Here is a 57,671-nt window from a genome sequence, read left to right as displayed (position 1 = left end):
GCATTGCCAATTCTGGGCGAAGCAAAGATAAAAAGATCATAAACACCATGAAATAAAATCGCCATGCAAAGGCCTTTGCCAATCAACCTTTTTGCCTTCGAACTCGTGAGGGAAAATTTTGCCTTGCCGATGTAATATCCCATCATGCCCGAAGCTACGGCATGCATGGGAACGGCGGTAATCCCACGGACCATGATGATCCCCAGGCCGCATTCCATCGCATAAATGACATTTTCCAGACAGGCAAAACCCAGGCTTGCAACTACAGCATAGACGATGCCATCCATCACTTCATCAAAATCGACATGCCGATAAGCGAAACGTAGCACCACCAATAATTTTAGCACTTCTTCAACTAATGCCGCAACAATAAAAGCTTTGAGCAAGTCATGAACCCATGTCCCATACGCCACCATTCGGAACAGCCGATCAAACTGCATCTCAATCAATATCGCTGGCAAAGTAAATGCAAAGCCCAGGCCGAATATTTTTAATATTAGCCGTTTTGGTTCCGGCTTTTTTTTATCCTGCTGATAGAAATAATAGACTAAAACAATAGAAGGAGCGATCGCCAACACCAATAAAATGAATATCCGCATTGGTCTCCTTGGCCTCAAATGTTAATTGATTGGACATATTCAAGGCATCAATCAGATTGTAAAATGAAGAGCATCTCTGCTAATCGCCTAACAATCAAAATTTGCTTTCAACAACAAAATGGAAGACCACTTATCGATTAATTATTTTCTCGAAGCTGGAGCATAAAGCGGTCACTTCTTGTTCAGTGTTATAATGCACTAAGCTGACGCGAATAACTCCACTCTCTGTTTTGAGACCCAATGCCTTGATACAACGCCAGGCATAAAAACAGCCGCTCTGGATGGCGATTTTCTGATTTGCGAACTCCGCTACCCAATCGCGATTGGACCGCGAACCCGATATGGTGAACGAAAAGGTCGGTTGCCGCTTGGTCGTATCAGCCTCGGTTTTTCCGATCAATTTGATCTGCGAATGTGATTTTACAAAGTCCAGAAATATGCTTGATAGATGGCTCTCATGAGCTTCGATGAGTTCAAAAACCTTTTTGACTCTTGCAAACTGGTCCGGTTCTGGATAAAGATAATGATGCTGATAGATCGCATCGAAATAATCGGTAATGCCGGCCACGCAAGCCCCCTCTTCATGATTGACTCCCCCTGGATTCAGCGCGATGCGCAAATAATTGGGAGCACCAGGAGCGGTCATTTTGGCATATTGTTGCGGCTGAAACTCCAGCGATTGGTTGGAGAGCAACCCGTGATGGTCCTTTTTCACGAACAGCAATCCCAGATGCGGACCGAATACTTTGTAGAGACTCAAACCGTAAAAATCGACCCCTAAGGCTTTCACATCTACAGCATGGTGGGGCGCATAAGAAACGCCATCGACCAAAATCAGTCCACCATGGTCGTGAACCAGCGCCGCAATGGTCGCAATATCATTTACCGAGCCGACAACGTTGGAACTGTGATTCACGCAGACCAATTTGGTCTTATGCGATAGCAATCTTGCCAATTCATCCAACTCCAATTCCGAAGTCCGAGGATTCATTTTCCATTCAACGATGTTCACTCCGGATTGGGCTAATCGTCGCCAAGGGGTGGAATTCGCCTCGTGCTCTTGATCCGTGACAATCACTTCGTCTCCAGGCTGAAACCAGTTTCGCAGCGCGTGGGCCAGCATGGTGAAATTCATAGTCGTACAATGTCCAATCACCACTTCCGCTGGATCGGCATTGATCAATTCAGCCATTTTCACCGTGCCTTGCTCGATCGCTTCTGTCGCCTTTTTCGACATGAGATATTGTCCGTATGGCTGCACTTTTGATTCGATCATGAATTGGGACAGACGATCAATTACTGATCTCGGAACATAGGTGCCCCCAGCGTTTTCGGCATAGATCCATTGGCTGGTTTCAGGATGCTGGAAGGAGGGAAATTGTCGCCGCACAAAGTCGAGGTCTAATTCTGCCATTGAGATTCCTCTTTGCTCGAAAATGAGATCGTTTGCTGTCTGATAATCGTTGCACAGGAAGCAATGACGAAAGCTACCTTGTAACGATCCAGATCGAATTAATGAAATTGCTATCCGTTCGAAGAACTATTAGGTTGCAAAATTTGGGAGCCAAAGATCGGTCCTCCCGGTCTCGGGTTTCACTCTATGAACGAAATATCTCGATGATCCACCAGACTGCCCAAAAAGCAAACACTCCACCAAAAGCTGTTATTTTCATCCAAACTGGCATGACAACGCGAATCGCTCTTTTCAAAATAATTTCCATCAGGGTGATGAATAGAAATAGCAGCAAGGTGGCATAAAGGATCAGCCCCATGGGGTGGAATTTCACAGCTTGCTGAAATTCAAGATGCGCTATGGCGTGAAACGACCGCGTCAATCCACAGCTTGGACATGGATACCCAGTGAGCTCGCGAAAATAGCAGGAGAACAAGCGGGTTTCTCCTGGATTCCACACCAGCGATACCAAGAGAATTAACCCAAGGCAGGTACAGATCAACGCCCTATTGAGCAATTGCGATGCGGTAAGCCGCTTGTCCGCTCGGGGGGGCATTATGGTTCGTTTTCTTGACGGTATGATCTTTTTTACGCCGTTGTGCATCCGAACTGATTCCTGCTCTTAAATGAAAAGATCGGTTCTCTGGCGCTCTTAATTTTGATTTCGTCAACTCGCGGCAGTTGCATCCATTTTGCATGGGAAGATGTCAAGCTGCTCTCCGAATTGCGCCAGGAATTCGGGCCCAAAGCCCCGGAACGTGTAAGAGATCGGTAATAGGATCACCGAACCGACATAAGGGATAACGATCAACACCAAGCCAATGCAGCAGCTCAGTAAGCCTGCCGTGAACACGACAATAACAGCAGCAATACGAAGCAGGAACAGAACGATTCCAAACAATACAAAATTTCCCCAATATTTTGAAAAAAAGGAGAGAAAGATCCGCCATGCTGAATTGGTTTGGATGCGATTTTTATACATAATGGGGATAACGAAATTGTTCAGGAATGCCAAAATGTAGCCGGCCACCACAGCAACCAAGAGGATCAACACCGCCATGCCGATGATTGGGCCGAGGAATTCTAATTCAAAGCCGCGGAAGTAAATATCTTTGGCGATGATAAACGCCTGGATGACGAATAAAAGACCCGTTACAAATACGACCAGCCCGAAACCGATGCGCCAGACGAACAGCGAGTTAGCCTGCTCTTTGAATTCGTGCCATGGCTGCGTCACTTTCGAGCGATTATGGACCACATTATCCAAAAACATGAACTTGCCTCGCGAGCTGAGCCAGGTGAATACAATGACCAAGGCGATGATTGCGCCCAGAGCAAAAATGCTAAGCATCAGCCAGTCGGGGTGATCTTGCAACCAATGCCATGCAATACTGGGAAAATCAAATAACTCGTCAAGGTCGCTGTCCCCATAAATCCGTCTGCCAGTGGGAAACCTGCCACTTGCGCCTCCTTGGTTGCCCATCAATTCAGCCAAGAAAGCAGTGAATCCCACCGTTAGCCATTTGCCCAGATCAAAGGGTCGGAACAGGGCGCTGACCATCCGCTCCCAGGCCCGAGAGAATGGTGCCAAATATTGAATTGTCATACCGCCTCCGTCGTATAGCGCGATCATGATCGCCAGTATCAATTGGTCTGCTATAAGGTACGGATCAATAACGAAAATGTTTGATCGGCTCGCCTTTTTCGCCGATTTCAGTCATGGCTTCGATACCGATCTCCAGATGAACCCGTGACCATCGTTCAGTAACCTTTTGATCCGATTCTTCGGTTTTCACTCCCTCTGGTGTGATTGGCACATCGGATACCAACAGAAGTGCGCCCCGAGAGATCTCATTGTGATGTCCCACGATGAAGATGGTAGCAGTTTCCATGTCGATCGCTATGCAGGTCATTTGCTTCAGTCGCTTATGAAATTCCAGATCGTGTTCCCAGACGCGGCGATTGGTGGTATAGACCACTCCAGTGCGATATTCATAACCATGGCTAATAATTTTTTCTGAGACGAATTTATGAAGTTTAAACGATGGGAGCGCGGGCACTTCTGGAGGAAAATAGTCGAGGCTTGTCCCTTCCCCACGAATGGCAGCGATGGGTAAAATGAAATGCCCTAGCTCGGTCGACTTTTTCAGGCCGCCGCATTTGCCAAGGAACAATACCCCCTTCGGCCGCACCGCAACTAATAGGTCCATAATCGTTGCTGCATTGGCCGAACCGATCCCAAAATTGATAATGGTCAGTCCACTGCTATTGGTGGCCGCTTGCATCGGCTTATTTTCACCATAGATATCACAATGGAATTTCTCGGCAAAGTTTTTGATGTAATAGCTAAAGTTTGTCAGCAGAATGTATTCGCCAAACTGATTTAATGGCATCCCGGTATAGCGAGGAAGCCAATTTTTAGCAATTTCGATGCGATCTATCATGATGTTTGATCAAGCAATGCATAAAATTATCATAGCGATTCACCGATAAAAAAGTCAAAACCCATTACTGGTAGACAGCGCCAAGCTATATTAACGCTTGCAACTTCCAATCCGTTCTATTGAAGCAATTCGACCTCATAATCCCAGTCCCACTGATCGAAATAGAGGTTGCCACCTTCCCATTCCACCTCACCGCGTTGAAAGTCCAATGTCTCAGAGCGAAAATGGATCTTGGCTGGGTAAAGATGTTGCGCATAATCATCGTTAATGATGAGCCGATAGGCGTCCATACCTCCCAGATAGAACCATCGTTCTGACTCGTTGCTGGAGTCCAGCAGCCCCACATCGGAATCAACTGGCAGCCAGCCATAGGGCTCAAAATAGATCTCACCCCAATCATGCATGCCGTGGTAATCTAGATCGGTGGTCCAGCCCGATTGCCATCGGGTGGGAATGCCGTTCATGCGACAGAGCGTCATAAAAAAGATCTGATGCATCCCACAATCGCAATGACGATTCTGATAGACATACTCAGAAATATTTTCCAGCGTGGAGTACTCTCGAGCCGACGCCCAGGGGATGTTGTCATGAATATATTTGAAAATTCTTCGGGCGATGAAATAAGGATTGGTCTCGTTGCCCACGATTTGTCGAGATAGCTGCTTTAGATCTTCTGAGAAAACGATGTGGGGCGGCCGCTCAGAAAGATAAGGTGCTAATTCCGGAGTTAGCGGCGCTTGCCTAACTTGCTTCGGATCGATCGGTTGATAGACGGCGTAATTGGTGAATTCAAAGACCACCTGAAATTTGGTTTCATTCGCCCCAGCCGATGGTTGTTCTAAGTAGATTGTTCGCTGCAAATAGCCATCATTCGGCGCGACGATATTTTGTTCGGGAAAGCAGGATATCAATTTCACATCGGTCTGCCGGCCTGGGATCTCCCTTGGGAAGGGCAACCAGCAACGAACCACTTTCCCCTCAGGAACTGCATTCTTATTCAGCGTTAGCGTATACGTCACGCGCGCGCGTACTGGATTAACGTATTTTTTGCCTGTCCGCAGCGATGTCTGGATGATATTTCTCACATCTTCCAGCCGATTGTAGCGTCGGGGCGCTGGAGTCCCATCCTGCTTCCGCTTGATCTCTTTCAGGTTTTTATCAATGCGGAATAGATTGGGCACGGCATTGTTGAAATATCGCTTATTGCCATCGATGATCCGAAATTCCAGCGATCGTTCTTGCTCCCATCGCAGCAGATCGGATTCCTTTACATTGGGAACATAGCGCTGAATTTCTAAGATGACTTCCTTTTGTGTCTTTGTAAAATCTTTTCGAATTCGATCCAGGCGCTCGATCTCAAAAGCGATGGCTAACCTTTGGAGCGGCCCCAGGTTCAAATTGTTCGCCAACTCCAACCGCATCAATTGCTGTGCGGCGTCAAATTCCCCCTGTTCAATGAGCCGTTGAAACTTATCTGGAAGCTGAGCATAAATTCCGCTGAACCAAAAGATCAGGCAAACGCCAATGAGCCCCAACGTCAGCGATCGTCTCGACATGATTTCCCCTCCGAAATCGATTTGTGCACCTTTTTATCGGTTTGCGATTGAACCGAAACTTTATTTGGGCCACTAATAGCCAGCAGATCCTGATAGTGAAATTCTTTTTTATCGTTAATCCGCAATCTATCTGTCAATGGCAGGCAAGCCATTTTTGTTATTGGCGCTGTCAATATAGAAGAAAATTTCATCAAAAGCAATATTTTTTCTTGACAGGGCTTCATTTCGCAAAAGCGATTTCCTTGCCAAATAGATCATGCAAAAATCCATCTAACGGCTGATTCAATCAGCTTTTCTTCAAAAAATCCTCTCTCGCAGGAGAAAATGTATCGATGATTACCCCGGGCTCGATGCACTTCGCGCTGTGACCAATATGAGAGGGGATGACAAAGCTATCGCCAGCTCGCAACAGCTCTTTCTGATCGCCGATTTCGACCTCAAAAGCTCCACTTTCGATATAGGAGACCTGCTGATGGGGATGGCTATGCCAGGGAGCAATCACGTCTCGATCAAACGTCACTCTGACCAGCATGAGATCCGTATCGTAGCCCAAAATTTGGCGCCGCATTCCAGGGAGCACTTCTTCAACTGGTACCTCATGATTGCGAATATGTGTCTTCATGTTCTTCCTTTCGATCATATGATTTTATGATTATCGATGAATCCAGATTTTCGACTTGATTTTCTAAATTGAACCTGCATGATTTTCATATTGGATCATTGTTGAAGAGATTCGATTGCTTCAATGATCCTGAGATGGGCATCGCTAAGAAAGCATCTTTTTCGCTGAGGATAAAGATGTTCGTTGATTTGTGAATTCAGTTTTTGAGCCCAGATTTTCAAAACAAGCGGTGAGTGCAGGCAAATCCAAGCCCTCGAAATTGTCAATCACCAAGTCTGTTCCGTGTAATTCTGACCGTGGATGTGTTGTGGTGAGGCCAATGACGCGGCAGCCCGCGCGTCTTGCTGCTTCGATACCAGCCAGGGAATCCTCGAACACCACACACCGATGGGTTGGCATACCCAATCGCTCAGCCGTTTTCAAGTAGATCTCAGGGTCTGGCTTGCCCTGTTGGATCGAAGTTTCATCGAAAACGATGGAGAAGTACTTGTTCGTCCCGGTCTTTTCCAGCGTGAATTGCACGTTTTTAGGAGGAGCCGAGGACGCCAGCGCCATCGGTATCTGGTTCTGCTGCAACATTTCAAGAAATGCGATGAGGCCTGGGAGCGGCTGGATGATTGGTGCATATAATTCCCTGAATAATGCCTCTTTTTCATCTGCCAGTTTTTTATATTGCCCCGGGGTTAAACGATCCCCGAAAATCTCGGGCAACCAATTCTTATTGGCTCGACCATACACCTTCGTTTTCAATTCCTCATCCGTTAAAAAGTAGCCGTGCTGCTCACAAAATTGGCGCAGAGCAATCTTATGCGTTGGATTGCTATCAACGATTACTCCGTCCATATCGAAAATAGCAGCAAACGCCCAATTTTTTAAATCCGCTTGTTCCATAGTCGATTTTTACCAAGTGGGATAATTATTTTTTCCCAAAATGCAGTGTTTTTGATTTTTGACTGAATAGCCAATGGAATCCCGCCTAATGAACCGATGGATGGTCGGGTACGTGCCAGATGGTGCCAAGAATGTCTGGCCGATGTCGCTGCGGATCTGGTGGGCCATGGTGTTGTCGGTCCACTTTTGGATCGATTTGGTAATAAGCCGTAAGCACAACCCCTGGTTCCAATTCCACCGAGACCGGATAGCCCAGATCATCACTGAGTGCATCATCTCGGAGCACGATTTCCCTTTGTTTTTGCCAAGTAATGCCATCATCGCTCACACAAGCCCGCTGTCCATAAGGCGGCCGACGGTAGCCATAGGCGCAAACTACCCGTCCATCGGATAATTGTAAGAGGTGCGGAGGATATCCCCAGAGCGGCGTTTGGATTGGTTTGACCCAGGTTCGACCCAGATCGTCCGAATAAGTGACCCAGAGAAAATTGCGTGGGTCGTGCTTTTGATAAGGGATGCCTTCGCCGCGTATCATCATCACAATTCGACCCGAAGCGAGCTGAACGACATGCGGCTCAGCAAATCGCACGCTATCAGGAACGGGGGAACGCACAACAGCAACCCTCTCCCATAGCTGTGCTGGCGATGGCGCAACATAAACGCCGATCTGGCCTTCATCCAGCCGATAGGCGGCGAGCAACAGGCTACCGTCTTGGAGCTGGATCCCGCCATGGATCGAATCTTTACCCGGAAGCGGCGCGCTCCATGTCCTCCCATGATCCTGGCTGACGAGGGTCCAACCACCCTGCCACCCTTTCGCCTCAGCATATCTGGGCTGATTCACTTCATCGCACCAGCGATCGATGACCGCTTTGGGATAGGCATCGGGTGGGAGCTTCAGATAATCTTCGCAGCTCCAGTGCGTGGACCAAAAATGCGTGACAATCCGGCCATCTCTCAGAAGCGTGACCCCGGCATCGCGATCATCGATCGGGCTTTCGAAAACCAATTCTGGAGCACCCCATGTTCTGCCATTATCGGATGAGCGAACCAATACGATCTTGCCGTTCGGTGCAAGGTGCTCTTCGGTGACGCAAAAGAACACCAGAATGTCCCCATTGCTCGCTCTGATCATGGCTGGCCAGGCGCAATATTCCTGGGGTGCAACATAAATCTCGATATGTTTGATCACCAAATTTGGCGGTTCAGAATGCGACTGCCAGGCGATCCATATGGTGATCGACAAGAGGAAGACGATTTTGATCCTGTTCATCCGGATCCTTTCCAGAAATGAGCGAACGGCTTCATCCCCGCGATTTCAATCAAACTCCCTGCGCTGATGAAGTCCGCCCAAACTTAAACCCGCATGTTGATCCAGCAATTCAATGCTAATGATACTATCTCTGAGCACTGACCCCTATTATCTGATTACTGATTACTGATTACTGATTACTGATCACTGTTTACTGTTTATTGCGTCTTGAGTACGAATCCAATCTTTTATGAAGTTCTCTCCGATATTCATCTCGAAACAACCCGATTTTTTCGATGGGGATTTCCTTAAATCCGAGCTTAAATGCTGGAGAAGACGGCTTTAATCGAAAATCTGCCTGTTTGATATTTTTAAAACCTGGATCGCTATTGATAATCAAATTGCCTTGAAGGTCCCCAACCTGATCGGCTTGATCCCTTTTGAAGTAGCGATAATTCGCCTCAGTGTCCAAATTTAAGTAATATGGTTCCCAGCCAGCGGGCGGCTCCTTTATTCGCTTGTAGATGATTGAATCGGCGATCACATTATCCTTTATTGTGACCACCGAAGGATCATAAGCGAAATAATCATATCGTTCGATGAATCGACCGCAGCAAGAGATATTGCGAAGGATTTTATTGTTCTTCGGCACTGCTGGTTCGTCGTCATAAAGCGTCAACAACTCGGGATATTTTTCGCTATATGGCGGTTCTCGGAAGTTTACTGCTTCGAGGGAATCTTTCAGGACAGGATAGGTGCCGTCGAAGTAATTCGTGGCCCAAGACAGTCCTCGAGCATCCTGTACGATGGAAGGGGCGCAGCTAATAAAGATGTTGTTTTCGACCAGATTGTCCCGGCCACCACCGAGCAGCACGCCACGACCAGATTTGTAACAGATGTTGCCGTAAAGGGTATGTGCTGAGGCAAAATCGTCCAAATAAAGGGCAGTACAACCGTGAAGGCCCGGGCCTTTGAGATGATGAATGTAGTTGTAACGCCAGATATTTCCCCGCCAGGCATAGTTTCGTCCTGTGTAAATTGCACCCGCATCGCCAGTTTCATTGCAAACATTGAAAATCTCATTGAATTCGATTAAATGCTCACTGCCCCGGGTGAATATCGCGCTATGCGGGGCGTCGTGCATGAGATTGTGGGCGACCCGATTACCTACCCCATGTAATTCCACGGCCACCTGATAAGTTCGCACATAAGTGCTCCAATCATGGATGTGGTTATTGATCGCAAAGTTGTTCCCAGGTGTCAGATCCATCTGGTTACCACCGCGCAGCACTATGCCCCCAAGGGCTAAATCATAAAGATCGCAACTCGTAATGCCGTTGTGGGTGCCTCCATTGATAAGTACCGCGTAATCGCCGAGATTCCGAAACGTGCACCCAGCGATCAAATTATTGCTCCCCTTATCGATCACCACGCCACTTCCACGGGACATTTCCAGATGAAGGGATTGGATCGAAACATTATGACAATTTTCCAGCACCATTAGCGGTTGGTCCAATAGCGATACAAATGCCTCTCCCTGGTCGATCGGCATGGGTGGATAGAAAAATAGCCAGCCGCGTTCCCGATCAAGCACCCATTCTCCGGGTCGATCCAATTCCTCGAGGATATTCAGAAAATAATAGCGCTGATTTTTGGTGTAGCCGTAATTGTGATGAGGCTCTGCCAGGGTGATTTCCCGTCGATCCAGATCAATGGACTGAACTTTTTGATATGAATCATTCCAGTCCCAGGTCCAATAGCCATGAAGATAAATTTGATTCTGGGTTGACCAGCGAGATGGTCGCTCCCCATCGTATTTGATCCGACCGTAATGTCTTCCCACTGGAACGCCATCGTATCGTTTCTCCCGTTCCAGCCCTTCGTTCAACAGTTTTTCGCCGAATTGCGGGACATCAGCGATATGAAGCCATGCGTCATTTGGATAGCGGGCAAGCGTCATTCGTTTGCCGTTGAAAAAGAGCTCCAGCCCAGGTCTGCCGCGTTGGCTGATCTCGCCGTAATTTTCGATGCCAACAGCTTTGAGATCGCATTTCAGGATTTTGTCCCGAAGCTCGGGCGCGATCCTTGACAAAATCGTCTCATCACCAATCGGCTCAAATTGGCTGATCCTTTGCGCACCGATGAGCGCCACATGTTCATCGTGATAGGCGCGCCAGAGACAATTGTTGATCCCATTCAAATAAATTGGTTCTGATAACAGGTATTGACCAGCCCGAATCATGACGACACGTCTCGCCGCGGTATTGGTTTGCTGCGCCTCTTGGATGGCTGCAATGGCTCGGGAAAAAGTCGCAAATGGCCCGTCGCTATGATCATCGTTTGGCTCTTTTAAGGTGCCAGTCCAAGAATCGTTGCCAACGGGGGAGACATAAAAGATTATTTGATGGGTAGTTTGATGATGACAGAATACGAGCAAGATTAGAGTAAGAAGCATGAGACGAGGAATTCTTAACATCGATTCTCCCTAAAATGATAAGTTGCAGATTTCTGTAAAATTCAAATAAGGTGAAATACTGGTGTCATGCCTGCGTACTCAGGCATTTTTTGACTTGTTGATTTGAGAGATGAAAGCGTTTCCTGCATTCGCAGGAGTAAAATTCAGCAAATTGCAATTCGCTCGTTTTGCAGAGCTCTATAATTGTTTGGGTCGTCTTCAAGCTGAAAGGGTCTTCGGACTCGCTACCAATAACATCCTTGAAGTTTTCGAACCTTCACAAAGCTCGAGGTTCGTTCATCGTTTCCCAATAGGGATTTTATCCAAAAGTTTTCAAACAGGATCATCGTTTCAATGATGAAAACCTGCAACTGGGAATTTTGCAGACTGGTGCAAAATTAAACTTTATTTTTGATTAATTCAAGGGAAAAATTTGGAAATGCCTTGGGTTGAGCTGCGAAAATGTGAAATTACATTCTCCGATTAAAATAAAAAGCCCTTGCGAACCGTGAATCGGTCCGCAAGGGCCCTTTTTAGCTATGAATTCATCAAACCAAAAGCGAGATAAGCCAGCGATGCTATTGAACGAGCAGCATTTTTTTCGAGATGCTCTGCGAACCGCAACGAATTTGATAGACGTAAAGGCCACTGGTCAACGGGTGTCGATCATCGGAACGACCGTCGAAAGAAACAGAATGATAACCAGCCGGCCTGGGTTCATCCAGAAGCGTTCTAACTTCTTGGCCTTGAAGATTGTAAATTTTCAGTATCACATGTCCTGGCTCTGGCAACTCGAAGCGAATTTCTGTCGCAGCATTGAAGGGATTGGGCCGGTTTTGGTATAGTTGAAATGCGGAGGGAATCGTACTTTTCGCGATGTATTGAATCCGAGCCGAGGCATCGAGCTGCTGGAGTTCATTAATTGAGAGTTGCCGTATCGTCAAATCGTGAGTTTCCTCGGAATTGACCGTGGCCGAAATTTCAAAGCGGGCAGTAATTAATGTGGCGCTCCCGAAGATCGGTTCGCTGCCCGCCATAGCGAACTTCAGCGTATCGCCGTGGTGCCGATAGCAGAGCGTCCAGCGTTGGGTCTGATCGCTGAGAACCAATTCCTTAAATTTGAAGACCACTGACTTAAAGGTTAGCAGCACCCCGAACGAAGAAACATTGTCGAATTGATGGCTTTCAAATGGGACCTCGATGATCGTCCCTGGCAAACCGTAGATTGGTTCGAGATTCAGCAATGAAGATAAGGGGGGCTCGGCTTGACTTTTAGCCATTCCCATCGGTGCGGGTGTCCAATTCCCAGAGACATCGCCATAGATGATGCCCAAATAATTTTGATTCGTCTCGGATCGATTGAGCGGAGCATAGATGATTGAATCGGGTGCGGAACTCCAATTGTTATCATTGATAGCAAACGCTGACGGGACGAACTTCCAATCATCTCCAACTGGAAATCCACTGATGTCTCCCACATAAAATCTCAGGATATATGAGGCATCGAAGGGTGTGACCGAGCCGTTATCTGACACATCTGCGGCTATTTTCTGATAAGGTGTCAGGGAGATCAAACCAACCGAGGATTGGAGCACCAAAGAAGCATCATAAGGGGTTACTGAATTTCTCAAATCTCCATCGCGGCTGGGCTTGGTCTTGTAGAAAAGTTGTCCAAGATTGGTGAACTCGTAATAGCCGGTATTATCGGTTTGGGTTGAAGCCGATGTTGTCCCAGAGAGGTGAACCATGGCATTCTTGATCGGCTTTGTCGCAAAGTCGGAATAATAGCCGATTTTTCCAGAGATCGAAAATTGCGTTGAAACGCGGAACAACCCATCGGAGGTTTTTACTGGTGGAATGCCCTCATTAAGCAATGCGTCGACAAAATGTAACGAAGTCGTTTGACCGGCCGAACCAAGGATATTAAAAACGATGTTCACCAGACTTCCGGAATCAGGCAAGGCGCTTGAACCAGCCATCCCGATCGTGATCTTGCCAGTGGTTATATCATAAGTTGGGGCTCCCCAATTTTGCGCCACTGTATTGCTCGTATTCGCATGGATGGCTTGCAAGATCTGAGGATTATAGCTGATGGTTAGGCCGACAGAAAAAATCTGTTTATTGGCTAATGGCCCAATTTTTACTGGAATCGTAATGATGCCCCCTGAGGGTCCCTGATGATTCTTTGCGATCCAGAGAAGGAGTGAATCGGTCGGGGGCGCCAGATAGCCAGCAGTATCGCTGCCCACAGCATTTAAATAATTTGCCTGAACAAATACGTGGCGCCATCGGCCATCGCGATTCGGATTATGGGTGGTATAAGTGATTAGATATTGGTTGCGGAGATATTCGGAGATTTTCTTATAGATCGCCTCCAGATCGTTGGAGCTGGGAGCACGGTAGTACTCACCGCCTGTTTGAGAGGCAATTTTCTTCAGAACCGTCTCATCAATGCTTGATCCAAGACCGATGGTAAACACAGGGGTGCTATACTGATTCGCGTGCGCAATGGTTTGGTCGATATTATGGGAACTGGCATTATCTTTTCCATCTGTCAACGCCAGCACCGCTTTTCTCCCACTCTTGCCGATCGCCTCGGATATAGCGTTATAAATGGCATCATAGAGGGCAGTGGAATAGCCAGCGCCTGGGAAGCTCGCATTGATGGCGCTGTGCAAAGCATTCTTGTCAGCGGTGAACCCGATCATTTTTTGGACGTAGCTGGAAAATTTGAACACCGCACCTTCGTCATTGGCTTCCATTAGATTGACGAATGTATGCGCCGCTGTTTCCATATCTTTGATCGCCTGCGTAGTCATGCTGCCGCTGTAATCCATAGCAAACCCAACATTCACTTTTTGTGCGCCGCCATAAGGCGTCACTGTAATCGGCAATTCGCGGACTCCATCCTCTTTGACCAAAAAGTTGTTCTCATTCAACCCAACGATCGCATTCCCGCCGAGATCGGATACAGACACGTATGAACGGATCGCAGGGAAACCTGTTGCGTCAATTTGATTGATGGTGACAAGCAAGCTGTCATGGGGCACTGGGCCGAGCAGCAGATCTCCAAAGTAGTTCGCATTACCATAGGCAGGGCCAAGATATTTCCATCCGGTTTGATGATCACGGACATAATGCCCATTTTCCCAGGTTTCGTTGTCCGAGTCATTGTACCAAATTTCCCATCCGATCATATCTCCAGCGACAAGCGTTCGTGGCTGCGATGGCAATACGTTATAAATGGTGAACATCGCTTCACAAATCCAATTTCCTTGAGGCCCCTGCTGCACCGCCGTGATAAAGTCGTTCCCAGTATAGATGCCAGTGCTCGTAGCCGAAGGATAATTGTTGAGATTGCGGATGTTCTGACCTGATACGCGCCATTGCTGAGCGATATCATAACGACCATTATAACTTCCACCATTATTATCCCCATCCGTGAAAAATTCAATCGATTCATCGTTCCAGGGATAATAATTGGAGACATTGGGATTGGTGTCATCGAATGTACCCCGAATATCGTCTTTGACTTCGACCGCTACGTAGAGTCGATTGGTTGTGGGGCTCCAAACGGCACGCCAAATGACGAGATTATCATTCCATCGGGTCCACCGTTGTCCCCAATTTTCGGTGTCGCCAAATAGCAATGAGTCTTTATCAGCATAATTCCAAACTGCTTCATTGAGCACCCCGTCGATCGTGGGCGCTGCCATGGAGCTGGGAACTTGGATCGCTGTGTAAACATTGGGGTCGATGACCTGGAACGAGTTGCTCACTCGAACGACGGTGGAATCGAGCGCGTCGCGCAAGCGTATTTTGCAATTGGGAGATTTTTGTTGGGGCTGAGGCGTCCAAATCCAGCTACCAGTATTGGCAGCATTTGGCGTCAAATTACTCCAGTTCGCACCTCCATCCAGAGAAAGATCAATCCGAATCTGGCTGATCGAGGAAGAAGCGCTCCAGGTGATATTGAATGGCTGGCCCACCGTTAATTTCTCACCCCCGATTGGAGCTGTGATATTGATCGATAGTGGCGAGCCCCCAATGATGCCGACATCATCGAAATAGACTGCATCGTTGTAAGATCCCAGGGCGATCTTTCCTCCTGGTAGATAATTATCATTGGCAGTCATCACCTGAACGCCGTCAAAATAAACTTTAATTTGGCTTCCCGATCGAACCACGCGTACAAGATGATAATTATTGTCATTTATTGTCATCCCATTGTAGGTTGCAATCACTGTATTGCCACCCTGGTAATGTCGGAACAGTTTATTCTCATAATTGAGATGATCGAATCGCAGGTAATAATAATTATCCTCATCTCTGAAGCCAAACCAGATCACATAGTTTGCACCCGGATTTGACGAAAAATTTTCTGGAGATTTGATTTTGACATTCAAATCGAAATCGAAGAACTCATATCCCGAAATGATCGATCGCTCGTCGTTGGTGTAATTGCTGGTGTTCAAAAAATGGGAATAATCTCCCTGGTCCAAGACCACAGACCAGCGTGAGCGGGTTTTAGGAAGCCAGCCATTGGCATTTCCATCCTCGAAATCGTCGAAAATGGTATATCCAGAAGTGATTTGGAGCGGAAGGGTGGAGCAAAATTTATTGTTATATTCATAGGCCTCGATGACCTCGTATAATGGGTCGATTACGATCCAGACGTAGTACTGACCGGCTGTGACTGAAGGAGGAATTTGTAATGTGGTGGTTGAACTTTTTGACGATAACCCATTGATGAAATCGATCATGTCCGATCCCAAAAAGGATGCGTTGGCATAGCTGAAATTGCTATTATCGGTGGAGATGTAATAATTGAAATGAAATTGTCCGGCTCGCTTATTGCCTTCATTGGCGATGGTGCTCGTGAAAGTGATATTAGTCCCAGGAGAGGCTGAATTCGGATTAAAACTGATATTTTTGCCGACCAGTTCTGGCAACGTGTACGGGCTACCACAAGTGAGTGCTGGATCGCCGAGGTAGGTCATTCCATAGAACCATGCCTGCTCCCAATCCTCAAACCCGCCCTCAGCGCGCTTAGTGAACCAATTTTTAAAAGCATCCCCTAGGGTAGCGCCCTCTGCTAATGGGTCATAAAAATCCTCGAAGGATAACATGCTCCCAGTCTTTGTCGATCCAACCGCCCCTAACCCATAGCTGTCCATAAAAATGTACCAGCCCGCCATGTAGTTTTCTTCAATGTACCTCGCATTAGAACAAGCGAACAAATTGTAGAAATATGCCAATGGATCGATAGTGCGGACATCATTCACATAGACGTAATCCCAATTCGTTCCGTTATTATATTTAAACCCATGGCCGCCAGGCCATGAGTGGGCGCAGAGGTGAATCCAAAGGTAATTGTCGTCTAATCGATTTTTATAATCAGGCGCGCGCGTTACTTCTTTATCGTTAACCACAGTAATGCTATTATACACACAGTCCAATCCGCAGGTCGTCCAGTTGCTCCAATCATCATCCAGGTATGTCAGCGCGCGGGTTTGAATCGATGTCTTGGCGGTTCGATAAAGGTGATTTTTCGTGAAGTAATTATTGACCAGATTGACTTCATTCCCCGAAGTCAGGGTTGATGCCATCAACCGTCCGATCCAGATATCTGGAGCTACTGCGCCAGTATGGCTCTCTAAAATGCCATCTGAGCCATTCACAAAACTCTTGCTAACTGAGTCGTAGTGCTTTGTATCTGCCCATGTCCCATTGAGATCCATATAATAGAGGTCACAGGGGAATTCTTCATATTGATAAGTTTTTCCGCCATCGAATGTCTCGATAATCTGAAACCATGGTACCGGCAAAGAACCAATGAGCACTGCGCCTACCAATCCAGGTTCATTTTGAAGCATTGATCGAATATTTTGGGGTGTACCCCCAGAGATTGTTACCAGGACAACTTCATAATTCTGGCTTTCCAAATCAGCGATATATTGGTCGACCTGGCTCCTGACTGCTGGATACAAATTCCCATTCACGAGGATCATGATTTTGGGCTTTGAAACTGGGCTCGACTGGTAAATGCGATCGGTTGTGAGTGGAGCGGAAAGGGTTTTGCTGATCCATTGTTGAAAAGACATTGGTTTTGAGCCAGCGGGATCCACCCATCGTGTTACGATAGGATTGCCGTGCCGATTTTCTTGAGCAAAGCCTTGATTCTTGTAAGGAATCAAGATAAGCAGGCACGTTAAGAATGCCGCTTCCCAAAACTTGATCATGCTTATCTTCATGGGAGTCTCCTTTTGGATGAATGAGGGTGGGGTTGCGGAAGCACGATGCAGATCGGTTATTTGATTTGATGGAAACGGATTCAAAGAACACTTTATCATCACAACAAATTGCATTTTGGTCGATTTTATGATGAATTATACAAAAAATTAATTTCAAAATCAATAGAAAACTCCTGTAACACATATTTAGTTTTTGTGATAAAGATCAATTCAATTTATTCGAAAAAGCTATATTATTATCATGAAAATGATTACAAAATTGAATTTCTTGGTATTCTAACTCAGAAAAGCAAACCAACAGAAGCTCAAGGTTTGCACCTATATCCAGATCAAAAGGCGTTGAATGATTGAATCAGAAATGCTTGATTTCAAGACTTAGCAAAATCTACTTGACAATTAAAAAAAATTGTTTTATCTTGCGGCGTAAAAAATGTGACTTCAGATTTTGAGCTTGGTGGGTAGTTTTATTTGTCAGATCATTTACGCCAATATTATGCATTACAATAAACAGAAAAGACATAAACTACTTTGCATTTTCATTAAATGATTTCTATCACTAAGTTGGGGAGATATGAGCCATGAAAAGAGAACCAATTCAAATGGGACCATTGCGCATTATCAGTATTTTGATCTGCCTGCTGATTATTCCAACGTCAGGGATCTTGGGGCAGAGCAGTTTTGACAACGATGATGCCATCTTATCTTATGCAAAAGGAAAAGACAATCCCTTTCTAAAATTATCAGAAGATAAAAAGCATTGGCTTCCTATTCCTAGTCCGAAGTTTTCCAATTCCTCTCGTAAATCAGCTATCTTGAATCCTCTCGCGACAATCGAATATGATGTGATTTCTGGAACAACTAATCACGCAATTTATAACGACTCAATATTGCCTTCCGTTTTGAGCCAAAATCGCCAACCATCTTCGGATCGAAATGATCAGCAAGAGGCAATTTCTGCAGTGTTCTCACCTGATGGTCGGATTAAGATTTCGCCAACCGTTGATTTCCCGTGGCGCACCATTTGCAAATTATATATCATTTTTCCAAGTGGGGATCAGTTTGTTGGGACAGGTGTTCTCATCGGTCGGGATGACGGCATCGGTTTTCACTGCTTAACTGTAGCCCATAATGTCTATCGCCAAGAATTTGGCGGCATGGCAAAATCGGTTGAGATCATTCCGGGATTGGACAATGATTATACACCCTTTTATAGCGCATGGGCTGTGAAGATCCGAGTTCCTGAAGCTTGGACTCAGACATCATTGCCAGAATACGATTGGGCGCTGGTGACGCTAGATCGTCAATTAGCGAATTTCACTGGATGGATGACCCGCTTCACTACGAGCGATCTGAACTGGTACAAACGCGTTTTCTATTGTGCTGGTTATCCAGTGGATCTTGATTTTGGGCTTTGCCTTTATTTCGACAGTGATTCGGCAAGCAGCGTGGATGAAAATTTTCTGTGGCATAAAATGGATGCCTTCGACGGGCAAGATGGCATGCCCATCTGGGTCATGGACGGTAACACCAGAAAAATTGTGTCGCTTCATATTGGCGAAGATAACAATAGTAAAATGAATATGGCGGTCCGTTTTAACAATAATAATATTGCTCAATTGGAGCAATGGCTAAAACAGGATTTGCCCCCAACAGATCTGCCGGATTTGATCGACGATGGGGCGAAGTGGTCCGATTTTCAGGGCACTACTGTGGTCCGAGGATTTACCAGGTTTCGGATCTGGAATGATGTGCGCAATATCGGTACCAATCGCTCTGGAGGGTTCACCATTGCATACTACGCCTCAGTGGATGCAGAAATTGATCCCAATTCTGACTATCTTATTGGAACCACCCAGATCCCATCAATTCCGCCATTTTCATGGCGACATGCGATCTGGCAAGGGATATTCCCAGAACCAATTCCTGCGGGTGAATATTATATCGGTTGGATCATTGATCCGAACAATGAAATTATCGAGTTCAACGAAAAAAATAATTTCGCATTCATTGCCTCAAAAAAATTGCAGGTCCGAGACCCATACATCGAGCTTGCCAATCCAGGGCCAGGTGAGGTGTATGTCATCGGCGAAACCAATACTATCCAGTGGTTCACTGCTGGCGGGTCAGGACTCATTACTATCGATATCTCTTATGACAATGGTAGTTCTTGGCAGAACCTGGTAACCAACTTGCCAGACAGCGGCTTTTATCAATGGAATATCCCCGCTTCAGTGAAACCATCCTTTCAGTGTTTGTTGAGAATCACTGACACGTTTAAGAATCTGAGTGATGCGAGCGACAGCGTCTTCATCGTAGAGACGCGTCCTACGGCACCTGGGGTGCCCAAGGATTTGGGACGATTTACCAACAAAGCTGCTGTGCCATTTACTTGGAGCGAGGCGAATGACCCAGAGTCTGGGATCGTCGGGTATCGGATTCAGGTGGGAACCAGCCCCGGCGCAAAAGATATTGCCGATACAACAGTCGCCGATTTGTCCTTCGTTGCGAATGGCGGTCACAATCAAACCCTTTATGCGCGGGTTTGCGCGACTAACGGGGTGGGGCTTTGTGGCCCATGGTCTGGGGTGAGCGATGGGATTTTGATCGATCTCACACCGCCGATCCTTCAGGGCGGGCCATTCGATGAGGGCGAGTTCACTGGAAAAGATAGCGTCTTATTTCGATGGAATCCTGCCATCGATGAAGAGAGCGGGGTGATCATGAATTACAAACTTCAGGTCGGAACCGCAATTGGTCGCAGCGATGTTTTTGATAAATGGATCACCCGAAAATTGGAATACAAGGTAGCTGGAAAGCATGGCCAGACCCTGTACGCACGCATCCGTGTGCATAATGCAGCTATTGGTGTGAGCGACTGGTCAGACTGGAGTGATGGAATCACCATAGATCTGACGCCGCCGAGCGCTCCAGGCAAGCCAAGTTCCGAGGCCACGGCAGTGAATTACTTCGATGTTCCGTTCTCCTGGGATCCAGCCAGTGATGATCTTAGTGGTATCGCCAGCTATCGGCTCAGAGTGATCGACTTGAATGCCGATAGTGCGGTCGTCTTTGATCAATGGATTGGCGAATCTCCAACTGCCATCGTCCCAGCGAATGATGGTCAAGCGTTATTAGCCTCGGTTCAAGCCAAAAATAAAGCTGGATTGGTTGGTCCGTGGGCTACTGCCAGCAGGCCGGTGGCCGTTCAGCTCACACCAGCCCTATTGACATTTATTGAGGGCAGCCCTGCGTTCGAAGGGGAAGGTTGGGACAATGCAATTGATAATGATATAGAAGATTGGGATGGAACGGTAACTGCCTTTACCTCATCTCAGCGAGCTCCTTATGCCATTTTCGGATTTTTGGGTGGGGGATTCAGCAAAATTGAGAAGATTAAACTGCTAACGGATACCAAGGTTGGATTCAAAAACCGCTGGGTCACCCATTTCCGCATTTTGTACTCCATTACTGGAACGCAAGAGGCGGATTTTCTCCCATTGGTCACCGGGCAAAAGCTTATTGGAGGATGGGAAGAATTCTCTTTTCCAGCTCAAACGGTTAAATTTATCAAACTGATCGTCGACCAACCAACAGCAGCTTCTACTGCCTACTGTCAACTTGGGGAGCTCCAGGTCTTTGGTCGCGCCGATTTCGTGAAGAGTGATCGCGCTGAGCTGGTAGTCACTTATGGAACACCCACTGACCCAGCCGAGAGCTGGTCCAACGCCATCGATGGTGATATCAGTGATTGGGATGGGACAGTCACCGCGATGACTTTGGATCCGCCAGCTCATGTGATCTTCAGTTTTGCCGACCAGTCCATTAAGAATATCTCAAAAATCAGAATCTTGACCGATACAGGAGTCCGATTCTCATTCCGATGGCTCAAGGCGTTTCATTTGGAGGTTTCAACTTCTGGTATAAAGCCTGGCGATTTCTCAAAGGTTTTCAGCGCCACAAAGACAACAGGGGATTGGGAAAGCTTCTATTTCGATCCAGTTCCGGCGAAATACATAAAACTGGTGTTAGATCGTCCAGATCCTTCACAATCGGATTATTGCCAGATTGGTGAAGTTGAGATTTATACCCAACAGGAAGGCAATTCGTTGCCTAATAATTTTGTTCAGCTCCCCATGCAGAGCGCTCAACCAGCACCCCTAGCACAAATACCCAACAATTACCAAGTGGAACAAAACTATCCCAATCCGTTCAATCCAGAGACCAGTATTCGATTCCAGCTTCCGCAAGAATCAAGGGTGATACTTGCCATCTATAACATGATGGGGCAGGAAATTATTCGGCTGGTTGATGGAACGGTTTCCGCGGGTGTGCATGAGGTGCGATGGGATGGCCGCGACAGCCAGGGGATAAAAGTGCCGAGCGGAATGTATCTCTATCAATTCCGGGCTGGCGAGTTCAATGCAACTAAAAAGATGATCCTTCTTGAATAATATTTAGGCTCAACAAGCAATCTAAAACGAAATACCCGACAGATGATTTGTCGGGTATTTCGTTTCACTGAAGCTTCTCCATAATTCCAGCAAAGCACTCATTTGTTCATCGCTATTTCCATTCATGCTATTTTTCGTTAACCTCCAGCCTTTCTCTCTCCCGTCGTTTCATCTTTAAAATAGAAATTGGTCGTCGGCCAATCGTTTGAAGGCAAAATTCTCAGCACAATCAAGGTGAGATCATCGTATTGGCCTTGTCCCTCAGTGAACTTGATCATCTCCTCATAGATCAAATTGCGCAGCTCCTCGGCAGATTTATAGCTCCAGTTCAAAATAATATCGAGAAGCCGTTGCTCGCCAAATTCTTCAAGCTGGGGGTTTAACGCCTCGGTGATCCCATCGGTGTAAAAAATCAAAGTGTCGCCGGGATCGAGTTTCATTTCTGTTTGATGGTACTCAAAATTTGGATTGACACCGATGACAAGCCCGCCTTCTGTCAAATGGCAGAATTGACCGTTTTGTTTTTTGATGATTGGGTAATTGTGTCCAGCATTGCTGAAGGTGAAAGTGAGTTTTTTGGCATCGAGGATGCCATAGAAAAACGTAGCGAATTTTTCGGCAGATGTGGTTTTTGCAATCTGCGCATTGATGCGTTTCATTATTTCGGCTGGATCGCCGAACTGCCATACCGATGCTCGAAGCGTGGCCTGCAAATTGGACATGAGCATTGCACCAGGGATCCCTTTGCCCGAGATATCGCCGATGGCAATCCCGATGAGGTCGTCATCGAACTGGATGAAATCGTAATAATCGCCACCCACCTCTTTCGATGGGATATTCATCGCGGAGATTTCGAAGGTGCTGCCCTGAGGGACATGGGAGGGAAGCAGAGCTTTTTGGATTTCCCGCGCCACCAGGATCTCTTTTTGAATTTGCTGCTGTTCCAGTTTCGTGCGATAGAGATCAATATTTTCTAATGCGATCGCAATTTGATTCGAGAGTACATTGAGCAACCTGGCGTCCTCAGCGGAAAACGAGGTTCTCGTGAGTTTATTGCCCAGGCACAAGATGCCATTCAGCGTGCCACGATGCGCCAGCGGAATAAGCAAGTAGCAATTCAATCGATTGAGCAAATCAATTTCTACTGGATCTTTGATTTGAGGAATTAATTCATCAAAGCCAACCGGCCGATTGATCTGCTCGATCGCTCTGATAAAATCCCCATGGGATGAAAATTTATCATTTTCTGCACCAGTATCTTCAAAATCATTCAGCACAAAATCACCTGCTTTATTCCGAGCGATGAGATGCACGTTTTCCAACATTAAGTTCTCAGCTAAGGCATTGGTAATTTTTTCCCTGAGCTGGGAAAAATCTAATATAGTGAGAATCTCATGGCTAAGCTGTTGCAACAATTGGTCGGCATCTGCTTTTTCTCTGCCAAACAATTTCTGGATAATATGATCAATACCAGAGAGCGTCGGCTGAAATATTACCACAGCGATGATGATGAACATAATTTCCAGCAAAGGCAACTGCAATCCGATCAGCGAGGTGCTAAGCTGGCGGCATTGATTGTACAATAGCAAATAGATACCAATAATCAAACCAGTGCAAATGGAAAATAGAAATCGTTGCCTGATTTGCTGGCTAATGTCGAGGAATTGATATTTTATGATGGCCCAGGCAATGGATCCAGCACCGATTAATAGTGCAAGAATGGTCAAGAAATAAATCACGGCGTCCGATGTTTCAATTGGCAGCAGCTTTGGCAACAGAAACGCCACCGCATAGAGTCCCACGCTGACACGGATGCCCCATAGCACCAATGCCGCTTGTCGTTTGGCCCTGGACGAGGTCAGCTCTTGATATCCTTTATACATGATGAAAATCGCCGCGATGACATAGATCAAATTGATCAGGGCAAAGAAGTTGGTATGAAATTCATAGAATACTCCGAGCATCCCGAGGAGAAGATTGAACACAAGTAAGATTGGACGCAGCAACAGCTCTGAATTATAATTTGATACGATTTGGGAAGCAATAGCCATGAAGCTATCCGGACTTCGGAATAACCAGACCACCCAGAAATGCAAGAAATGAGGAAGGTAAATCAGATAAATCGTGCGGGGGTGCTGTCGGATCAAGCCGCGCTCTCTGGGAAAGATCATCGAGAAATAGAGGAGCTGGGGGAAAAAAAATTCCCATACCAAAAAAATCCTTCGGAACAGCTCCACGTCGAGATTGATCTTGCTTCCCATTCGATTTAGAATCAATCCAAACGCGCCCATGATGGGACCCAGCGATGCCAAAAAGATCATGACGGCGGTGGCACGGTGAACGCGTTGCGACGGGCTTTCCCGAAAAATCAGAATTCCAATCAGGCATAAAACTACCCCGATCGTCAAATAAACAACGCTTGTCAATTGGGCTAAGTCCATCAGCAATTCAGGGTGCTAAAAATATGGTTCGGATGAATCTATTTATGAAACGTCGCGATGGTGATCCGACAGTTATTTAAATTGAGTGATAAAAAATTCCTTCCGTCGGCGCTCTCGGCCAGAATTTTTTGGTGTTGAACCGAGGGATAACACTTTATTTAAAAAAAAGAATACAAATTTTGCCTGGGTGTATTTGACATAAACATGGCTGTGCAAGAATAAATGGAATTGAACCATTGCGATCGTTTGCAATGGAATTTCAAACGAAAAACTAAATGGAAGGCACCGTTGCTTCGCATGAGCAGCACGGAGATCCCTTCAGATTGGACGAGGCGGCCGCCATGATCTGCGGAGCGATATCATCCGGAGCTTTCAGATAACCCGTGACCGACGAGGGTATCGAAACCTGGCCGCAGAAATGCACGGGCGTTGGGAAAATACTGGTCAATTTTCTTGCGCAGCCGATCTAAAATCAGCAAAATATCTAAGATCGTATCAGACTTTTCTGGGAACATGTCGTTCAGTTTCGACCATGCCGCGATCGAGCGATCGATGCCGATAAGGGCGACTTTGGCAGAGCCGTTGGCATCGTTCTGAATCGGATCTTCAAGTTCCATTTCGTCATCGAAATGTGTCAGTGCTCGCATTAGCTTGACATAGATCTGATGCTGATACCAGCCGATGACTTCAGTGGCATCGACGATCTGACGAGCCTCGTTGATCAGTTGACGTTGCTCAAGACCAATGGAAAATTCAGTGCGCAAATCCTTCTCGCGCTGTTTGAACATTGCTCGATTCTTCTTGAACCAGGAGTCCACCATGGTGCCATATTTTCGTGCGGTTTGCGCCAATTCGTGCGATTCAGCCTCCCGACGTTTCTGTTCTTGGGCATTCATCACCGCTTCCATCTCTTGCTGGTTAATCTCGATGCCCTGCTGTTCCAACATCTCCTCCAGCATCTCCTTGGCAACAGCGAGATTATCATAGATTTCTTGCCAGAATTCTTCATCAGCGATGGTATAGCTCTTCCGAGCCTTTTTCTCGTTCTGCTGCATGGCAAAGTTCAGGCAGCGCGCTGTGAATGCACACCTTTCGCACCACCGATCGCAATAATTGTAGATCCCAGGGATATGATTGGGATTCTGAGCCAACCTTTTTAATTGTTCTTTATTCATGGCACAATTTTAATAAATATTCAACAAAATGTCAAGAGAAAATTCGAAAGAACAGGATAGCAGCATTATGATTTCACGGTTGCCCACTGCTGATCATTGAATAATTAGTTAGCATAAAAGAGCCTTTGCCGAGCCAAATCCATAATAAAAAATTTTTAAAATTCAAATTAAGTCTTGACATTTATGTTTAAAAATCTTATTTTTAGTGCCAACAAAATTTTGGAATTTTGGTTTGAGGCTGCGATGAAATATATCCGAATGAACAATCTAATATTCTTGTTTGAGGCAGGGCGAATTACCATCATCATACGTCCCCCTCGCCTGGCGGAGGGAATATGAACCATCATCTTGCATTCAGCAGAGAGCGCTGACCACACCCGCTGCCAGGTTTCCAAAAAACAGCGGGTTTTTTATTATATTAGGTTAGAGGGATGACTTGCTGAAAAAGATGGGCATCAATTTTTCCATCGATTTCGTCTGCGCCAGGGGACGAATGCAATAGCCATAGGGTCAATGTTCCATTGAGTAATCATCAATTTGAAAGTCGAAAGAAAAGGGAAGCAGAGCAATGTTAAAAAAAGTAGATAGCCAGGCAGATTTTGTCGCCATCGAACATAAGATTCTCGATTTCTGGAGAGAAAATCAATCATTCAAAAAATTGGTTGAGAAAAATAAAGGAAAACCGCGTTGGTCATTTCTGGATGGTCCCATCACTGCTAATAACCCCATGGGGGTGCATCATGCCTGGGGCCGGACATATAAGGATATCTTTCAACGTTTTCATGCCATGACCGGGCACGAATTGCGCTACCAAAATGGTTTTGATTGCCAAGGATTATGGGTCGAGGTTGAGGTGGAAAAGGAATTGGGGATCAAATCCAAGACCGATATTGAGGCGTACGGGATCGAAAATTTCGTCAACAAGTGCAAAGAGCGGGTGATGAAATACTCGCGCATTCAGACCGAGCAATCGATCCGATTGGGCTATTGGATGGACTGGGACAACTCTTATTACACAATGTCCGATATCAATAATTTCACCATCTGGTTGTTCCTCAAAAAATGCTACGATCGCGGCTGGATTTATAAGGGTCATGATGTTATGCCATGGTGCATCGACTGTGGGGCGGCGATGTCGCAGCATGAAATTGCAACCGAAGGTTACCGCGAAATTCGTCATGACAGCATTTATGTGGTATTTCCGCTGGTGGGCCGCGAGAACGAAAACCTATTGGTCTGGACGACGACGCCATGGACTCTGCCTGCGAACGTCGCTGCTGCTGTTCATCCTGAGTTTACTTATGTTAAGGTCAAGCAAGGCGATCAGATTTATTATCTGGTTCGGGATCGCGTGCGCGAGGTCATGGCTTCGAAGGGTGAAATTGAAATTTTGGCGGAGATGCCAGGTGCAGCGATGGAAAGATGGGAATTTCGCTCTCCATTTGAAGAGCTCCCTGCCCAGAAAGGAGTCAAACACCCAGTCCTGCTATGGGACGAGGTGAGCGCAGAAGACGGTACTGGCATTGTCCATATTGCCCCAGGATGTGGCAAAGAAGATTTTGCTTTGGGGCAAAAGCATGGGCTTCCAGCTATCGCACCATTGGATCAATTCGGGACTTTTATCGACGGTTTTGACTGGTTGACTGGGCAGAATGTGATGAAAGTGGCCGAGCCCATCATTCAAAACCTCAAAGAAAAGCACATCCTCTACAAAAAAGAGCAGATTACGCACCGCTATCCGGTATGCTGGCGCCATGGCTCAGAATTGGTTTTCCGCCTGGTAGATGAATGGTTCATTAAGATGGACGAACTGCGCTATCAAATCATGGCGATCACCCAAAAGATCCGTTGGATGCCAGAGTATGGGATGCAGTTGGAATTGGACTGGCTGAAAAATATGAGTGACTGGATGATCTCCAAAAAGCGATACTGGGGATTAGCATTGCCGATTTACGAATGCGACCAGTGCGGCCATTTTGAGGTGATCGGTTCCATTGACGAGCTGAAACAGCGCGCGGTGGAAGGTTGGGATCAGTTCGTGGGGCACTCGCCGCATCGTCCTTGGATCGATTATGTGAAGATCGCCTGCAAACATTGTGGCGCAAAGGTATCGCGCATTAAAGATGTGGGCAATCCTTGGCTGGATGCTGGGATCGTTCCCTATTCGACCATGCGCTATTTAGAAGATCGTTCTTATTGGGAAAAATGGTTTCCAGCCGATTTCATCACCGAATGTTTTCCTGGCCAGTTCCGTAATTGGTTCTACGCCATCCTCGCGATGAGCACAGTGATGGAAAACCGCGAGCCGTTCAAGACGGTGCTGGGGCATGCGCTGGTGCGCGATGAAAAAGGGGAGGAGATGCACAAAAGCGCGGGCAATGCCATCTGGTTCGATGATGCTGCCGAAAAGATGGGCGTAGATACGATGCGCTGGATGTTCGCCGAGCATAATCCGTTTACCAATATCAATTTTGGCTATGGCCCTGCGAAAGAGATTCGCAAACATCTGCTGACCTTATGGAACAGCTATGCTTTCTGGACCAACTATGCTATTCTTGATGACATCAATCCCGCGACCTTGAAGATCAATTTTTCTGACTTGACCGAAATCGATCGTTGGGTCCTGGCGAAGTTGCAGCAGCTCATCCAAAACGCCCATGACAATTACAGCGATTATAATGTGATGGCGTTTATGAAAGCGGCGGAGGAATTCATCGATGATCTATCCAATTGGTATGTCCGTCGCAATCGACGGCGCTTCTGGAAGAGCGAAAAGGACAACGATAAGAAAGTGGCCTACTTTACGTTGCATCATGTATTGGTGACGCTGATTAAACTCTTGGCCCCAGTGATCCCGTTTTTGACTGAGGAGATGTATCAGAACTTGGTCCGATCCTGCGATCCATCTGCCCCAGAATCGGTTCATCATTGCGATTTCCCGCAGGTCGATCACCAATTTGTAGATGATCAGCTCGTAAAAGAAGTGGATCAGGTGATCAGCATCGTGAAAGCGGGTCGCGCTTTGCGCAATCAGACCAATATCAAAGTGCGGCAGCCACTTTCAGATTTGGTCGTCCGACCCAATAGCGCGATGAAGATCGAAACTTTGAAGAAATACGAACAACATATCAAAGAAGAACTAAATGTCAAAAAACTCATCGTCGCGGCCGAGGATACGGAACTCGTAGAGTATAATTTGAAAATCGATTTCAAATTGTTAGGGCCCAAATATGGTAGAGATCTGCCGCTGATTCAGAAGGCATTAGCGGCCCTGCCTGCTCAAGAAGTCGCCAAAAAGGTCCGTTCTAAGCTGGGGGTTGAGCTCAGCTTTGATGATCGGAAGGTTGTATTGAATCCCGATGAAATCATCGTCGAAATCAAGGCAAAACAGAATTATGCAGTCCAAGAGGTCGATGGGATGCTGTTAGGGATCAATACGCAGCTCACTGATGAACTGCTGAGCGAAGGGCTGGCGCGCGATTTAGTTCGTCATATTCAGGAGCTTCGTAAGGAAGCTGATTTCGAACTCAACGATCGCATTCACCTATTTTATCAGGCATCCGGAAAAATCGAGGAGGCAATTGTAAAACATGCCGATTACATCAAGGCGGAAACCTTGTCGCTGACCATCCAGGACCGTCTTGAAAATGGAGTCTTCTCTAAGGAGCTGAAGCTGGCTGGCGAACCAGTTAAAATCGGTGTGAAATTAGCCAGTGGCGTCGATGCATAAAAGCTCAGCCATGTGGGCTGTTAATGAATCAACTGATTTGAAGCTTCTTTTCTTGTTGGAAAAGACTCCTTTTTAAAGAGAGCAATCCCCATTCGCTGAGTTTAATGATCTGTCTTTCAGGCATCAAGTGAAGGGTATGATGTCATTCTGAGCGGTCCGCCTAATCATCGGCGGATCCTCAGCATGACAATTCCTTCCGATTTTTTCCGATGAATTGACACTCAAAGTTTTTGCACCCCCAATTCGCATGATTTCTGATAGCCTTAATTTGTATTTATGCCGTTTTGCGATGGACGGACAGTAATCCTTATTGCCGCTCTTAAGACGTCATTTCGCTTACCAAAGTTATTGTCATCTTTATAGGGCCGATTCAATTCTTTGGAGCGCAACAAACCTATCGCATCTTTAGCCAGAGTGAAATTTTTATTGACTTTCTCCAATTAATTTTCTATTTTCCTACCACGAGTTGCTCGTATCAATATCAATTCTAACAATTCCATCCGTAATGATCGTTTGAATTGATGGCTTTACTTTTTAAAAAAAGATATTTTCGCTCGAAAACTAAAATAACGCTGAGTTGTTTTTTCACCAATCGACCCAGCAGTTTTATCCGATCAAAAATGTCTCATGCCATGGTTTTTAGCCTATGAGTGATGAATATTGCTCTCAGTGCTGCCATTCATATTATCGAATCTCAGCTTACGAACCCGAACTTGATTGGAATTGATTACCGAAGAGGATAAAAACATGACAGAACATAATCGCAAAGAAACAGCAAAGCTGGCTAGAGCGGCGAAGTGGGTCATTCGGCAGTTGCTTTTAGAAATCGAAAGCCGCAACACCCAGATCGAGCTGTATGATGCCGCAGAGGGTGGATATGAAGTCTATTATCGGTTGCTATCTGGAGATGATGCTGTGGTGACTGAATTTGCTAATAAATTAAACATTCGCCGTCAGGGCAATCGATTGGAGGTGTCACGTACATGAGTCGCATGAAACGATCAATTGCCTGGATTTTGCTGATTCTGGTTTTGGTCATCGGAATTGTGGTGGGTCGTAGCATTTGGCACTCATTAAAAGACACTCGAGCCAAGCTGAAAGAGCAAGAGCGGAAGATGGAGGAGTTAGTTAAAAAGGACGCTCGGATGCGGCGCTATGTCGATAGCCTGGATCAGGTTCTTTTGGGACTAAAAATTGAGGAACAACGATTGCTCACTGAACGGGAGCGATTAGCGCGACGCTTGGCAGAATTGCAAAAGAAATATAATGAAACGGTGGCGAAAATCGATACCCTCTGGTCTGCCACCAGCATCATTCGCGAGCTGGATGCTGCTTTTCCCCATTGGCGTGGGCAGTTCTGGGCCGCTGTCAGGAACGATGGAATTCATGGCATCATTGCGCCGCAATTCTTCGGTGCAGAGGTGCTCGAAATTAAAGCTGAACTCGATCACAAAACCCAGCAGGTGATGCTTAAGGATAGCACCATTGCTGTGTTGGACAGTACAATCATCATCAAAGACAAACGCATCGAATTGCTGACGTTGAAAGCTGACAGCATCATGACCACGTACGAAAATCTTTGGCGCGAATACAAGGTGCTGGATAAGAAATATGCCGATCTCCTCAAGCGAAAATGGTTTACTTTACACTTAGGTCTGGGAAATTTGGTCTCAGCAGGTGTGGGATTTGGAGCTGGATATCTGGTTGGAAGTTTGAAGGATTAAGCGGGATTCTCTGTGTTTCTCGTCCAGACCTGAGATCATATTTTCAGCTCATTTTGCTCACCATTTTTCTCTAAAAGCATTGCAGTGCCAGCAAGGCGCTTTTTTGCTTTCTGAACAATTCGGTCATCCTGATTATTCTCATCTCGTACCTTCCGCATTATCACTTCAGTTTTTGTATTTTTGTCATAAGATATAAAAGGCTTGAATTTATGATTTTCTTTTTTTATCGTTAACTCTGCACCAAACAGGAATGAGAGGGTCTAACGGAATTTCGATTTTCGAAACAGAAGCTAATTAAATTTTCGATTCGCCAACTTCAGGATGGACAAGTTAGGTTGCTCAGAAACTTCCTTTTGGAGTGACCGATGGATCGAACAATATTTATGTTGAATCAATGCAATGAGAGATGCTTATGCCGGGGATAGTGGTAATTATTCAAAAGCAGCCAAATGAACGGGGCGCTCAGTTGTTGACCACGATGATAAACAGTATGATGCACGAACCCTTTTATGTGCCAGCTATGGGGCAGAATTCGGAGTTGGGCTGGCTCGCTGGCAGCGTTGGTCTTGAAGGAAGCGTCTCTCAAAAAATGCCGTTAACAAACGAGCGCGGCGATGTGGTGCTATTTCTGGCTGGAGAATGTTTTGTGGATGAAGATTGCGTCACTCAATTGCGGCAAGAAGGCCATGTCCTCCAGCCAACCAATGCTGATTTCTTGGTTCATCTTTATGAAGATGCTGGGGAAGATTGTCTCGCTCAGTTGAATGGCTGGTTCTGCGGTGTCATATTCGACAAGGGACAGCGGAAGGCGCTGATATTCAATGATCGCTATGGCATCCATCGGCTGTATTGTTATGAGGATAAGGATGGGCATTATTTCGCATCTGAGGCCAAAGCGTTGCTGAGCGCTTTTCCAGCTTTGCGTTCGATCGATCCCAAGTCGGTTGCGGAGTATCTTTCCTATGATTGCGTATTGAATGATCGCACCTATTTCTCTCAGATCAAATTACTGCCCAGCGGGTCGATTTGGCGATTTCGAGATGGTCAGAATGAACGGAGCCTCTATTTTCATATTCGCCAATTGGAGGATCAAGAACCTTTGCCAGAAAAGCAGTTCTTTACAGCTTTGAAACAGACGTTTGCCCGAATTTTGCCTCGCTATTTGACCGGGCCAAAGCTGGCGCTGGCACTCACAGGCGGGTTAGATACGCGGATGATCCTTTCGGCCATCCCCGAAATCCCACAAAATTTGATCGCATTGACCTATGGGAATGCCTACCGAGAATGCATCGATGTAAAATTGGCCCGAGCTGTGGCGAATGCGATGAACCTGCCGCATTACACCATCAACCTCGATCATCATTTCCTAACAAATTACTCCGCTCATGCCGCTAGAGCTATTTATATCACGGATGGACTAGCCCATGCGACGAATGTGGAGGGCATTTATCTTAACCATTTGGCTCGATCTTTCGCACCGATCAAACTTACAGGTAAATTTGGCAGTCAAATTCTAGGCAAAGTTCGGCGCGCCTTGAGGCCCAGACCCATCGATCCCTCGCTCATCCATCCAGATTTTCAGCCGTTTATGGAGCTCGCCAACGATGCTTTGCTTGATTACGCCAATCAATCCCATTTATCGTTCATTTTGCAGTGTGAGATCCCCTGGTTCTGGGCAACGGCCACGGTGACCGAAATATCCCAGGTGATGGTTCGCAGCCCATTTCTTGACAATGAGTTGATCGAGCTCCTCTATCGGGCTCCTCGCGCAGGATTTGATGGGGCAGAGTTTCAGATCGCGATGATCCAACACTGTCGGCCGGACTTGCTGCGGATTCGAACCAACAAAGGACTTGGCGGCCAGACATCGCTTCTTTCAGGATTCCTTCGCGCCAGCTACAAGGTGCGCGGCTTATTGGACAAAAGTCTTTGCTGGGATTCGCTGCCCAATCACTTGCATCATCTTGTGACTCGATTTGATACGGCTATTTTGAAGCCGCTCCATCTGGATCGATCGATCGTTGGTTTCGAACATTTTCGTCAGTATGGCCGCTGGTTTCGAGACGAATTAGCAGACCAGATCAAAGCCATCCTGTTTGATCCTCGCACTTTGCAGCGCCCCTATTGGAATCAGCAGCAGGTGATTCGCATTATCAACGCTCATCTGGCTGGTCGTGGCAGATTCTTGGTGGAGCTGCGAAAATTATTGACGCTCGAGCTGATCCACCGGACCTTAATCGAGGAACTTTCATTTCAGAGACTGGCATTAAAACCGCCAGTTTTGCAGTTTTGATCTTAATTTTCTATAGCTTTTTCACCCAGGGGTGAATAATTTACTATTGCGTGGTCATTTCAAAATCCTTTATGCTGAACTGCAAGGTCATTCATGAAGATTATACTTTTATCGATCGATTAGATTGTAGATCGCGTAATGAAATTTCTTTTCTCTCTATGGCTACGGGATACTTGAGCAAATAGGAGATTCAGATCTCCCAAAAAAAAGTCCTTGACAAAACCATAGGATTGTCTTAAATTCTGGCCATTTTATTCTGAGAAGAAAAAACCTTTGTAAATAATTTGAGCTTTTGAATCAACGATGAGGAGGTGGGCATGAAGTCTAATTCTGAAACGTTAAAGGGGCTGCGGCTGATGCGAATTGGTGTCATGCTGCTCATGTTGGGGATGCTGACCTATGGGGCCTCTGCACAAACCCTCAAGTGTTTTATTTTGGTGCCTCCAGAACAATTGTTAGAAGGTGTGAAGCAGATCGCCATCACTGATTTTGCCGTCACTAGTAGCTATCATGCGGATGATCCCCCGGGAAAAACGAAGAAAAAAGATTGGGAGAAAGTTCTGGACGCAGTCACCAAAGTCGCTGATAAAGACCAAGCCCAGCAGCGCTTTATGGATAGCAGCGAAAAATTGGCCAATATGATGATTGCCGCATTGCTGGAGGAGGATCGTGGCATTCGCGACGTTGGCAGTGGATTTTTAGGTTTGGGGAAAAAGGAAGGCAAAACGTTTCAGCAGGGTGCTCGAACCAATGTGTTTTCTATTGTGGAGCGAAGCCAGATCGCGCGAGTCATGCAAGAATTGCAATTGGCCCAGACTGGGATGATCAACGAAGCGCAGGCCGCCCAGGTCGGCAAAATGTTGGGGGTCGATGCCATCATTACTGGCACGGTCACGGTCTCATGTGACGATCGTTGGGTGAAAGAGAATCGGAAGGATAAAAAGAAGGGCGATTACACGGTCGATTGCAATAAGCGGGTTGCCACTGCCCTTGCAACCATGCGATTTATTAATGTCGAGACTGGACAGGTAATTGGTTCGCATCAGGCGCAACATAAAGAGGAGCTGAAAAAATGCGAAGGCGAATATGGTTCTGATCTCCCCACGCCGGAGGCAACGGTGGATAAGTGCCTTCAGGAAGTATCCCAGAAGCTAGTGAGATATTTCGCCCCAAGGTTTGAATTGCAGAAATTGGAATTTGCCAAAATTGAAGGGGATCAATTCAAACGATATGCTGAAACGGCCAAAGCGGCTTTGGATCGCTATGATCTGGATGCGGCTTACCTTCAGTATGCGGCCATCGTGGAACAGGACCCATACAACCATGCGGCGCTTTATAACGTCGGATTGCTTGAGGAGGCGGTTGGCAATTACAACCAAGCGCTGGAAAAATATGCCATGGCTGCGAAATTGAAAAGTAAAGAAGATAAATATTTCAAAGCTCAAAGCCGTGTAAGCAAGCAGATGGGATTCTGGCAGAAATTGAATGCTATGGGAGTTTACCTGCAAGAGCATCGATTTGAACTATCGAACGAGCAATTGCAACAAGCATCAGTGATGAAAATCCAGGTGAATGGCTCCGCCGCCAATCGTTTTGAAATAAAGGCCGAACCTAATTCTTCCAGCATTACTCTGGTGAAAGTCCCAGGCGAGATCGAATTAGAATTAATCGAAACTGCGGGCGATTGGTATAAAGTTAAATTGCTGGACGGTCGGGAGGGATACATTTCCAAAAAGGACGCCAAAAGGTTGAAATGAACGTCCAGCTGAATAATTATAAATTTGGCTGCTCTGCCTGCTGATGCGCGATCCAAGTAATACTCAAAAATCAACTCGGGCATTGGCATAATGCGGTAACTCGTATCCATTCTCGCTGAAATCACGCAGCGGTAGCCAAATTTTAAACAATAGGGATTTTGACTATGCGATTTTATTTGCCTATTTTATTAATAGGGCTGATCATGATTGGTAGCCAATCCGATTGTCATCGAACTGAACCGATGGATAGGAAATGGCAACTCGTTAGCTCCGGCTTTCATTTTCCCGAAGGGCCAGCCTGGGATGGTAAGGGAACGTTATATGTTTCCAATTGCTACGGCGATTGGTTAGCAACAGTCAAGCGGGGGCAACTCGATACTCTGGTATTTGCATCTGATAGCACATTTAAACGGACGAATGGACTTGCGGTGGCACCGGACGGCGACATCGTTGCTTGCGATTTCGGATCGGGTTCGATCGTGAAAATCACCCCATCGGGCAAATGCCGCGTGCTGATCTCTGGTTATCAGAATCAACCGTTTCATCGGCCAAATGACCTGATTTTCGATGAACATGGCAATCTGTATTTCACCGATCCCAATAGTTATGGCCCAGATCGGCTCGATGGTCGGTTGTTTTTCTTTCGGATGAGAGATGGTTCACTTCAATTAGCGGCCGATAGCCTGGCGTTTCCCAATGGGTTGGCCATCTCGCCCTTGGACGGCAAGCTTTATGTCTGTGAATCGGCGAAGAGCCAGATCAGCCGATTTCGGCGCAGCACCGAAGGTTTTTTGACCGAGAAAGAGACTTTTATTCAATTGCCTGGAGGCGATCCAGATGGTATCGAATTCGATCGTGCTGGCAATTTATATGTCGCCCATTTCGGTGGGGGAATGGTTTATGTCGTCTCTTCCAATGGCACCATCATAGACCGCATCGCTACTCCAGGCAATAAACCGACAAATTTGGAATTCGGTGGTGATGATCTAAAAACGCTTTATCTCACCGAGGTAGAAACCAATTCGCTTTATCAATTACAAATGCATTACCCAGGATTTAAAATTTTAACGCAAAAGAATTAAATCGTACGGGAGGAAGATGGCAAAGCAAATACTATTTGATGCACTCCAAAACAAAGCGACAGAACGGCCAGCATGGGTCCCTTTTGTGGGGTGCCATGGCGGCGCTTTAATTGGGAAGGATGCTACTACCTATTTGCGCTCTGGCGAGTTGATGGCTCAGGGGGTCACTGAAGCGATCCGACGCTACCAGCCCGATGGCATTCCTGTGACATTTGACCTGCAAATTGAGGCAGAAGCGTTGGGCTGCGAATTGCAATGGGCGCCCGAAAATCCACCTGCCGTTGTGCGGCATGTTCTCTCCGAAAGACCACTCAAAGATCTCGGGTTCATCGACCAAAATTCGGGGCGTATTCCAGAAGTGTTGAAAGCGATCCGTCTCGTTAAGTCCAAAGCGCCAGACGTGGCGCTCTATGGATTAGTGACTGGCCCGTTTACCCTTTCGCTCCACCTGCGGGGCACTGACATCTTTACCGATATGTTCGACAATCCAGGAGCTGTCAAGGAGATCATGGCGTATGCCACGGAGGTTTCTAAGCAAATGGCGCGGCTCTATATTGAAGCTGGTTGCGAGGTGATCGCCATTGTCGATCCTATGACCAGTCAGATCTCGCCCGAGGCCTTCCGTGAATTTGTCTCTCCATTTGCCACCGAGTTTTTCCGCGAGGTTCGCAAGTGGAATGCCTTTTCTTCATTCTTCGTCTGCGGCCATGCTCAGCGCAACATCCAGGCCATGTGCGAAACTGGTCCTGATAATATCTCCATTGACGAAAATATCCCCTTGGATTATGTTAAACAAGTTTGTCAGCAATATCGCATTTCCTTTGGTGGCAATTTGCAGCTCACCGTTGTCCTTCTGATGGGCAGCGAAGATGATGCCCGGCGCAATGCACTCGAGTGCATCGATATTGGAGGTAACACCGGTTTTATTTTGGCCCCTGGTTGCGATTTGCCATATGCCGTTCCTCCGAGAAACCTCGAAGCCGTGGCTGAAATCGTCCATGACCCCTATAAACGCCAAGTTGCTCGAGAGCTACTGGCAAAAAAGAAAGAGATCATCGGTCGCATGGACCTGGCGGATTATGGTCAGGCCGATAAGGTGATCGTCGATGTCATCACCCTGGACTCCGAGGGATGTGCGCCGTGCCAATATATGGTCGAGGCGGTGAAATCCATCGTGCCGCTGTTCAATGGTCTGGTAATTTGGCGCGAGCATAAGATCAAAGAGAAAGAGTCGGTGGAATTTATGATGGGGCTCATGGTGAGAAATATCCCAACCATTTGCATCGATGGGAAGATCAAATTTGTGAGCACCATTCCATCGCGACAGGAGCTTATACAGGCCATTCAGGACCGGATCAATGAGAAATTTTATCTCAAGCTTCGGCAGTCTCGAAACCAGTTGCTCGTGTTGACATCTGACGACGAAAAATCTGAGCAAACTTGGGCGAACGTGCAACATGCGATCAAGGAACTGGGCAGCACAGTAGAAGTTGTTCGACTCACTGATCCGAAGGAGCTTGAACGATATGGTGTCAACTCAGCTCCCGCAGTATTGACTGTTCGCGAGCGGCTCAAATCCGTCGGTCGCGTGCCGAGCGTGGAGGTGATTAAAGAATGGCTGAAGGATTTGGGATAAAGAATAGCTGATTAAGCAACGAGGATTGATGGACCGATTGTCTCTCAGCCGGCTGACTTATTCGATTCTAAAAACGCATTTTCGAACGACTAAAAATTATTGAATATTATGATTCCCACCATTCTACTCACTGGCTTTTTAGGTGCCGGCAAGACAACCTTGCTCAATCGCCTGATTGGGCACTATCGCAGTAAACGAACGGTGCTTTTGATCAATGAGTTTGGCAAGGTCGGAATCGATGGCGAGTTGCTGACGCCAGGCACGTACCAAAAGGTTGAATTGAACAAAGGCAGTTTGTTTTGTATCTGCGTCCGGACCGATTTTATTTTTGAAGTCGAGCGGATCGCCACCGACCTGCGACCAGAATTGCTCATCATCGAGGCAACTGGCTTGGCTGATACTTCGGAAATGGAGGAAATGCTGGCCCTGCCAAATTTGAAAAACCATGTCGAATTAAAAGCCAATATCTGTCTGGTGGATTGTCAAAATTTCTTGAAGATAAAAGATACGCTGCGGGCGCCCATAAGTCAGATTCAAACCGCTGATCTGGTGTTGCTGAACAAAATCGATTTGGTGTCGGATGCACAGGTGGAACAGGTTGCGGCTGCGGTCGTTTCCATTTCCCCTGGCGTCCCAATACTGCGCACCAAATATGCTGAATTTGATCTGACGATTTTAGACGCCATTCAGCATCCCAAAGCTGTGACCACTGGAGAATTGGGCGAAGGGCGTCCTGATCCAGTGGCGTCCGTGACGTTAGAATCGGAAGGGCAGTTTACGCACGAGAGTTGGGATCGATTCCGCGACCATTTACCAACCAATTTGATGCGACTCAAAGGATTCATCTTTATCGGCCAACAATGCTATTATGTAGATGCGACCATGGATCAATTCATCATGAAGCCCATTCTGGATGGTTCGATTCGTCAAAATCGGCTGGTTTTGATCGGCAGAAGACTGAACGAAGAGGAGATCGAGCGGCAGTTTTTCAGCAACCTATTTGTGAGGGCGGCGATTTGATCTGTTTCGATTCTAACAAAAAAAGCTGAAAAATTAAGTGAACCTTCCATATTGCTGAGCTAACAATGAACATTGACTCGCATCATCCAGCTCAAACAGAATTCTCGCATTTGAAACGAGAATTTCCAATTTTAGAGTTTGATCCAGATCGAGCGCCCATCATCGATCCGCAGCGGGAGATCAAGCCCATCGAAATTCCCGAACGATGTGTCATTTGTTTTTTTCAAGAGGTCATCAACAAGCTTATGCAGCAGCATCGATTGACGCGATTGGCCGAGATGAAGTCAGAGATTGGCAAGCATCCGATCTACAAGTTCGAATATAAAGCCCAGGAACTGGCGCTTTTTCATCCCGGTGTTGGTGCGCCTCTCGCGGCAAGCTTATTAGAAGCGGCGATTTCCCGCGGGTGTCGCAAATTCATTGCCTGTGGTAGCTGTGGGGTCTTGGATGCTGGATTGCCTTTTGGTTTGCCGTTGCTCGTTAAAGGGGCGGTTCGCGATGAGGGCACATCGTATCATTATCTCCCGCCAGCTCGTGAAGTCACTGCCCATCCAGAGGCCATTCGGGCGCTCGAAACAACTTTGAGCCGACAACAGCTCGCCTATCGAGTCGTAAAAACCTGGACCACAGATGGCTATTACCGTGAGACGCCTCACAAAATTGCCCTGCGGAAAGCCGAAGGGTGCTTAGCCGTAGATATGGAGGCCGCTGCCTTCTTTGCTGTCGCCCGCTTTCGCAATGTTATCCTCGGTCAGCTTTTTTACGCTGGGGATGATGTCAGTGGCGAGCGTTGGAAGCGTCGTTACTGGACCAGAGACAAAGCCATGCGCGAACAAATCTTTTGGATCGCCGTTGAGGCATGCCTGGAGCTATGAATCCAGAAGGGTAAAATCGCGCGTTGCCCGGGCTCTTCCACCAGATCACTCTCCCATATCGACTGGCTGCCTGGGATCAAGCATACGCTGCTCGCTTCGAATTTGGGATGTCAAGCATGGATATATTCTTTCTGGCCGCTTCGCTGAGAAAATTCACTTGACTTTTAGGCATTCATGCGTTATATTCTGGGCAATTTAAAAATGCCTTTCTGTCCCTCTTTCAACATATTCAGGAGAAAATCAGCATGAACCTTTCGACAAGATATTTAAATTTGCCCCTTGAAAATCCGATCGTCGTCGCCAGTTGTGGTTTGACAAAGAGCGTCGATCAGATCATAAAATGTGAAGAAGCCGGCGCTGGTGCTGTTGTCATGAAATCGTTGTTTGAAGAGCAAATCCGGGAGATGAATTCCGGCCTGAAGGACAGCGTATCAATGCACACGGAGGCGTTAGATTATATTCGGGCAGAAATTGATATGCAACTGGGTCCGAGAGAATATCTCGAGACTATCACCGCTGCCAAGAAGCGAGTTTCGATCCCTGTGATCGCCAGCATCAATTGTTTCTCCTCCAAATGGTGGACCGCTTACGCCAAGCAGATCGAATCTGCTGGAGCAGATGCCCTGGAGCTCAATATCTACATTATGCCGTTCAGTTCAGAGATGAGCGGCTACAATATCGAAAATAACTACATCGAAATATTGAGGGCGGTGAAGCAAGAGGTCGATATTCCGGTTTCTCTCAAGCTCTCGCCATATTTCACCTCGTTTGCTAATCTGGCTGAAAAACTCGATCATCAGGGCGCAGATGGCCTTGTGCTATTCAACCGTTTCGTCCACCCAGAGATTGATATTGATAAAGTAAGTTCTTCTGTGAAACCGTCGTTTAATGATCCAGAGGGATTTTACAATTCGCTGCGCTGGATAGCGCTATTATCGGGCAAGCTAAAACTGGACCTTGCTGCAAGTGGTAACATTCGAACCACCGAAGATGTGATCAAACAATTACTGGCTGGTGCGAAAGTGATTCAGATCGCCTCGGTACTTTACAAAGAAGGATTGGGGAAAATTCGCGAGATGCTGAGTGGCCTGGAGAATTGGATGAAACAGCATCAATTTGACAGCATTGATGATTTCCGAGGGAAATTAAATCAGGCCAATGATCCCAAGCCTGATGCTTATGTCCGCGCGCAATATCTGAAGGCGATTGCGGGCATTGAATAGCGAGACAATTCTTATCAGCAAATTAGTTGCTGGCCTAACATGTCAAAAACTGGCTATATCGTCATTCCTGTCCGTCGGCTGGCAGACAGGAATGACAGCGTTTGTTTAAATTGCGATTTTTGCAGTAGGGTCTAATTATCATCTAAATCAAAAATGCTGTTTGATGTCTTGGTTGCAGCTCCGAATGAAGACTCATTTGCAATCAATCTGTACAATGCGGAATAGATAGGATGATCATTCAATGGTGCGTTGACCAGTCGAAGGCCTCTCGATGGATGTTCAAAAGTTTTTGGCGAACCAATTTTTATTTGAATCTCTTTCGGGCGATCAAATTAAGCTGATTGCGGAGGCAGCTTCCATAAGGACGTTAAAAAAAGGAGAGCACCTTTTTTCGGAATTGCAACCGGCCAGCGCCTTCTTTATTGTGGTTTCTGGATCGGTAAAGATTTACAAGCTTTCGGCCCAAGGGGGTGAACAAATTTTGCATGTCCAATACCCTGGGGATCTGGTCGCTGAGGCTGTGATTTTTGATTTTGAAACCTACCCTGCCTTTTGCGCTGCATTAGAAGATACCGTATTGCTTCGGTTCGGAAAAGAGGATTTTCTCACGATATTGCGCCATTTCCCCGAAATCACATTCAAAATTATGAGCGCCTATTCGCGTCGGCTGCGAATGCTGGTTACAAAGATCGAGGAGCTTTCGCTCCATGACGTCAAATCGCGGCTCGCCAGCTATCTGCTCAACCATTATGAACGTCGCGAAAACCGCTATGTGATATCGCTCCCCATTTCTAAAAAGGACCTGGCTGCAATCCTGGGTACAATTCCAGAAACGCTGTCGCGCACTCTCAATTTCATGAAGCGAGAGGGGATCATTGCCGAAGAAAAAAATGAAATTTTTATCCTGAGTCTAAAGAAATTGAAACAGATGGTTCTTTCTTGAGATTATTCTTCTCCAATTTGCCCCGCATTTTCACCTGAATAATTGACCTCCAAAAAAGCACAGTTCTTTTTTAGTCCACCATGTCTATCTTTTGTCATCACAAATAATTTGATCAAGATGGTTCCAATAAAATTGCATTCGGATTTTCGTGAAATTTCCAGAAGAACTGAAAAAACTATTGACTTTGACATGTTGATTTTTTATCTTTCAGCCTGCAGTTTTTAACGGGAATAAGCAATCATGTCAATAATCAACCCAATTTTTTTGCAAAAAATGGGAACATAATTGGTCCAAAATAGATTGAATGTGCTGCATGCAGCTTAAGACAGTTACTCTCACACCCCAGCTCCTATCATTTGAATGGTGATTTGTGCAAATTGGATCACTTCTGAGGTTCAGACATGGATCGCATAGAATCGTCTCAAAGCGAGGAAAGTCGCGCATGAGCCGTTAGCGTGCTGGTTAAATTAAGGGTACCGAAAGAGATCACCCGCATTTTGATCCAGCATCTTGGATGCAAATCAAATGTACTGGAGATCTGAGACAAAAACCAAATAGGTGGCAGAATTTATATGGCCAAATTAACTCCAAAGGTCAAATTCCAGTTGTGGGTCATCGCTAATCTTTGGTTAGCGTATGTAATTTTCACGCTGTTTTCGCTCAGATTCAAGCATTGGGAGTTGCCAACCATTAGCGTAGTAAATTATTGTCTCTATTTCCTCATTACTTTACTGGCCGGTACTGTTTTTCTTAAAGGGCACTATAATAAACACATTTTCCTAAACATCGCCATCTTCGCTTTTGTCTATGTCCTGGGTTTCATTGTCATTTTTATTGGCAAAAATTACACTTTTGGCAATGATTATTTGCAATACTATGCATGGTCTTATCGAAAGATTATTATTAGTATCGTAACTGGGCTGACCATCATCTTTATCCCAGTGGACTATTTGATATTCAATAAAAAGACCTATGTGAAATATCTCATTGCATTGGGCCTTTGTCTGCCGATTGCTTTGATATATTATAAGAATTTCCTTCTCAGTCATCGCTATTTGTTCATCGACGATCATATTCGGCAGATTTTTCTCGGCTTCATCGGCATGAACTTTTGGTCCCTGTTCTTTATCATTCTCTACGCGTATCTAATTCTAAAATATGATAAACCAGTTTTGGGCCATGTAAATTTACTGGTATTCAGTTTTTTATTGTTTATATCAATCGATTCGTTGGATAATTTCTTCAACTATATCAGGCAGCCGTTGCCGATTTTCAGCGGAGTGCTATTGTTCGTGAATCTGCTGCTTTTTGTGTCGATTCTGCTCCACAATTTCTTTTATGTGAGCAGCGATTTTGGGCAGTTCTATGAGCAATTCCGATTTTCTGAAAGGAAGCTTGGCATCACTATTCTCAAACGTAAGACCAAAATAGAAAAGTGGATGGAGTACTTAAGCCATAATTTCGAAATTTCACCGTATCGTTTGTTTTTTTGGCTGCTCATGGCAATCACCATCTGTGTGTTTCTGATTATCTATCCACAGAGCTACGAACGGATCAGTTTTATCATTTTGGCTGGTTTGACTGCCGTCATTCTCATTTATCTGTCAATTCTCACCAAAAAACGTGCTTCAAATGATAGAATTGAACAGCAAAGTTCTCAACAGCCCTTGGGAAAAGAGCTAAAGCCCAAAGAAGAATATCAGATACAATTATCAAGAGATGGAGAAGATAAGAAATTAGAATGAAATGAATTTATGATTTCGGTTCATCAATTGTCTAAATGGTCTATAACTTCGCTTGAATTTTCGATCAATTAATCAAATTACTCTAATCTGAAGGAAGGTGCGTAATATGAGAAAAAAACGTACTAAGACACAAATCGCAGACATGGGGGAAGATCTTATTATTGGTAGCAGTCCTGAGGCAAAACGACTGAAACGAGCCGTCAGAAAATTAGCCAAAATCGACAGCAATGTGCTGATTATTGGGGAGACTGGCACTGGCAAGGAATTTATTGCGCGTCAGATTTTCAGTCTTAGCCCCCGTCGCAACCATCAATTCGTTGAGGTCAACTGCTCGGCGCTGGGCAAAACCATAAGCCTGAAGGATTTGTTTGGCGAAGAGCATCCAGATGGTTCCACAACGATCGGCCTGTTGGAAAAAGCCAATAATGGGATTCTTTTTTTGGATAATATTGCCGATATGAATTATGAGTTTCAGGATGAATTTCTTCAAGTATTACGAGACAAGAAGTTCAAGAGACTTAACGGCAACGAAATGATCAACGCCACGATGCGAATCATTGCTACGTCGGATCACGATCTCACGCCAGAGATCGAATCGGAAAAGTTTCGCAAGGAACTTTATTATCTTGTGAACATGCTCACCCTTCAGATTCCGCCACTGCGAGAAAGAAAACAGGATATTCCAGAGCTGTTCACGTTTTTCTTGAGAAAGTATTGCCAAGAGGAGGGCAGAGAAGAACCAGCGGTTCAATCGGAGATCTTCGAATCGATTATGGAATACGATTGGAAGGGGAACATTCGGGAGCTGGAAAATACCGTGAAGAACCTGCTATTGATGTCCCCGGAGGGAGAGCTTTCTGCGGAGTTTTTACCATTTAGAATCAAAAAGCATCCTTTCGATTTCTTGGAGCCGAGGAACCTCAAAGCCGTGATATCGGAGATTGAAATTTACCTGATCAAAAAAGCATTGAAGCGATTTGGAGGGAATCAGGTGAAAGCAGCCCGGCTGCTAGGCGTACCAGAGGCGACGCTTCGATTCAAAATGAAAAAGTACGCTATTCCCAAAGATTGATCAGGAACTGGATGCAGTTGAAACATGGGCGATCAACACACATTTTGATCGCCCGTTTTATTTGAGAGGATTTGTCACTTTTACTGCCTGAATGATAGCATCAGCGATTAGATTGCTGGCAAGCAAACCAATGCGAAATAGATCGACACGTGGTAGCTCTCCAGTGCTAAGGGCAAATACGACATCGCCATCGAACGGCGTATGAGCTGGGTAGGTTGTTCGGGTGATTCCTGTGGTTGCCATTTGGGCCAATCGTTTCGCCTCAGCTTTATTCAATTGGGCATTGGTTGCCACGACGGCTAGGGTGGTATTGGACAACCGAGCGAACGATAGCGATTGAGGGTTTGTAATAATGAGCGCAGGGTCGATAAATTGGTGAGTGTCTGGGTCCCGCGCCCCAGCAATGGTCTGGCCAGAGATAGGATCAATGATATTGCCCAACGCATTCACGACCACCATCACGCCGACAATAATTCTGTCATCGATCATGCCTGAGCAAGTACCAAGTCCACCGTTCATGGCAAAGCTGTGTCCAGCAAATTTTCCAACTGTTGCCCCGGTACCGGCTCCAACAAGTCCCCGAGAATCATTGTTGGGATGTGCCTGGTTGGCTGCCAGGTAGCCCATAGCGCGATCTGGCCGCACTTGGGCAGATCCCACCCCCAGATCGTAAATGACGGCTGCTGGCACCAAAGGGACCTTGGCAATCCCGGTGTCATAGCCGATATTCTGCTCCTCTAAAAATTGCACGACCCCTTGTGCACTATCCAACCCAAAGGCACTTCCACCGGTTAGCAGAATCGCATGGACGTGCGAAATGGTGCGCACTGGATCTAAAAGATCAAGTTCGCGGCTACCTGGTGCAAGTCCACGAACCTCAACGCTGGCGATGACGGGTTGCCGTGGCAAGATCACGGTACAACCAGTCCGGGCGACCTCATCTTGGGCGTGTCCGACCATGATCCCTGGGACATCGCAAATGCTATTTCTCAGTTGAACCATTAAGACCTTTGCTCCTTATTCCAAAAGCGAAGTCGATCAGTTAATGGCACTTTCCGTCTCGGCAGTTCCAAGATCAGGCTATCATCACTGAAAAAAAACAGATCTCCAATCATCAAGCCGATGGATTTGCGCAAAGGCTTCCAGTTTTGGCGATAAGCTTCGCTATCGACATGGGTACCATCGGTGCCCTTAGTCACTAATCTCACTCGCTCTGGATATTCTCGATTGATCATGAACGGAGAATGGGTTGTGTAGATGATCTGATTCTTCTCAGCTAAATTTTCCAGCACTTTTACCAGATCCTTTTGTCCAGCCGGATGGAGATGAATGCCTGGTTCATCGATGAGAAAAATATATTCGTTGGTGCTCGATTGTCGCGTTTGTGCCAAGAAATTGATGCAAAACGAGAGGTACCAGCGAAATCCGAGACTGCGCGATTCTGGGGTGTCGAGCACTGTGGTTTTATCGGAAATGTCGATATAGAGCACTTTACCATTGACAGAAAGCTTGATCTCGACGCTGGGTTCTTGGGACCAGACCATGCGAATTTGTTCCGTGATAGTTCTGCTTGCTTGTTCTGCCGCGCGCCGGCCATGCGTTGTGTCTTCGAAAATGACCTCGACATCATCAATTCCGCCAATTTTAAGCAGATTGCGCTCCGTGGTGAAGCCAGGCCGACCGTCCACCAGGCTGTAATAATCGACCCGATTTTTGATCAATGGGATTTCATCGAAATAGGCGATCTTTGGCAGGCACATGAGCAGAGATTTCATGTCAGGGATCGGAACCGGCTGGCCATCGATCAGGACTTTATAATCGGAGATTTGCGGCCCTTCTTTTTTCACGTAAAACGATGCCGCAGTTTTGAAGGCGTCAGAAATTTTGAGCAATTTATTTCTGGCAGCTTTCGAGATCACGAACTCCAGCGCGATTTCAGGGCATCTTTTTTGTGCATAGGAATCGGAGTACTGGCAGGTCATGGAATAGTCGAATTCGCTGCCAGGATTGAACGCCGTCATCGCCTTAAGGATGTTGGTCTTGCCGCTTTCGTTGGGACCGATGAGTACCGAGATCTTTGGGTCGATCGAGGTGGTTAATTCAAGAATAGATTTGAAGGCTCGAATAAATACGGTCTGGATGATCATAGTCTCGCTCTATTTTATGAATCTATCAATTGTGAGTTAATATAATAACCCCATCCGATCAAATCAAGAAAAAAATTTCTTGCTTCTGATTTACGATGAATAGATGCCCATGCAAATTGGGAGAGAGATGCCGAATGTCCTTTTGCAACGAGCAGCGGCTTTTTAATTCTTGACTATTTACCAAAAATATTGTATATTTGCCTTTCATAAATTTTTATTTTGAATTGAAAATCATCGTTACTCAAGGTGGATAATGTGGAGGTGGAAATGCTGGGTCAACCACAAAACGGTTCAGCTCTGGACAATCACGCCCCAGCGAAATTGCAAGAGGGGATGCCAGTATTGCGCATCGCTTTAGAGGAACCTCGCGACGCAGTGGATTTTCGTCTGACTGGTCGATTTTCAGTAATGAATGATCAAGGTGTTGCTATTTTAAAGGACGTCGCTTCGTCTGTCAAATGGCGGCTGAAATTGAAACAATTTTCGCCACCCCAATATGCATATTATCTTGTGTTGGGCAGATTCTATGATTACCATGAAGCGCAGGAGCTGGAGTATCAATTAATCGAGAAAGGGATTGGCAACCGCATCAAGATCCGAGGAGGCAAATTATACTGGGGGAATAAAGTTGTCAATGATAATACTGAATACTGGGTTGTGGTCGATGAATTGAACACAGAGGCCGAAGCCAAAGCATTTGCGCAACAACGGTTGTCAGGATTTCAATATCAAATTTTTCGCGAGAAAATTCACGAGCCATACGCATCATTCGAGCTATTCGATTCAGAGCTGGAAAAATTGAGCGAATCTGAAAACGTAATTCGAATCCTTCCTGAATCGGATGATGTGATAACTTATTTATTCGATTTGCACTCGGAGAATGAGATTCAAGCGCGCCAGCAGAAACATCGCAGCCTTGTTGGTCCATTGGAGTTCCGTTGCAATGATGAGGGCAAAATCATTGTGATTTGCGAATTGCCACTGGAGCAGTATATCGAATCTGTTGTCGCTGCCGAAATACGACCCGATTTGCCACCAGCCGTGATCCAAGCCCAGACGATCGCGGTAAGAAGTCGGGCGATTGCCTCGTTGGGGATTCGGCATCCAGATGACAATTTTCATCTGTGTTCCAGTTCCCATTGTCAACGATTTCAAGGAGTGATGGCTGCGGCAGAACCAATTAGCAAAGCGGTTCGAGAGACACAAGGTTTGGTTTTGCATGATGGCCGGCTTGTGGTCGATGCTTATTATTCCCTGATTTGTGGCGGCCACACAGAAGCATACTCCAGCCTTAGCCCCGATACCGGTCAGGAGCCTTATCCCGCTGTATTTTGCGCCAACAGCCAAATAAGTGATAATTGGCCAATCGATTTGACCACGGATGCTGCGATCCGTGACTGGGTAATGAACGAGCCTGATGTGTATTGTAACCTAACGAAACAAATTCCGAACAGCCAATTCATCAGCTCAATAAAACCATTTCGCTGGCAAGTGCATTATGACCATGAGGAGTTGGAGGAGATCATTTCAACCAAAATCGGTTATCCAATTGGTTCCCTGTTCGATATCATACCAGTTCGGCGTGGTGTTTCAGGCCGTATCTTTGAAGTTGAAATCCTAGGGAGTCTAAAAAATGTGCTGATAGCGGGCGAGCAGAACATTTGCCAGACGTTGGCTCCTGATCGTCTGGCCAGTAGCTGTTTTGTTATAGATCGGCAATTTGATGATGAAGGTTTTCCCATTAGCTTTACCTTTTATGGCGCAGGTGTTGGACATGGGGTGGGATTGTGCCAGGCGGGGGGGATCGCTCTGGCGCTTCAAGGCAAAAATTATGCTGAGATACTATCTCATTACTTTCGGGGGGTTGAAATAAAGAAAATTTATTAGAGGATTTTCGATGATTGGAGAAATGAGAGATCGGTTGGAATTATTGAAGTCACGCATCGAAGAGCTACGAGGCTATCTTTGAAATCGATAAAAAAAGTGAACAGATACAACAATTGGAGCAAGAGACTTTAAAGCCAGATTTTTGGAATGACCGTGATCGTGCTCAACAGACGATGCGCGAAATTAATCAGCGCAAAACCAAAGTAACCCAATGGCAGACCTTAGCCAGTAAAGCCGCTTATATAGATGAGCTTTTGACGTTAAGCGAAGAAGAACGAGATGAGCAGTTTTTGGCTGATGTGAACGCTGAGATCGATGAATTAGCTGGATTGGTTGAGAAGATTGAATTTGAAAATATGCTCAATGATCCTGACGATCATCTGAATGCGATATTGACTATTCATCCCGGCGCGGGCGGCACTGAGAGTCAGGATTGGGCACAAATGCTCATGCGGATGTATTTGCGCTGGATCGAACGACACAATTTTCATTCAGAGATTTTGGACCTGCAAGCGGGGGAGGAAGCTGGAATCAAGAGCGTCACCATCGAAGTGCAAGGCGAATACGCTTATGGCTATTTGAAAGCCGAAATTGGCGTGCATCGATTGATCCGCATTTCACCATTCGATGCAAATCGCCGACGACATACATCCTTCGCCTCGGTATTCGTCTATCCCGAGGTGAACAATGAGATCGAAATCGTCATCAATCCGAATGATCTGCGCATCGATACCTTTCGTGCCAGTGGTGCCGGCGGCCAGCATGTCAACAAAACCAGCTCGGCAGTTCGGATCACCCATATCCCCACAGGCATTGTGGTTCAGTGTCAAAGTGAACGTTCCCAGCACATGAACCGTGAGAACGCCATGAAAATCTTGATGTCGCGGCTTTATCAGAAAAAAAAGGAGGAGGAGCTCGAAAAAATGCAAGAGTTGGAAAAATCGAAGAAGGAAATTGGCTGGGGCAATCAAATTCGGTCATACGTGTTTCATCCCTATAATTTGGTCAAGGATCACAGGACCAAGATCGAAACCAGCAACATCCAAAATGTCATGGATGGCGATTTGGATCAGTTCATTCATGCTTATCTCAAGCAAACTATTTAGTGCTTGAATGAAAACTACTAAATCTCAGGCAAAAATCTCATTCTGGACGAATTGAGAAATCTGGTTACTTTGAGATTATTTCCTTTACAGATTTCCTCCGTGAGGTCGAAATGACAGATAGGTGAGTTTTTGTTCAGGCACTATTTTGCTGAGGCGAAGCTGTCATTTCCTTGCGTCATTGGCTATCGCCCTGAGCTTTGGCCAGTGAATCGAAAGGCAGCTCGAATACCCTGCTGCAGATCTCAAATGAGGCTTGAATGAGATGTGATGAACCATAAATTTTCCTGAAAAAGGATTTGAATGTGATACAACCAATTTAGCGCTAATGATTTTTCACTTGCGAAGCACTTTTCGTGGAACGATCAAACATTATTTACAACTATGTTTCATTAAATGGGAGGACTATTGCGGCCGACAGTTGCGGAGGTTGACCTCTCAGCGATTGCGAACAATATCATAGCGATCAAGCAGCGGGTCGCGCCAGCTCAGGTGATGGCCGTGGTAAAAGCTGACGCTTACGGCCATGGCGCTGTGCCGGTGGCTCGGGTCGCACTCTCTAGCGGGGCCAGCTATTTGGGCGTGGCGCTAGTGGAAGAGGGGATTGAGCTTCGAAGTCATGGGTTTTTAGAACCCATTCTTGTTTTTAGCGGGGCTTTTGCCCATCAATTAGAGGAATTCTTTCAGTATGACCTCGAGGTGACCGTTTACACAAAGGAAATTGTGGATGCGCTGACGCAACTGTCAGTCAGCTTTCAAAAGCCGATTCGCGTTCATGTGAAGATTGATACCGGCATGGGGCGCGTGGGGGTCAGTTGGGACAAAGCAATTGAATTCATTCGTTATGTGCGCCAGTCCCCTGGGATTGTATTGCAGGGAATTTATACGCATTTTGCTACAGCGGATGAAGCGGATAAGAGCTTCGCCAACCTCCAATTTCAGCGGTTCCAAGCAATTTTAGCCGCATTACGGGAACAAAACATTCACATCCCGCTCAAACACGCTGCCAACAGTGGGGCAATTCTGGATCTGCCAGAGACATACTTGGACATGGTTCGACCCGGGGTGATGATGTATGGCTATTATCCCTCGAATACAACCACCGAGAGTGTATCGATCCGACCAGCGATGACGCTAAAATCGCGGGTGAGCTTCATCAAATCGGTTCCCAAAAATTTCAGTGTCAGCTATGGACGGCAATATATCACTGCGAGACCGACGCGCATCGCTTCCATCCCGATCGGCTATGCGGATGGCTACAACCGATTACTCAGCAATCGCGCTGTGGTGACCATCCGAGGTAGAAAATTCCCGCTGGTGGGCCGGGTTTGCATGGATATGGTCATGGCCGATATCGGCCTGGAACATCCCGTGGAGGTCGGCGATGAAGTGATCCTGTTCGGTCGCCCCGAAGATAACGCGATGACGGTCAAAGAAATTTGTCAAATGTTAAAGACAATTCCGTACGAGGTGACATGCTGGATATCTCGGCGTGTCCCCAGAGTGTATGTTTGAAGATCAATGTGCTATTTTGTTCGGAATAGTGAAGGTCAGAGTTTTAATCTGGTCATGATTTTTTTTGTGCGATTTTCGCGCAATGTTTTAGTTTTACAAATTTACTTTAATATCAATGATGGAGATGCTTCGTGGAAGAATTAACAGAGCTACAAAAGATCCGTTATGAAAAACTGCAGCAGATCATCCAAATGGGGGTGAATCCGTATCCTCATTGCTATGATCGAACCCATTTTGCTGGAGATATTCTTCAGAATTTTGATAATTACGAAAATAAACCGGTTAGTGTGGCGGGCAGGGTGATGTCCATTCGCAAACATGGCCGGGCTGCCTTCGCCCACATCATGGATAGCAGCGGTCGCATCCAGATCTATGTTCGCCAGGATCAAGTCGGCGAGAAGCGATTTCAACTATTCGATCTGATCGATATTGGGGACATCCTTGGGGTAAAAGGCGAGGTCTTCAAGACACGAACTGGTGAAATAACGATTTTAGTGAAGCAGTTCGAATTATTATCCAAGACGCTGCGAACGCTGCCGATCGTGAAAGAAAAGATCGAAGAAGGCGAGCGACTGGTTTATGATGAATTTGCAGATAAAGAGATGCGCTATCGCCAGCGCTATGTAGATCTGATCGTCAATCCAGAGGTGAGGCAGGTATTCATTAAGCGAAGCCGCATCATTCAATTGATTCGAAAATTCCTGGAAGCGAGAGGGTATTTGGAGGTAGAGACTCCGATTCTTCAGCCGCTTTATGGCGGTGCGGCCGCTCGCCCCTTTATCACCCATCATAATGCTTTGGATATTGACTTGTACCTCAGAATTGCGGATGAGCTCTATCTAAAGCGATTGATCGTGGGCGGGTTTGAGGGCGTGTTCGAATTTGGCAAAGATTTTCGCAATGAGGGGATCGATCGATTTCACAATCCTGAATTTACCATGCTTGAGCTTTATGTGGCCTATCAGGACTATAATTTCATGATGGAACTTGTGGAAACCATGGTCAGTACCACTGTTGAGCAGTTAAATGGAACCATGCGATTGGTGTATCAGGGGAATGAGATCGATTTTACACCGCCTTGGCCACGCCGCAAGATGGCCGATATTTTATTCGAATATGCTGGGCAACCGATCATTGGCCGAAGCAAGACCGAACTGCTGGCAATCGCTAAAAAATTAAATATCCCGATCGAGGCCGGGGCCGATGTTGGCAAAATCATCGATGAGATTTTCAGCGAATTGGTGGAGCCCCATCTCATCCAGCCAACATTCATTGTCGACTATCCGATTGAATTGTCCCCGCTGGCCAAAAAGCATCGCAGTGAACCGGGCTTGGTGGAACGATTTGAAGGTTACGTCGCGGGCAAGGAGATTTGCAATGCTTTTTCTGAACTGAATGACCCGATTGATCAGCGGGCTCGATTTGAACAACAATTAGAATTCGCACGAGCTGGCAATGAAGAAGCGCATGTGATGGATGAGGATTACATCCGTGCTTTGGAATATGGGATGCCGCCCACCGCAGGGTTGGGAGTCGGCGTCGATCGTTTGGTGATGATTCTCACTGATTCACCATCGATTCGGGATGTCATCTTCTTCCCGCATATGCGGCCAGAAAAATGATGCGTTTTCCAGCACAGCTTTGTCCAGTTGAAAATTTGATGAAGCTGAAAGCGCTTGCCAGATGATGCGGATTTGCACCAGGAGTGGGCAAAGCAATGCTATGATAAAATTAAATCAGAAAACTCAATTATGTCTTACGAATTTTTCATTGCAAAACGATATTTTCGTTCCAAGCGCCGAACTGGTTTTATTTCGTTGATCAACTATTTTTCCATCGCTGGGGTCACGATTGGAGTGGCTGCGTTGATCATTGTGCTATCGGTGATGAACGGTTTTGAGACTGAGGTCCGATCGCGGATCATCGGCTTCGATGCCCATATTCGGTTCCGGAGCTTTCATTATCGGGGCGTGGAGAACTATGAGAAGTTCATGGAGCAGCTCAAGACGTTCCAGCACGTCAAAGCCCTATCGCCGTATATTCAAGAACGGGCGATGGTGCTCAATGGCGATAATAAAGACCTGATCTTGGTGAAAGGAATTGATGTTGATCTGGCCAAAAAAGTATCAGACGTGGGGACCAAAATCATTTATGGAGAGCTGAATCTCGATACGGTTTTGGTCGCGGGGGAGAATCCTTTACCTGGGATCGTCCTTGGCAAGAGCCTTGCCATGAATTTGGACGTTAACCTCAATGATAAAATCTTTTTGGCCAGCTTTGTCAACACCAAGAATATTGCCATGCCCCAAGTGCCGCTGGTCAAAGCTTTTCGGGTGACCGGCTTATTCGAGACTGGCCTGTACGATTATGATCGCAATTTCGGATACGTATCGATCCCTGCCGGTCAGCAGCTCTTTCGCATGGATGGCAAGGTATCTGGCATCGAGATCATGTTAGATAAGATGAATTTGGAGCTACTGTCGTCCGTGGCTCAAAAGATCAGCAATACGTTTGGCTACCCGTACACTGCCGAGACGTGGTACGAACGGAATAAAAATTTATTTTCTTGGATGCAGATTGAAAAATGGGCCGCCTTTATTATCCTCAGCCTGATCATCATGGTCGCTGCGTTTAATATCATCAGCACGCTGATCATGGTGGTGATGGAAAAGAAACGGGAGATCGGCATCTTGAAGTCGATCGGCGCGACTTCGCAATCGGTGATGAAGATCTTTGTCTTTCAGGGGGTCATTTCTGGGGTGATTGGCACCATTCTGGGATGTTTGATCGGATATGTGCTATGCTGGTCGCAACTGCATTACCGCTGGTTCTCATTACCATCGGATATTTATTTCATCAATGCACTGCCAGTTGAGATGAAAGTTTTGGATTTTTTGATGATTTCTGCCGCCGGGATTTTGATCTGTTTTCTTGCGACCATTTATCCATCGCGAAGAGCAGCAAAGCTGGACCCGGTGCAGGCGATTAGATATGAGTAAACGATGAGAAATTTAAATCGGATCGTATTGACAGACAATCTCTATAAGAACTACTACCTGGATTCGCGGACGATCGAGGTGCTGAAGGGCATCGATCTGGAAATTTATGAAGGCGAAGTTGTTGCGATCATGGGCCCCTCAGGAGTGGGGAAGAGCACGTTGTTGCATATTTTGGGCGTGCTGGATCGTCCCACCAAGGGCCGTGTGTTGATTGACGGGATCGATATTTTTCAATATAACGATCAGCAGTTAGCTGCCTACCGAAATAGATCGGTGGGGTTTGTATTTCAGTTCCATCATTTATTACCGGAATTTTCTGCGCTGGAGAACGTGATGCTCCCTGGCCTGATCGCTGGGCTTGATAAGGTACTGGTTCGGAATCGTGCCATTGAGCTGCTGACTGAAGTTGGATTGGAGGAGCGATTGGACCATCGTCCTAACGAACTCTCGGGCGGTGAACAACAGCGGGTGGCGGTCGCTCGCGCCCTGATCAATTCGCCCAAATTGCTGTTGGCTGATGAGCCGTCAGGAAACCTGGACCGTCAGGCAGCCGAGTCGCTGCATCGCTTGTTTTGGGATTTGAATCACAAATTGCATCAAACCTTGATTATCGTTACCCATAATCAGGAGTTAGCAAATCAGGCCGATCGCGTGATCGAATTGTTCGATGGTCGGGTTCGATTCAATAAAAGCAAGGGTGATCGCTCATGATCTGTGAGATCTGCGGCATTCGCGAAGCAACTATCAAATTCACTCAGGTGGTGGATAAGACGAAAAAAGAGCTGAACCTCTGCAAAATATGCGCGGAGGAGAAAGGGCTTACCAATCCCCTGGTCGCATTTCCCAAGATCATCGGTGGTTTGATTTTGGGCATTGTGGGGGAATGGCCCGAAGCAATGCGACGGGAAACGCTCGACCTTAAATGTCGCCAATGCGAACTAACATGGCAGGAATTCCAGAGCGGCGGTCTGTTAGGTTGCAGCGAGTGCTATGAAAGTTTTGCTGAACCATTGAAAAATCTGCTGCGAAAGATGCATGGCAGCAATAAACACATTGGCAACCGGCCGGTGAGCCAGCGCCAACCCGGCACGGTTGAAGATATCGAGCGGCTTCGCAAAGAACTTGCTCGGGCCATCCAGAATGAAAATTATGAGCGAGCCGCGAAACTTCGGGATCGGATCCGAGACATAGAAGCCAATTTGTCTGGCTAAACCCATTGGGATTCGCTCATTGCACGCAAAGGAGAATCCTTTCCTTGGTTGACGGAGTGAGCATTTCTGATATGGCGAAACAATCCAACAAAATGAAGTTCAATTTGTCTGGTGTGAGCAGTTCTAGTACTGACCAGCTCATTGAGGCCAGCCTCCCAGAATCACCGCGCTGGTTGCTCGGTGACGGCCGGCATTCCGACCTGGTTATATCCTGTCGAATCCGCCTTGCGCGAAATCTCAAAGATTTCGGTTTCCCCAATCGCGCACCCTCCGAGAAATTAAATGAGATACTGGACATGATTGAACATTGTCTGGAACAAACCGAGGAACTGAGGGGTGCAGTTTTTGTTAGGCTGAGCGACTTAGAGGAGCTGGATCGTCAATTCCTGATGGAACGCCGGTTGATCAGCCCACAATTCATGAAACTGGAACGACCGTGTGGTTTGATCATCGGTCCAGATGAAATGATCAGCATCATGATCAATGAAGAGGATCACCTGCGCATCCAGGCGTTGCAATCGGGGCTGGAGCTGGAACGGACCTGGCAATTGGTGCGGCGCATCGATGATGCATTCGCCCGAACGCTGAACTTCGCCTATTCGGATCAATTCGGTTATCTCACAGCTTGTCCAACCAATACTGGGACTGGCATGAGGGTTTCGGTGTTCATCCACTTGTCTGCTCTCGCGCTTTCAGGCAGGATTGAGAAAATCGTTGGCGAAATCGCTCCAAGCGAGGTAGCGATCCGCGGGTTTTATGGCGAAGGAAGCGACATTTTGGGCAACATCTTTCAAATTTCGAATCAATTGACATTGGGTCGAACCGAACAATCGATCATGCGGCGCATCGAAAATATGACTGAACAATTGATCCAACTCGAGCAACAAGCCTCCCACGACCTATTGCAAGAAAACCCGTTGCTGGTTGAAGACAAGGTTTATCGGGCAATCGGCACAATAAAATATGCTAGAATGCTCAATTCTGTCGAAGCGGTGAATCTCTTATCGCTGATAAAATTGGGTTCATCTATGCGTTTGATCGATCCGATCGATCATCGGACATTTAATGAGTTGCTCGTGTTGATTCAACCCGCTCATTTACAGAAGCTGAATCATGCGACGCTGAGCGCTCAGGATCGAGATATTTTGAGAATAAAATTGATAAGAAAAAGATTGAATTTATAATTTTTTTTTTGTATTATAATAGCGGTGACATAAAAGCAATCACCCAATGAACAGAATTAAATTGACAAAGTTGTTATCGAGCTTTTTCAGGGAGATGTAACGGATGAAGAAAAATTTTTCCAGTCGTGTCCAAATAGTGATGCAATATGCACGAGAAGAGGCCTTACGGCTGGGTCATGATTATATAGGGACAGAACATTTATTATTAGGCCTAATACGAGAAGGCGAAGGGGTAGCGATTGAAATACTGAAGAACCTGGGGTGCGATATAGACGAGTTGAAGCGGTCAGTGGAGGATGCGGTCCGCACTACCGGCGACACCATGACGATCGGCGATATTCCATTGACAAAACGGGCCGAAAAGATTTTGAAAATGGCCTACATGGAAGCGGAACGCTATAAATCCGATGTCACTGGGACCGAACACCTGCTGCTAGCGCTGGTTCGAGAACGGGAGGGTGTTGCGGCTCAGGTGCTGTTGTCGTTCGACATCACTTATGACTTAGTCAGAGAGGAATTGGAGAATATTTTGCGGGGGACGCCGACGGTGCGAGAAGGGGGGCAAAAGCGTTCCAAGACCCCAGCCTTAGACCATTTTGGGCGTGATTTGACCGAGTTAGCCCGAAAGGGCGAATTAGACCCGATTATCGGCCGCGAAGAGGAGATCAGACGGGTGGCGCAGATCCTCAGCCGCCGGAAGAAAAATAATCCGGTTCTCATCGGTGAACCTGGGGTCGGCAAAACCGCAATCGCCGAAGGTCTGGCCATACGGATCGTCAATAAACAAGTGCCCCGAGTGCTCCATAATAAGCGGCTGGTCACCCTGGACCTGGGCGCGATCGTGGCTGGCACCAAATACCGCGGTCAATTTGAAGAGCGGATGAAAGCGATCATGAACGAGCTGATCCGCGTCAAAGATGTGATCCTGTTCA

General features: G+C 46.4%; 38 protein-coding genes (2 of these 38 cut by a window edge). 23 read left to right on the top strand and 15 right to left on the bottom strand.

Annotated features, from left to right (window positions below; translation table 11 throughout):
• From ONB37_10560 to ONB37_10510, 11 genes are all read right to left on the bottom strand, one after another.
• Positions 1-599, bottom strand: the 5' portion of a protein-coding gene (locus ONB37_10560) for a PrsW family glutamic-type intramembrane protease (protein MDZ7400595.1). The gene continues 133 nt to the left of window position 1, outside the view; 599 of the gene's 732 nt are visible here — the first part of the coding sequence; its start codon is at positions 597-599; its stop codon lies beyond the left edge, outside the window.
• Between the two features lie 130 nt (positions 600-729).
• Positions 730-2,013 (bottom strand): aminotransferase class V-fold PLP-dependent enzyme, encoded by a 1,284-nt coding sequence (locus ONB37_10555; GenBank protein ID MDZ7400594.1) that lies wholly within the window; start codon positions 2,011-2,013, stop codon positions 730-732.
• A gap of 184 nt (positions 2,014-2,197) precedes the next feature.
• Positions 2,198-2,608: a DUF2752 domain-containing protein gene (locus ONB37_10550; protein ID MDZ7400593.1), complete on the bottom strand. Its 411-nt coding sequence runs from the start codon at positions 2,606-2,608 to the stop codon at positions 2,198-2,200.
• A gap of 111 nt (positions 2,609-2,719) precedes the next feature.
• Positions 2,720-3,658, bottom strand: coding sequence for a hypothetical protein (locus tag ONB37_10545; GenBank protein MDZ7400592.1), 939 nt, complete (start codon positions 3,656-3,658; stop codon positions 2,720-2,722).
• A 64-nt stretch (positions 3,659-3,722) separates the two neighbouring features.
• On the bottom strand, positions 3,723-4,496 hold the full coding sequence (locus tag ONB37_10540; protein MDZ7400591.1) for an AMP nucleosidase: 774 nt from the start codon (positions 4,494-4,496) through the stop codon (positions 3,723-3,725).
• A gap of 116 nt (positions 4,497-4,612) precedes the next feature.
• The gene (locus ONB37_10535) at positions 4,613-6,052 is read right to left on the bottom strand and encodes a transglutaminase domain-containing protein (protein ID MDZ7400590.1); all 1,440 of its coding nucleotides are present in this window, start codon (positions 6,050-6,052) and stop codon (positions 4,613-4,615) included.
• A 286-nt stretch (positions 6,053-6,338) separates the two neighbouring features.
• Complete coding sequence (locus tag ONB37_10530; GenBank protein ID MDZ7400589.1) at positions 6,339-6,674, bottom strand: cupin domain-containing protein; 336 nt, start codon at positions 6,672-6,674, stop codon at positions 6,339-6,341.
• 144 nt (positions 6,675-6,818) lie between these two features.
• Positions 6,819-7,565: an HAD family phosphatase gene (locus ONB37_10525; protein ID MDZ7400588.1), complete on the bottom strand. Its 747-nt coding sequence runs from the start codon at positions 7,563-7,565 to the stop codon at positions 6,819-6,821.
• 85 nt (positions 7,566-7,650) lie between these two features.
• The gene (locus ONB37_10520) at positions 7,651-8,838 is read right to left on the bottom strand and encodes a glycoside hydrolase (protein MDZ7400587.1); all 1,188 of its coding nucleotides are present in this window, start codon (positions 8,836-8,838) and stop codon (positions 7,651-7,653) included.
• A 190-nt stretch (positions 8,839-9,028) separates the two neighbouring features.
• Positions 9,029-11,293 carry a right-handed parallel beta-helix repeat-containing protein gene (locus ONB37_10515; GenBank protein MDZ7400586.1) on the bottom strand — a complete coding sequence of 755 codons (2,265 nt, stop codon included), beginning with the start codon at positions 11,291-11,293 and terminating at the stop codon, positions 9,029-9,031.
• A gap of 557 nt (positions 11,294-11,850) precedes the next feature.
• Positions 11,851-17,526 (bottom strand): VWA domain-containing protein, encoded by a 5,676-nt coding sequence (locus tag ONB37_10510; GenBank protein ID MDZ7400585.1) that lies wholly within the window; start codon positions 17,524-17,526, stop codon positions 11,851-11,853.
• Positions 17,527-18,104: 578 nt separating this feature from the next.
• On the opposite strand from ONB37_10510, the gene ONB37_10505 reads away from it, so the two are divergent.
• The gene (locus tag ONB37_10505) at positions 18,105-21,977 is read left to right on the top strand and encodes a T9SS type A sorting domain-containing protein (protein MDZ7400584.1); all 3,873 of its coding nucleotides are present in this window, start codon (positions 18,105-18,107) and stop codon (positions 21,975-21,977) included.
• 137 nt (positions 21,978-22,114) lie between these two features.
• On the opposite strand, the gene ONB37_10500 is transcribed toward ONB37_10505, so the two are convergent.
• Positions 22,115-24,418, bottom strand: coding sequence for a SpoIIE family protein phosphatase (locus tag ONB37_10500; protein MDZ7400583.1), 2,304 nt, complete (start codon positions 24,416-24,418; stop codon positions 22,115-22,117).
• 359 nt (positions 24,419-24,777) lie between these two features.
• Complete coding sequence (locus ONB37_10495) at positions 24,778-25,593, bottom strand: hypothetical protein (GenBank protein MDZ7400582.1); 816 nt, start codon at positions 25,591-25,593, stop codon at positions 24,778-24,780.
• A 568-nt stretch (positions 25,594-26,161) separates the two neighbouring features.
• On the opposite strand from ONB37_10495, the gene ileS reads away from it, so the two are divergent.
• The 13 genes from ileS (at position 26,162) to ONB37_10430 (ending at position 44,693) form a co-directional block, all read left to right on the top strand.
• On the top strand, positions 26,162-29,323 hold the full coding sequence (gene ileS, locus ONB37_10490) for an isoleucine--tRNA ligase (GenBank protein ID MDZ7400581.1): 3,162 nt from the start codon (positions 26,162-26,164) through the stop codon (positions 29,321-29,323).
• 747 nt (positions 29,324-30,070) lie between these two features.
• Positions 30,071-30,310 carry a hypothetical protein gene (locus ONB37_10485; protein ID MDZ7400580.1) on the top strand — a complete coding sequence of 80 codons (240 nt, stop codon included), beginning with the start codon at positions 30,071-30,073 and terminating at the stop codon, positions 30,308-30,310.
• A gap of 5 nt (positions 30,311-30,315) precedes the next feature.
• Positions 30,316-31,047, top strand: coding sequence for a hypothetical protein (locus ONB37_10480; GenBank protein ID MDZ7400579.1), 732 nt, complete (start codon positions 30,316-30,318; stop codon positions 31,045-31,047).
• 412 nt (positions 31,048-31,459) lie between these two features.
• Entirely contained in the window at positions 31,460-33,340 is a 1,881-nt protein-coding gene (locus ONB37_10475; protein MDZ7400578.1) for a hypothetical protein, read from the top strand.
• 317 nt (positions 33,341-33,657) lie between these two features.
• Positions 33,658-35,097: a hypothetical protein gene (locus tag ONB37_10470; GenBank protein MDZ7400577.1), complete on the top strand. Its 1,440-nt coding sequence runs from the start codon at positions 33,658-33,660 to the stop codon at positions 35,095-35,097.
• Positions 35,098-35,261: 164 nt separating this feature from the next.
• Positions 35,262-36,179 (top strand): SMP-30/gluconolactonase/LRE family protein, encoded by a 918-nt coding sequence (locus tag ONB37_10465; protein ID MDZ7400576.1) that lies wholly within the window; start codon positions 35,262-35,264, stop codon positions 36,177-36,179.
• 16 nt (positions 36,180-36,195) lie between these two features.
• The gene (locus ONB37_10460; GenBank protein MDZ7400575.1) at positions 36,196-37,815 is read left to right on the top strand and encodes a thioredoxin family protein; all 1,620 of its coding nucleotides are present in this window, start codon (positions 36,196-36,198) and stop codon (positions 37,813-37,815) included.
• Between the two features lie 108 nt (positions 37,816-37,923).
• On the top strand, positions 37,924-38,835 hold the full coding sequence (locus tag ONB37_10455) for a GTP-binding protein (GenBank protein ID MDZ7400574.1): 912 nt from the start codon (positions 37,924-37,926) through the stop codon (positions 38,833-38,835).
• A gap of 65 nt (positions 38,836-38,900) precedes the next feature.
• A complete protein-coding gene (locus ONB37_10450; protein MDZ7400573.1) occupies positions 38,901-39,710 on the top strand; it encodes a nucleoside phosphorylase in 810 nt (269 codons plus the stop codon).
• Positions 39,711-39,955: 245 nt separating this feature from the next.
• The gene (locus tag ONB37_10445; protein ID MDZ7400572.1) at positions 39,956-40,933 is read left to right on the top strand and encodes a dihydroorotate dehydrogenase-like protein; all 978 of its coding nucleotides are present in this window, start codon (positions 39,956-39,958) and stop codon (positions 40,931-40,933) included.
• Between the two features lie 271 nt (positions 40,934-41,204).
• On the top strand, positions 41,205-41,876 hold the full coding sequence (locus ONB37_10440; GenBank protein ID MDZ7400571.1) for a Crp/Fnr family transcriptional regulator: 672 nt from the start codon (positions 41,205-41,207) through the stop codon (positions 41,874-41,876).
• Positions 41,877-42,448: 572 nt separating this feature from the next.
• On the top strand, positions 42,449-43,621 hold the full coding sequence (locus ONB37_10435) for a hypothetical protein (protein ID MDZ7400570.1): 1,173 nt from the start codon (positions 42,449-42,451) through the stop codon (positions 43,619-43,621).
• Between the two features lie 106 nt (positions 43,622-43,727).
• Complete coding sequence (locus ONB37_10430) at positions 43,728-44,693, top strand: sigma 54-interacting transcriptional regulator (protein ID MDZ7400569.1); 966 nt, start codon at positions 43,728-43,730, stop codon at positions 44,691-44,693.
• A 57-nt stretch (positions 44,694-44,750) separates the two neighbouring features.
• On the opposite strand, the gene ONB37_10425 is transcribed toward ONB37_10430, so the two are convergent.
• Complete coding sequence (locus ONB37_10425) at positions 44,751-45,695, bottom strand: P1 family peptidase (protein MDZ7400568.1); 945 nt, start codon at positions 45,693-45,695, stop codon at positions 44,751-44,753.
• Positions 45,695-46,840 carry an ATP-binding protein gene (locus ONB37_10420; protein ID MDZ7400567.1) on the bottom strand — a complete coding sequence of 382 codons (1,146 nt, stop codon included), beginning with the start codon at positions 46,838-46,840 and terminating at the stop codon, positions 45,695-45,697. Before ONB37_10420 ends, ONB37_10425 begins: the two co-directional genes overlap by 1 nt.
• 267 nt (positions 46,841-47,107) lie before the next feature.
• Here ONB37_10420 and ONB37_10415 point away from each other — a divergent pair, with 267 nt between their 5' ends.
• The 9 genes from ONB37_10415 to ONB37_10375 form a co-directional block, all read left to right on the top strand.
• Complete coding sequence (locus ONB37_10415; protein MDZ7400566.1) at positions 47,108-48,727, top strand: SpoIID/LytB domain-containing protein; 1,620 nt, start codon at positions 47,108-47,110, stop codon at positions 48,725-48,727.
• A gap of 10 nt (positions 48,728-48,737) precedes the next feature.
• Positions 48,738-49,833, top strand: a protein-coding gene (prfB, locus tag ONB37_10410) for a peptide chain release factor 2 (GenBank protein ID MDZ7400565.1) whose coding sequence is annotated in 2 segments (ribosomal slippage) — positions 48,738-48,806 and positions 48,808-49,833 — 1,095 coding nt in all. Because the reading frame shifts where the segments join, the coding sequence is not laid out codon by codon here.
• Between the two features lie 405 nt (positions 49,834-50,238).
• The gene (gene alr / locus ONB37_10405) at positions 50,239-51,345 is read left to right on the top strand and encodes an alanine racemase (GenBank protein ID MDZ7400564.1); all 1,107 of its coding nucleotides are present in this window, start codon (positions 50,239-50,241) and stop codon (positions 51,343-51,345) included.
• A 131-nt stretch (positions 51,346-51,476) separates the two neighbouring features.
• Positions 51,477-52,967: a lysine--tRNA ligase gene (lysS, locus tag ONB37_10400; GenBank protein MDZ7400563.1), complete on the top strand. Its 1,491-nt coding sequence runs from the start codon at positions 51,477-51,479 to the stop codon at positions 52,965-52,967.
• Between the two features lie 129 nt (positions 52,968-53,096).
• Complete coding sequence (locus tag ONB37_10395; GenBank protein ID MDZ7400562.1) at positions 53,097-54,344, top strand: lipoprotein-releasing ABC transporter permease subunit; 1,248 nt, start codon at positions 53,097-53,099, stop codon at positions 54,342-54,344.
• A 3-nt stretch (positions 54,345-54,347) separates the two neighbouring features.
• A complete protein-coding gene (locus tag ONB37_10390) occupies positions 54,348-55,055 on the top strand; it encodes an ABC transporter ATP-binding protein (GenBank protein MDZ7400561.1) in 708 nt (235 codons plus the stop codon).
• On the top strand, positions 55,052-55,555 hold the full coding sequence (locus ONB37_10385) for a UvrB/UvrC motif-containing protein (protein MDZ7400560.1): 504 nt from the start codon (positions 55,052-55,054) through the stop codon (positions 55,553-55,555). The genes ONB37_10390 and ONB37_10385 overlap by 4 nt, the downstream gene beginning before the upstream one ends.
• A gap of 71 nt (positions 55,556-55,626) precedes the next feature.
• On the top strand, positions 55,627-56,739 hold the full coding sequence (locus ONB37_10380; protein MDZ7400559.1) for a protein arginine kinase: 1,113 nt from the start codon (positions 55,627-55,629) through the stop codon (positions 56,737-56,739).
• Between the two features lie 103 nt (positions 56,740-56,842).
• Positions 56,843-57,671, top strand: the 5' portion of a protein-coding gene (locus ONB37_10375) for an ATP-dependent Clp protease ATP-binding subunit (protein ID MDZ7400558.1). 1,649 nt of this gene lie beyond the right edge of the window; the window shows 829 of its 2,478 coding nt (coding positions 1-829); its start codon is at positions 56,843-56,845; its stop codon lies beyond the right edge, outside the window.

This window comes from candidate division KSB1 bacterium (assembly GCA_034506395.1).
Taxonomy (GTDB): domain Bacteria; phylum Zhuqueibacterota; class Zhuqueibacteria; order Thermofontimicrobiales; family Thermofontimicrobiaceae; genus Thermofontimicrobium.
This window is presented reverse-complemented; position numbering and strand designations above follow the sequence as displayed.

What these genes read in the sequence shown, in the direction of transcription:
- ONB37_10555 (MDZ7400594.1), bottom strand. Translation starts at nt 2,013, where the DNA reads ATGGCAGAATTAGACCTCGACTTTGTGCGGCGACAATTTCCCTCCTTC.
- ONB37_10550 (MDZ7400593.1), bottom strand. Translation starts at nt 2,608, where the DNA reads ATGCCCCCCCGAGCGGACAAGCGGCTTACCGCATCGCAATTGCTCAAT.
- ONB37_10545 (MDZ7400592.1), bottom strand. Translation starts at nt 3,658, where the DNA reads ATGACAATTCAATATTTGGCACCATTCTCTCGGGCCTGGGAGCGGATG.
- ONB37_10540 (MDZ7400591.1), bottom strand. Translation starts at nt 4,496, where the DNA reads ATGATAGATCGCATCGAAATTGCTAAAAATTGGCTTCCTCGCTATACC.
- ONB37_10535 (MDZ7400590.1), bottom strand. Translation starts at nt 6,052, where the DNA reads ATGTCGAGACGATCGCTGACGTTGGGGCTCATTGGCGTTTGCCTGATC.
- ONB37_10530 (MDZ7400589.1), bottom strand. Translation starts at nt 6,674, where the DNA reads ATGAAGACACATATTCGCAATCATGAGGTACCAGTTGAAGAAGTGCTC.
- ONB37_10525 (MDZ7400588.1), bottom strand. Translation starts at nt 7,565, where the DNA reads ATGGAACAAGCGGATTTAAAAAATTGGGCGTTTGCTGCTATTTTCGAT.
- ONB37_10520 (MDZ7400587.1), bottom strand. Translation starts at nt 8,838, where the DNA reads ATGAACAGGATCAAAATCGTCTTCCTCTTGTCGATCACCATATGGATC.
- ONB37_10515 (MDZ7400586.1), bottom strand. Translation starts at nt 11,293, where the DNA reads ATGTTAAGAATTCCTCGTCTCATGCTTCTTACTCTAATCTTGCTCGTA.
- ONB37_10510 (MDZ7400585.1), bottom strand. Translation starts at nt 17,526, where the DNA reads ATGAAGATAAGCATGATCAAGTTTTGGGAAGCGGCATTCTTAACGTGC.
- ONB37_10505 (MDZ7400584.1), top strand. Translation starts at nt 18,105, where the DNA reads ATGAAAAGAGAACCAATTCAAATGGGACCATTGCGCATTATCAGTATT.
- ONB37_10500 (MDZ7400583.1), bottom strand. Translation starts at nt 24,418, where the DNA reads ATGGACTTAGCCCAATTGACAAGCGTTGTTTATTTGACGATCGGGGTA.
- ONB37_10495 (MDZ7400582.1), bottom strand. Translation starts at nt 25,593, where the DNA reads ATGAATAAAGAACAATTAAAAAGGTTGGCTCAGAATCCCAATCATATC.
- ileS (MDZ7400581.1), top strand. Translation starts at nt 26,162, where the DNA reads ATGTTAAAAAAAGTAGATAGCCAGGCAGATTTTGTCGCCATCGAACAT.
- ONB37_10485 (MDZ7400580.1), top strand. Translation starts at nt 30,071, where the DNA reads ATGACAGAACATAATCGCAAAGAAACAGCAAAGCTGGCTAGAGCGGCG.
- ONB37_10480 (MDZ7400579.1), top strand. Translation starts at nt 30,316, where the DNA reads ATGAAACGATCAATTGCCTGGATTTTGCTGATTCTGGTTTTGGTCATC.
- ONB37_10475 (MDZ7400578.1), top strand. Translation starts at nt 31,460, where the DNA reads ATGCCGGGGATAGTGGTAATTATTCAAAAGCAGCCAAATGAACGGGGC.
- ONB37_10470 (MDZ7400577.1), top strand. Translation starts at nt 33,658, where the DNA reads ATGAAGTCTAATTCTGAAACGTTAAAGGGGCTGCGGCTGATGCGAATT.
- ONB37_10465 (MDZ7400576.1), top strand. Translation starts at nt 35,262, where the DNA reads ATGCGATTTTATTTGCCTATTTTATTAATAGGGCTGATCATGATTGGT.
- ONB37_10460 (MDZ7400575.1), top strand. Translation starts at nt 36,196, where the DNA reads ATGGCAAAGCAAATACTATTTGATGCACTCCAAAACAAAGCGACAGAA.
- ONB37_10455 (MDZ7400574.1), top strand. Translation starts at nt 37,924, where the DNA reads ATGATTCCCACCATTCTACTCACTGGCTTTTTAGGTGCCGGCAAGACA.
- ONB37_10450 (MDZ7400573.1), top strand. Translation starts at nt 38,901, where the DNA reads ATGAACATTGACTCGCATCATCCAGCTCAAACAGAATTCTCGCATTTG.
- ONB37_10445 (MDZ7400572.1), top strand. Translation starts at nt 39,956, where the DNA reads ATGAACCTTTCGACAAGATATTTAAATTTGCCCCTTGAAAATCCGATC.
- ONB37_10440 (MDZ7400571.1), top strand. Translation starts at nt 41,205, where the DNA reads ATGGATGTTCAAAAGTTTTTGGCGAACCAATTTTTATTTGAATCTCTT.
- ONB37_10435 (MDZ7400570.1), top strand. Translation starts at nt 42,449, where the DNA reads ATGGCCAAATTAACTCCAAAGGTCAAATTCCAGTTGTGGGTCATCGCT.
- ONB37_10430 (MDZ7400569.1), top strand. Translation starts at nt 43,728, where the DNA reads ATGAGAAAAAAACGTACTAAGACACAAATCGCAGACATGGGGGAAGAT.
- ONB37_10425 (MDZ7400568.1), bottom strand. Translation starts at nt 45,695, where the DNA reads ATGGTTCAACTGAGAAATAGCATTTGCGATGTCCCAGGGATCATGGTC.
- ONB37_10420 (MDZ7400567.1), bottom strand. Translation starts at nt 46,840, where the DNA reads ATGATCATCCAGACCGTATTTATTCGAGCCTTCAAATCTATTCTTGAA.
- ONB37_10415 (MDZ7400566.1), top strand. Translation starts at nt 47,108, where the DNA reads ATGCTGGGTCAACCACAAAACGGTTCAGCTCTGGACAATCACGCCCCA.
- ONB37_10395 (MDZ7400562.1), top strand. Translation starts at nt 53,097, where the DNA reads ATGTCTTACGAATTTTTCATTGCAAAACGATATTTTCGTTCCAAGCGC.
- ONB37_10390 (MDZ7400561.1), top strand. Translation starts at nt 54,348, where the DNA reads ATGAGAAATTTAAATCGGATCGTATTGACAGACAATCTCTATAAGAAC.
- ONB37_10385 (MDZ7400560.1), top strand. Translation starts at nt 55,052, where the DNA reads ATGATCTGTGAGATCTGCGGCATTCGCGAAGCAACTATCAAATTCACT.
- ONB37_10380 (MDZ7400559.1), top strand. Translation starts at nt 55,627, where the DNA reads ATGGCGAAACAATCCAACAAAATGAAGTTCAATTTGTCTGGTGTGAGC.